The organism is Psychrobacter sp. DAB_AL32B, assembly GCF_002224105.1.
Lineage (GTDB): Bacteria > Pseudomonadota > Gammaproteobacteria > Pseudomonadales > Moraxellaceae > Psychrobacter.
Window position 1 is genome coordinate 1 of sequence record NZ_NEXU01000110.1, and the last position, 50123, is coordinate 50123.

General features: G+C 41.0%; 41 protein-coding genes, 1 tRNA gene and 2 pseudogenes. 19 read left to right on the plus strand and 25 right to left on the minus strand.

Going from position 1 to position 50123, the window contains the following annotated elements:
* Positions 1-295: 295 nt before the first annotated feature.
* Entirely contained in the window at positions 296-1627 is a 1332-nt protein-coding gene (locus CAN34_RS12075; protein WP_089555848.1) for an alpha/beta hydrolase, read from the minus strand.
* Between the two features lie 360 nt (positions 1628-1987).
* Here CAN34_RS12075 and CAN34_RS12080 point away from each other — a divergent pair, with 360 nt between their 5' ends.
* Both CAN34_RS12080 and CAN34_RS12085 read left to right on the plus strand, forming a co-directional pair.
* Positions 1988-2698 carry a succinate dehydrogenase iron-sulfur subunit gene (locus tag CAN34_RS12080; RefSeq protein ID WP_089555849.1) on the plus strand — a complete coding sequence of 237 codons (711 nt, stop codon included), beginning with the start codon at positions 1988-1990 and terminating at the stop codon, positions 2696-2698.
* Positions 2699-2709: 11 nt separating this feature from the next.
* Positions 2710-4293 carry a leucine-rich repeat domain-containing protein gene (locus CAN34_RS12085; protein WP_089555850.1) on the plus strand — a complete coding sequence of 528 codons (1584 nt, stop codon included), beginning with the start codon at positions 2710-2712 and terminating at the stop codon, positions 4291-4293.
* Positions 4294-4322: 29 nt separating this feature from the next.
* Here the strand turns inward: CAN34_RS12085 and CAN34_RS12090 are convergent, their stop codons facing one another.
* The 3 genes from CAN34_RS12090 to CAN34_RS12100 form a co-directional block, all read right to left on the minus strand.
* Positions 4323-5627, minus strand: a complete 1305-nt coding sequence (locus CAN34_RS12090) for an NAD(P)/FAD-dependent oxidoreductase (RefSeq protein ID WP_089555851.1) — start codon at positions 5625-5627, stop codon at positions 4323-4325.
* A gap of 439 nt (positions 5628-6066) precedes the next feature.
* A complete protein-coding gene (locus tag CAN34_RS12095; protein WP_089555852.1) occupies positions 6067-7707 on the minus strand; it encodes a long-chain-fatty-acid--CoA ligase in 1641 nt (546 codons plus the stop codon).
* A 143-nt stretch (positions 7708-7850) separates the two neighbouring features.
* Positions 7851-9002 carry an acyl-CoA dehydrogenase family protein gene (locus CAN34_RS12100; protein WP_089555853.1) on the minus strand — a complete coding sequence of 384 codons (1152 nt, stop codon included), beginning with the start codon at positions 9000-9002 and terminating at the stop codon, positions 7851-7853.
* 391 nt (positions 9003-9393) lie between these two features.
* Here CAN34_RS12100 and CAN34_RS12105 point away from each other — a divergent pair, with 391 nt between their 5' ends.
* The gene (locus CAN34_RS12105) at positions 9394-10494 is read left to right on the plus strand and encodes a lipase secretion chaperone (protein ID WP_089555854.1); all 1101 of its coding nucleotides are present in this window, start codon (positions 9394-9396) and stop codon (positions 10492-10494) included.
* Positions 10495-10721: 227 nt separating this feature from the next.
* Positions 10722-11774 carry a triacylglycerol lipase gene (locus CAN34_RS12110; RefSeq protein WP_089555855.1) on the plus strand — a complete coding sequence of 351 codons (1053 nt, stop codon included), beginning with the start codon at positions 10722-10724 and terminating at the stop codon, positions 11772-11774.
* A 149-nt stretch (positions 11775-11923) separates the two neighbouring features.
* On the opposite strand, the gene CAN34_RS12115 is transcribed toward CAN34_RS12110, so the two are convergent.
* The 5 genes from CAN34_RS12115 to CAN34_RS12135 all read right to left on the minus strand — a co-directional run bounded on the left by CAN34_RS12115 (position 11924) and on the right by CAN34_RS12135 (position 19627).
* Complete coding sequence (locus CAN34_RS12115) at positions 11924-13144, minus strand: outer membrane protein transport protein (RefSeq protein WP_089555856.1); 1221 nt, start codon at positions 13142-13144, stop codon at positions 11924-11926.
* A gap of 116 nt (positions 13145-13260) precedes the next feature.
* Positions 13261-14949, minus strand: a complete 1689-nt coding sequence (locus CAN34_RS12120; RefSeq protein WP_089555857.1) for an AMP-binding protein — start codon at positions 14947-14949, stop codon at positions 13261-13263.
* Positions 14950-15106: 157 nt separating this feature from the next.
* Positions 15107-16165, minus strand: a complete 1059-nt coding sequence (locus CAN34_RS12125; RefSeq protein WP_089555858.1) for a CaiB/BaiF CoA-transferase family protein — start codon at positions 16163-16165, stop codon at positions 15107-15109.
* Complete coding sequence (locus CAN34_RS12130; RefSeq protein WP_089555859.1) at positions 16158-18329, minus strand: 3-hydroxyacyl-CoA dehydrogenase NAD-binding domain-containing protein; 2172 nt, start codon at positions 18327-18329, stop codon at positions 16158-16160. The genes CAN34_RS12125 and CAN34_RS12130 overlap by 8 nt, the downstream gene beginning before the upstream one ends.
* Before the next feature lie 89 nt (positions 18330-18418).
* On the minus strand, positions 18419-19627 hold the full coding sequence (locus CAN34_RS12135; protein WP_089555860.1) for an acetyl-CoA C-acetyltransferase: 1209 nt from the start codon (positions 19625-19627) through the stop codon (positions 18419-18421).
* Between the two features lie 260 nt (positions 19628-19887).
* Between CAN34_RS12135 and CAN34_RS12140 the strand changes: the two genes are divergently transcribed.
* Positions 19888-20628, plus strand: a complete 741-nt coding sequence (locus CAN34_RS12140) for a TetR/AcrR family transcriptional regulator (protein WP_089555861.1) — start codon at positions 19888-19890, stop codon at positions 20626-20628.
* Positions 20629-20829: 201 nt separating this feature from the next.
* On the opposite strand, the gene CAN34_RS14635 is transcribed toward CAN34_RS12140, so the two are convergent.
* Complete coding sequence (locus tag CAN34_RS14635) at positions 20830-20958, minus strand: hypothetical protein (protein ID WP_302476522.1); 129 nt, start codon at positions 20956-20958, stop codon at positions 20830-20832.
* 120 nt (positions 20959-21078) lie between these two features.
* A complete protein-coding gene (locus CAN34_RS12145) occupies positions 21079-22761 on the minus strand; it encodes an NAD-dependent malic enzyme (protein ID WP_089555862.1) in 1683 nt (560 codons plus the stop codon).
* 886 nt (positions 22762-23647) lie between these two features.
* Between CAN34_RS12145 and bhcA the strand changes: the two genes are divergently transcribed.
* From bhcA to bhcD, 4 genes are all read left to right on the plus strand, one after another.
* Entirely contained in the window at positions 23648-24823 is a 1176-nt protein-coding gene (gene bhcA / locus CAN34_RS12150) for an L-aspartate--glyoxylate aminotransferase BhcA (protein WP_089555863.1), read from the plus strand.
* A 64-nt stretch (positions 24824-24887) separates the two neighbouring features.
* The gene (bhcB, locus tag CAN34_RS12155; protein WP_089555864.1) at positions 24888-25868 is read left to right on the plus strand and encodes a beta-hydroxyaspartate dehydratase BhcB; all 981 of its coding nucleotides are present in this window, start codon (positions 24888-24890) and stop codon (positions 25866-25868) included.
* Positions 25869-26001: 133 nt separating this feature from the next.
* The gene (bhcC, locus tag CAN34_RS12160) at positions 26002-27153 is read left to right on the plus strand and encodes a 3-hydroxy-D-aspartate aldolase BhcC (RefSeq protein ID WP_089555865.1); all 1152 of its coding nucleotides are present in this window, start codon (positions 26002-26004) and stop codon (positions 27151-27153) included.
* A gap of 145 nt (positions 27154-27298) precedes the next feature.
* Positions 27299-28306, plus strand: a complete 1008-nt coding sequence (gene bhcD / locus CAN34_RS12165) for an iminosuccinate reductase BhcD (RefSeq protein ID WP_089555866.1) — start codon at positions 27299-27301, stop codon at positions 28304-28306.
* A 183-nt stretch (positions 28307-28489) separates the two neighbouring features.
* On the opposite strand, the gene CAN34_RS12170 is transcribed toward bhcD, so the two are convergent.
* Positions 28490-29428, minus strand: coding sequence for an AraC family transcriptional regulator (locus CAN34_RS12170; RefSeq protein WP_089555867.1), 939 nt, complete (start codon positions 29426-29428; stop codon positions 28490-28492).
* Positions 29429-29948: 520 nt separating this feature from the next.
* On the opposite strand from CAN34_RS12170, the gene CAN34_RS12175 reads away from it, so the two are divergent.
* Both CAN34_RS12175 and CAN34_RS12180 read left to right on the plus strand, forming a co-directional pair.
* Positions 29949-30209, plus strand: a complete 261-nt coding sequence (locus tag CAN34_RS12175; protein WP_089555868.1) for a hypothetical protein — start codon at positions 29949-29951, stop codon at positions 30207-30209.
* 139 nt (positions 30210-30348) lie between these two features.
* Positions 30349-30882, plus strand: coding sequence for a DUF2058 domain-containing protein (locus tag CAN34_RS12180; RefSeq protein ID WP_089555869.1), 534 nt, complete (start codon positions 30349-30351; stop codon positions 30880-30882).
* 114 nt (positions 30883-30996) lie between these two features.
* Here CAN34_RS12180 and CAN34_RS12185 read toward each other — a convergent pair whose 3' ends face one another.
* Complete coding sequence (locus CAN34_RS12185; protein WP_089555870.1) at positions 30997-32787, minus strand: potassium/proton antiporter; 1791 nt, start codon at positions 32785-32787, stop codon at positions 30997-30999.
* A 366-nt stretch (positions 32788-33153) separates the two neighbouring features.
* A complete protein-coding gene (locus CAN34_RS12190; RefSeq protein WP_089555871.1) occupies positions 33154-34818 on the minus strand; it encodes an alpha-keto acid decarboxylase family protein in 1665 nt (554 codons plus the stop codon).
* Between the two features lie 262 nt (positions 34819-35080).
* Here CAN34_RS12190 and CAN34_RS12195 point away from each other — a divergent pair.
* Positions 35081-35155, plus strand: a tRNA-Gly gene (locus tag CAN34_RS12195).
* 429 nt (positions 35156-35584) lie between these two features.
* Here CAN34_RS12195 and CAN34_RS12205 read toward each other — a convergent pair.
* Complete coding sequence (locus CAN34_RS12205) at positions 35585-35809, minus strand: helix-turn-helix transcriptional regulator (protein WP_089555873.1); 225 nt, start codon at positions 35807-35809, stop codon at positions 35585-35587.
* Between the two features lie 196 nt (positions 35810-36005).
* Here CAN34_RS12205 and CAN34_RS12210 point away from each other — a divergent pair, with 196 nt between their 5' ends.
* The 3 genes from CAN34_RS12210 to CAN34_RS12220 are packed head-to-tail and all read left to right on the plus strand — an operon-like array spanning position 36006 to position 37772.
* Positions 36006-36221, plus strand: a complete 216-nt coding sequence (locus CAN34_RS12210) for a hypothetical protein (protein WP_045454368.1) — start codon at positions 36006-36008, stop codon at positions 36219-36221.
* A 16-nt stretch (positions 36222-36237) separates the two neighbouring features.
* Entirely contained in the window at positions 36238-37482 is a 1245-nt protein-coding gene (locus tag CAN34_RS12215; RefSeq protein WP_089555874.1) for a site-specific integrase, read from the plus strand.
* The gene (locus tag CAN34_RS12220) at positions 37479-37772 is read left to right on the plus strand and encodes a hypothetical protein (RefSeq protein WP_089555875.1); all 294 of its coding nucleotides are present in this window, start codon (positions 37479-37481) and stop codon (positions 37770-37772) included. Before CAN34_RS12215 ends, CAN34_RS12220 begins: the two co-directional genes overlap by 4 nt.
* Before the next feature lie 530 nt (positions 37773-38302).
* Here CAN34_RS12220 and blaRTG read toward each other — a convergent pair.
* Complete coding sequence (blaRTG, locus tag CAN34_RS12230) at positions 38303-39199, minus strand: RTG family carbenicillin-hydrolyzing class A beta-lactamase (RefSeq protein ID WP_089555877.1); 897 nt, start codon at positions 39197-39199, stop codon at positions 38303-38305.
* Positions 39200-39735: 536 nt separating this feature from the next.
* Between blaRTG and CAN34_RS12235 the strand changes: the two genes are divergently transcribed.
* The gene (locus CAN34_RS12235) at positions 39736-40620 is read left to right on the plus strand and encodes a hypothetical protein (RefSeq protein WP_089555878.1); all 885 of its coding nucleotides are present in this window, start codon (positions 39736-39738) and stop codon (positions 40618-40620) included.
* A 71-nt stretch (positions 40621-40691) separates the two neighbouring features.
* On the opposite strand, the pseudogene CAN34_RS14685 reads toward CAN34_RS12235, so the two are convergent.
* From CAN34_RS14685 to CAN34_RS12255, 6 genes and pseudogenes are all read right to left on the minus strand, one after another.
* Positions 40692-40844: pseudogene (locus CAN34_RS14685) on the minus strand (SEL1-like repeat protein); the annotation flags it as partial.
* A 33-nt stretch (positions 40845-40877) separates the two neighbouring features.
* A complete protein-coding gene (locus CAN34_RS12240) occupies positions 40878-41525 on the minus strand; it encodes a tetratricopeptide repeat protein (protein ID WP_217320629.1) in 648 nt (215 codons plus the stop codon).
* Positions 41526-41626: 101 nt separating this feature from the next.
* The gene (locus tag CAN34_RS14640) at positions 41627-41752 is read right to left on the minus strand and encodes an SEL1-like repeat protein (RefSeq protein ID WP_302476523.1); all 126 of its coding nucleotides are present in this window, start codon (positions 41750-41752) and stop codon (positions 41627-41629) included.
* 15 nt (positions 41753-41767) lie between these two features.
* Positions 41768-42064, minus strand: a pseudogene (locus CAN34_RS12245) (tetratricopeptide repeat protein); the annotation flags it as partial.
* A gap of 21 nt (positions 42065-42085) precedes the next feature.
* The gene (locus tag CAN34_RS12250) at positions 42086-42850 is read right to left on the minus strand and encodes a tetratricopeptide repeat protein (protein ID WP_165767656.1); all 765 of its coding nucleotides are present in this window, start codon (positions 42848-42850) and stop codon (positions 42086-42088) included.
* Positions 42851-43148: 298 nt separating this feature from the next.
* A complete protein-coding gene (locus tag CAN34_RS12255) occupies positions 43149-44804 on the minus strand; it encodes a WG repeat-containing protein (RefSeq protein WP_089555881.1) in 1656 nt (551 codons plus the stop codon).
* A gap of 989 nt (positions 44805-45793) precedes the next feature.
* Between CAN34_RS12255 and CAN34_RS14285 the strand changes: the two genes are divergently transcribed.
* A complete protein-coding gene (locus CAN34_RS14285; protein ID WP_089555882.1) occupies positions 45794-46225 on the plus strand; it encodes a hypothetical protein in 432 nt (143 codons plus the stop codon).
* A 50-nt stretch (positions 46226-46275) separates the two neighbouring features.
* Positions 46276-46635: a leucine-rich repeat domain-containing protein gene (locus tag CAN34_RS12265; RefSeq protein ID WP_089555883.1), complete on the plus strand. Its 360-nt coding sequence runs from the start codon at positions 46276-46278 to the stop codon at positions 46633-46635.
* Between the two features lie 253 nt (positions 46636-46888).
* Here the strand turns inward: CAN34_RS12265 and ppiC are convergent, their stop codons facing one another.
* The 3 genes from ppiC to CAN34_RS12280 form a co-directional block, all read right to left on the minus strand.
* Positions 46889-47167, minus strand: coding sequence for a peptidylprolyl isomerase PpiC (ppiC, locus tag CAN34_RS12270; protein WP_089555884.1), 279 nt, complete (start codon positions 47165-47167; stop codon positions 46889-46891).
* A gap of 200 nt (positions 47168-47367) precedes the next feature.
* Positions 47368-48354 (minus strand): 23S rRNA pseudouridine(2604) synthase RluF, encoded by a 987-nt coding sequence (rluF, locus tag CAN34_RS12275; RefSeq protein WP_089555885.1) that lies wholly within the window; start codon positions 48352-48354, stop codon positions 47368-47370.
* Between the two features lie 222 nt (positions 48355-48576).
* On the minus strand, positions 48577-49368 hold the full coding sequence (locus tag CAN34_RS12280; RefSeq protein WP_089555886.1) for an aspartate dehydrogenase: 792 nt from the start codon (positions 49366-49368) through the stop codon (positions 48577-48579).
* A gap of 309 nt (positions 49369-49677) precedes the next feature.
* Here CAN34_RS12280 and CAN34_RS12285 point away from each other — a divergent pair, with 309 nt between their 5' ends.
* Positions 49678-49962, plus strand: coding sequence for a hypothetical protein (locus tag CAN34_RS12285; protein WP_089555887.1), 285 nt, complete (start codon positions 49678-49680; stop codon positions 49960-49962).
* The last annotated feature ends 161 nt before the right edge of the window (positions 49963-50123 follow it).

Below are 50123 nucleotides of genomic sequence, written 5' to 3' on the forward strand. Positions count from 1 at the left end.
TATTAAATCACTATATATGACTAAATATATAGTGCTTGAGTATAACCAGACTAGGATGCAAAAGGGTTTAGGCTATAAAACGCCAATACAAATGTGGTTTGATTATTGTCGTCAGGCTGCGTAACTAAAATCTCCCAAGTGAATGTCTACAGGATTGACAGCATAGGTCAAACCAATCCGCATCTTAATAACTGCATTTTATTTAACGCCCAACTGACACACCCTTTGTACTAAAAGTAAAACCTTTAGCGCTAAAATTATCAATCATAACCGCCTCAATAATCCCTATGAATTTTTATTCCAACATCGTTGTATTTGTTTCTGTACCAATGATCTGCCGTACAAAAATGGCAAACTTATCGATAGTATCAGTCATCTCGCGCCCAAGACCTTTATGTACGCTCATCAAATGAGTAAAACCATGTGGTACGCCAAGGATAATATGAGTCTGCACGTTGATACCATGATCTTGCAGCTTTTTGGCATAAACCAGTGCTTCGTCACGTAAAATATCTAATTCAGCAGCAACGATATAGCTTGGACATATCTCTGTATTATCACCATACATGGGTGAGATAAGCGCGTGCGGTTGTGTTAAGGAGCTATCTTTCAGATAAGCGGCATGAAACAATTCAATATCTTTATAATCTAGCATTAAGCCTTGACCATACAACTTCCAGCTTGGATAATCCGTTCCGATATCCGTGATCGGGTATAACAATAGCTGTGCCAGTGGACGCGGTAAATGTTGCAATTGCTGGAAAATATCAATAGTGAAGTCATCAAGCATATTAATAGATGCCTGTTTATCGGAAGATTGCCTAACAGTGGCGTTGCTCACCTGCTGCGCTACCAATGCTGCAAGACCACCGCCTGAGCTATCACCTGTTAAAACGATACGAGATGATGATGCGCCAAGGGTATGAGCATGCTTAGCCAACCAAGCATAAGCCTCAAGACAGTCTCTAATAGCGGTGGGAGCAGGGTGTTCCGGTGCCAGCCGGTAGTCAACGCTGACAACTGCCCAGCTGGTTTGCGCACAAACGGCATGACAGAATTCATGATCTGTATTGACATCACCGACACAGAATCCGCCCCCATGGAAAAATAACATCACCACATTATTATCGTTTTGTTCAGGATTTTGAGTAGCGCTAGACTCTGCCTGATAACAGCGAATAATCATATTCCCACTATCAGCGTTGGCAATAACCTTGTCTTGCCAGCTCACCGAATTGCCGTTTTCTTTATGGTTACTGTTTTTATTTTTAAAGTTATCGTCAGCATTCCTTTGCTGCCATACACTTGGAGATTGAATAGCGACCATCTCGGTTGCAAATTTTTGCCGTAACTGTATTAATTGCGTGATTTGTATAGGCGGCTTAAGCTTATCGTTTAAACCGATAATTAGTCTCATATGAGCATCAGCGTTAGGGTACTGTTCGACTGTAGGAGACTTTAGATAGTGATTAAATCGTTCAAGGACTGGCGTTGGTAAGTCACCTAATCCCTTTAAAATATAGTGCAGGACGTGTCGCTGATTGGTACGTTTAAGCGCAGTGGTTTCTACGGTTTTGATTACTTTTGTTAGCAATGCGTTTAGCGATGATGTTGGCAATATTTTCATAAACCCTCTCATTCAATCAAAATTAGCATTGGCTTTTATCTTAGTATAAAGTAAAGATACCTAGGGCATGTCCTCATTTGAAAAATGGTGATAAATATTAGCCAAATAAGAAAAATAGCGCAGGTAATATGAGTATATCAACCAAATACTTGACGGAGTTTGGCGTAGATCTAGCCATTTTTAGCCTATTAACATAACTATCATTCGAATTGAGGACACGCCCTAGTGTTCACAAATGACAATTACCATCAAACCCGACTTTGAACTTATCGACCACTATTAAGTAAGAAATTAGTATATAGTCATATATAGCTATATATTTTATGAAAAGCAGATTACTTATATTGGGAGTTTAGCATTATGAGCCGAGGTACTCGCACCATCGAAATCTATCGCTACGACCCTGATAAGGACGCAGCGCCACGTATGCAAAGCTATACGATTGAACTGCTAGATTCAGATCGTATGCTGCTTGATTTATTGATACGCCTTAAAAAACAAGACGAAACCATCACTTTTCGCCGTTCCTGCCGTGAAGGTATTTGCGGCTCTGATGGTATGAATATCAATGGTAAAAACGCCTTGGCGTGTTTAACTAATATGAATGACTTGCCTGAGAAAGTCACCATTCGTCCGCTACCAGGCTTACCCGTTGTTCGTGATTTGGTTATTGATATGAACCAATTTTATCAACAATATGAAAAGATTCACCCGTTCTTAATCAACGATCAGCCACCACCTCCAACGGAGCGCTTGCAGACTCCTGAGCAGCGTGAAAAACTAAACGGTCTCTACGAGTGTATTTTATGCGCTTGCTGTTCAACGGCATGTCCCTCGTTTTGGTGGAATCCTGATAAATTCTTAGGCCCAGCCGCATTATTGAATGCTAATCGCTTCGCTGTTGATAGCCGTGACACCGATACTCGTGCGCGTTTGTTACGTTTAGAAGACCCATTTAGTTTATTCCGTTGTCGCGGTATTATGAATTGCGTGTTGTATTGTCCAAAAGGCTTAAACCCAACTAAAGCCATTGGTAATTTACGTAATATGCTGATTAACCAAGCGGGCTAAGGAGCGAGATTATGAGTCAAGATACCAATAATAAATCTCAGGAAATTTCCGTATTTGATACTTTCAGTACAGCGCTAGAGGTTAAAGCGCTAGATATTGATAATGGTTGGATTGAGGAAATACGGGAGTGGGCAGACACATTTGATATGCTCGGCTATGAGACGCCTCATGATAAAGAGGCGTCACTGGCAATCAGAAAGTTAGAGACTTTAGAGATTCTAGAAATTATAGAAGTGGAAGTCACTGGGCTGGATGAACGGGAATATAGACGTATATATAGAATAAATTATAGCTCTAACGAACTGGCTTACCTCACAAGTCACGTGGAAATTAATTTTCATGGTATTAATTCGAGTGACTTATCAAATAATATGGACCGACTCACTAACCTAACGAAGCTTTTTATTAATCGTTACGAGCTTAAAGACCTACCTGATAGTATTGGGCAACTGAGTAACCTTACTGGGCTTTTTATTGATAAAAGCAAGCTCAGACACCTGCCCGATAGTATTGGCCAACTCAAGAACTTAACTAAGATTGTTATTAGTCATTGTGAACTTAGAGGTTTACCGGATAGTATCGGCCAACTCACTTACCTTACTGAACTTTTTATCAGTCATTGTGAGCTGAAAGCATTGCCTAACAGTATTGGTCAACTCATTAATCTTGTTGAACTTGATCTTATTCACTGTGAGCTGAGAGATCTACCTGACGCTATTGGTCAATTGGCTAATCTTGCTAAGCTTTTTATCAGTGAATGTAAGATTGAATATCTGCCTGATAGCATTGGCCAACTCAGCAATCTTACTGAGCTTGATCTGATTCACTGTGAGCTTAGACACCTGCCAGATAGTATTGGTCAACTCACTAACCTCGATAAGCTTTATATTAATCATTGTGAGCTTAAAGAATTACCTGACAGTATCGGACAACTCACTAACCTAACTGAGCTGTTCATTAGTCATTGTCAGCTTCAAAACCTACCTGCTAGTATTGGGCAACTCACTAACTTAATTAAACTTGATCTTATTCACTGTAAGCTTAAAGAATTGCCTGATGGCATCGGACAACTGACTAGCCTAGCTGAGCTGAATCTTATTCACTGTGAGCTTAAAGAGTTACCTGATAGCATTGGTCAACTCACTAGTCTTGCTGTGCTTAATCTGATCCACTGTGAGCTTAGACAGTTACCCGATAGCATTGGACAGCTCACTAGTCTTACTGTACTTAATCTTACTGGCTGTCAGCTTAAAGAGTTACCTGATAGCATCGGGCAACTCAACAACCTAACTAAGCTTTATATCAGTCATTGCGAACTTAGAGATTTACCGGATAGTATTGGACAACTCACTAACCTAACTGAGCTGTTCATTAGTCATTGTGATCTTAAAGATCTGCCTGATAGCATCGGGCAACTCAACAACCTCACTAAGCTTGATCTGATTCACTGTAATCTTAGCAACCTGCCTGACAGTATTTTGCAGCTAACCAATCTAGACTGTATTAATCTTAAGGGGAACTCGCTTGTTAATCTTTCTCCGAAGATACGGGATTACTTGCATTCTATAGAGACTGTATACGGTTTAAAATTATAGTAATGAACAATCTATAATGATTATTCTGATTAATGTAACTTCATTTTTGGACGCCCTACGCGCAGTACTTTTTCAATTATCCATAAGATAAATGTTTTAACTATGCCGTGGATAGCACGTTGATGCATGCGATAAAGCGATATATACATAAAACGAGCAATTTTTCCTTCAATAAAAAAGCTATTGTTGGCTAGGTTGCCCATTAAATTTCCTACCGTGTTATAACCAGATAAGTTAACGAGCGATCCATGGTCTTTATATACAAAGCTACTAAGGGGCTGGTTTTTTAATGTCGCAATCAAACTTCTCTCGACACATTGTGCCATTTGATGCGCCGATTGGGCACGCGGCGGTACTTGCGTACCATCGGCTTGGGTAAAGGCGCAGCAATCGCCCAATACAAAAATACTGTCATCTACTGTGCTTTGTAAAAATTGGTTTACGTGGATTTGATTGCTACGAGTGAGCTCAAAAATACCCAAGTCTTCAATAAAGTCAGGCGCTTTTATACCTGCTGCCCATACCATAATATCAGCGTCAATCCGCTCATTATTTGTAGTAACAAAACCGTGCTCGTTAGCTTCTTTGACTTGTGTATATTCCCGTACGTTAACGCCTAATTTTAATAGCTCAAGTTTAGCGCTGGTCGCAATACGCTGTGATAAGGCAGGTAGAATACGCGGTCCGGCTTCAATCAGCTGTATACGTAATCGCTTAGATGACATATTTGTCAAGCCGTATAGCTTTAATAAACCAGAAACATGATACAGCTCAGCTGAAAGCTCCACACCTGTAGCGCCACCGCCAACAATGGCAATAGTGAGTGATTGCTGTTGATTATCGTCTTGATGAATACGTGTAAAGCTATCGAGTAGTGAATGCTGAAAACGCTGCGCTTGCTGATTTGAATCTAAAAAGTAGCAATGCTCTTTTATACCAGGAGTATTAAAGTCGTTGCTTACGCTGCCTATGGCAATAACGAGGTAATCGTAGTGGACGCTGCGCTCTGGCAGAATAGTGTGGCCTAACTCGTCATAGAGAGGGGCAAGAGTAATGGTTTGATTACTTTGATCGATATTACAAAATGCCCCAAGCTGAAAACGGTAATAATGTTTGACGGCATGCGCTGAATACACAACGCTATCCAAATCAGGGTCAATAGAGCCTGTTGCAACTTCGTGCAGTAATGGCTTCCAAATATGGTTACGATTTTTATCTATTAGTAATATATCGGCATGCTTTTTTTTGCCTAACTTGTGCCCTAATTGAGTTACAAGCTCTAATCCACCAGCACCACCGCCAATAACAACGATTTTAGGTATAATAATACTCATAATGTTGTCCTGAAAATAACATATTCAAATATAGACCGCTATGGCTATGTTAATGACTATTTGATTGGCGTCAGGACGTCAAACCTAACAGGATTAAATATTAATAGCTGTGTAGATTGGGTAGCAGTAACTGGCTCACCCAGCTGTGAAAGACATCACTTTTTATACTGCAATTGCATAGCCCCACTGCCAAATAGATCATTACTTAAAATAGCACCGATAGCATTGGTTTGATTTTTAAGTTGCCAGTGGTGTTGACCTAAGCATACTTGGCCTTTAGTACGGTAACCATGTGATCTATATCTCCTATCCTGCCCTAGGAGGCAGGACTATTGCTCTCTTAATCTTATAAAAAAAGCTGTTGATATTACAAAATATGTAGTATCAACAGCTTATCGAATAAATGATTTTTTTAAATAAAAGCCTAAATATTGCTTAATTAGTCGATCAAACCACGCTCAATAAGGTGATTACCATACTGCTCACGTAAGTCTTTTTTGAGCATTTTCCCAGTACCATTTAGCGGAACTGCTTCTACGAAGATGACAGCATTAGGAAGCTGCCATTTTGCTACCTTACCTTCATAATGAGCGATTAGCGCCTCTTCGCTCACCTGCTCGCCAACAGCCAGCTGGGTAATGATAATCGGACGTTCATCCCATTTTGGATGTGTGGCGCCAATAACCGCTGCCATAGCTACTGCCGGATGCGACATGGCAATGTCTTCTAGCTCTACTGAGGATATCCATTCGCCACCTGACTTGATTAAGTCTTTAGCACGGTCACGAATCCTTAAATACCCATCTTCGTTGATCGTTGCAATGTCGCCCGTATCAAACCAGCCATCCGACTCAAGTGCTGACTCTTCACTATTAAAGTAAGTATCGACGATCCAGTAACCTCTGATCTGCACGTTGCCCGATGTTTTACCGTCATTAGGTAGCAATTTATTATTCTGCTCGGCATCAACGATACGAATCTCAACACCAAATGGCGGGCGACCCTGCGATAAACGGATCGTTAGTTTATCTTCCTCTGATAAATCGCTATGTTTAGCCTTGAGCTGGTTGGCCGTTCCTAGCGGACTGGTCTCAGTCATACCCCACGCGTGTAAGGTCTCACAATCGAACTCATCACGGAAAGTTTTAATCATAGACGACGGACACGCTGAACCACCGACCACGTTGCGTTTAAGGCTTGGCAACTTAGTACCCGTCTCTTTAGCAGCGGCTAGTAAGGTTTGCCAAATAGTCGGTACGCCAACCGCGACATTAACCTTATAGTCGTCGATCATATCTGCCAAACTATGCCCATCGAGATTCGGTCCTGGTAGCACTAATGAGGCACCAACCATCGCTGCAGCATAAGGCAGACCCCAAGCATTGGCATGGAACATTGGTACTACGGGCAAGACCACATTTTGTGCCGATAGATTGATGGAATCGGGTAAGCTAATACCAAAGCTATGCAGCACCGTACTACGATTGGTATATAGCACGCCTTTAGGATTACCCGTCGTGCCTGAGGTGTAACATAATGACGCTGGTGTATTTTCATCGAGCTCAGGCCATTCAAACTCATCCGACTCTTCATCGACGAGATCGTCATAGAAGATAACATTAGGTATCTGTGCTCTGACCTCTTCATCTGGTGCGGTCATACAAACGAAGTATTTGACTGTCTTTAGATGGTCTTTGACGCCTACTACCAATGGTAGAAATGTCTTTTCAAAAAACAGCACTTGGTCTTGAGCATCATTGACGACATAGATAATTTGCTGTGGGAATAAACGCGGGTTGATAGTATGACATACCATGCCAGCGCCAGACACGCCGTACCAGATTTCAAGGTGACGCCTATTATTCCAAGCGATAGTCGCTAAGCGATCACCCTGCTCTACACCAAGTTTAGCCAAAGCATTAGCAAGACGCTTACTATTACTATGTATGGTTTTCCAATCGGAATGAGTGGTACTACCATCAGTCTCACGCGAGATAATTGGGGTATCCCCATGGTAGTTAGCAGCATGTTGAATTAGATGGCTAATCAATAATGGGCGTTGCATCATCTGTCCGAGCATACTTTCCTCCTTGAAAGGTTGTTCTGAATAGTTGGGTGTTACCTAATCTAGCACATTAATCAAAGGTTTAAAAAATCAAAATGACAAGCGTATTAATAACACCCAAAAAATTATTTTTGATACCTTATTTAATAAATTAAAGATTACATAAAGCGTGACGCCAGCTCTTTCATAATCTCATTGGTACCGCCATAAATTTTTTGTACCCGTGCATCGGCATATAGTCGAGCAATAGGATATTCCATCATATAACCGTAACCGCCGAATAACTGCACGCATTCATCCATCACATCGCACTGCTTTTGCGTGACCCAATATTTAATTAACGCGGCGTGCTGTACGGTTAGTTTATTCTCTAATAAGGCTTCTATAGCGGCATCACATAGCGCACTTGCAGCAATATAATGACTGTTACACTCAGCTAATTTAAAACGGGTATTTTGAAAGCCCCATACCGGTTTGCCAAAAGCAGTACGCTCTTTGGTATAGTCAATGGTCAAATCTAATGCTAGTTTCATAGCGCCAATACCAGCAAGTGCTACGATCAAGCGTTCCTGCGGCAGTTCTTGCATCAACTGCATAAAACCCATACCTTCCACTGTACCGAGCAAATTCGCTTGCGGAACACGCATATTACTAAAGAATAGCTCTGAGGTATCTTGTGAAGCCAAACCTAGCTTTTTCAGCTTTTTACCGCGCTCAAACCCTGGAGCATTGTCGGTTTCTACCACAATTAGCGAGACACCTTTAGCACCTTGCTCTCTATCCGTTTTACAAGCAACGATAATTAAGTTACCTAACTGACCATTAGTAATAAAAGTCTTTGAGCCATTGATAATATAGTCGTCACCGTCTTTTACAGCAAAGGTTTTGATGTTTTGCAAATCAGAGCCTGTACCCGGCTCAGTCATAGCAATAGCACCAATAAGCTCACCGGTCGCCATCTTCGGTAGCCATTTCTGCTTTTGCTCTTCGGTACCGTGATGCAAGATATAAGGTGCGACGATTCCTGAATGCAAAAAGCCGCCAAACCCTGCTTGGTTGGCTTCTGACTGCGCATAAATTAATGCCGCTTCATGGCGAAAGTCTCCACCTGCTCCGCCATACTCTTCCGGCATTGAGGCACATAAAAAGCCCATCTCGCCAGCTTCTAACCATGCTTCCCGATCAAGCATGCCGTTTTCACGCCATTTTTCATCATGCTGCTCCCAGTCTTTAAATAACTTCAATGCACTCTCGTGCAGCATCTCAATCTCTTCGTCCATCCACTTCGGTTTAAAACAGGCGATAGCCATAAAGTCTTCCTTGATGTTAAGTTAATAAAAATTTTATAAAATAGTCACGGTTTTCTAAAACACGCTCCGTGATATTTATGGTTCAAAGTAAGCAACTTAATTGATATTAAGTCAATGGTAATTTTTATTACTATTAATATCCATAATATTGCTTAATACCCTATTATTTGTCATTATCTCAATAACAGTCAAGCATTAATTAGCTTTATTACAAATCATTATAGTAATAATAATTACCATACAAGAAGAATAAACACCTTTCCTATTAATAAATGCGTACTGCTGATAGCTGTCACTCCAATAGCGCTCTGTCTTAGCTTAGTCTGTTTTAGCTTAGTCTGTCTTAGTTGAGACAGCTTAGATTAAATATTGTCAGGATATCGATACTCTTATGAATAATAAACGTCACACTCAAACTATTATCATTATTGCTTTATTGCTATTGGCGGTTCTAACTGGGGTAATTTGGTGGTTAAAGCCAAAGTCAGCATCAATACCTGTTAACGATGCTGATACTTCATCTACAACGCTATCCAATTCCTTAACCAATACAACTGACACAGCCAATGATAAAATCACGAACAGTGACAACCTTTCTAGGTTTACTACTGGGCTTGAACAACTACCTAACTCTTTAAAAGGTACCGATGTCGATGGTGGAATTATCATTGATGAAAATAGACAGCTAGTCGTTACGGAGGGATTGCGACGCTTATTCGATTACTTCCTTTCAGCAATGGGTGAGGAAGATGAAGCGACTATTATTGCAAGAGTGGAAGCCTATATCCGCAGTCATACGCCAGAACCTGCGGCCAGCTCAGCCATCCAAATATTTCAGCAATATGTCAATTATCTAAAAGGGCTCGACGATCTACAAGCCAATTACGGCAGCCTACAGATGCAGACGACCCAAGCAGGCAAACTGGACCTGAACTTGATTGCTCAGCGGCGGCAAGATGTTAACCGCCTACGTCAACAGCTGTTCGATCAGCCAACGATTGAAGCCTTCTTTGGCGGAGAGGATGCGTATGAAGACTATAGCGTTGCTATGCTCAGTATCGAACAAGATACTGGCTTGGATGAGGCACAGAAAAAGGCTCGCCGTGAAGATTATATCAGTCGGCTACCAGATGGCGATATAAAGCAAAACTTTCAACAACAAGCGAATTTTGGTGAGCTCACTCAGCGTACCGAAGAGATGAAAGCAAAGGGTGCCAGTGCAGAGGAACTTTTCGCTATGCGCCGTGGCTTGGTTGGCGAAGCAGCAGCTTCTCGTTTAGCAGAAGTAGATACAAGAGAAGCGGATTTTGATAATAGATTTAATCAATACCAAGCAAAGAGACAAGCATTGATTAATAGTGCAGGTAATGAAGCGGGAGCTCGAGCACAAATAGAGCAACTTGAGCGAAGTCAATTTAATGAAGATGAGCGCAAAAGACTCACAGGCTATGCTGAACTGCAGGAAATAGAGAAAATAAAGTCAAATAAATAGAACTGACTGCAATAGGTAACTTGTTATCCATGTTAAGTGGTAACACTCATTTAATAAAGGCTGTTTGAAACAGTATTTAGACTTCTCTAAGTAACTTAGCAAAGGGTTTTGGCTAAAGGATTTAGACCATAAGTACGAAGTTGTACAACCATCATCGATAATGGTATCGATGTTATTTACTAACGAGCTTACTCATTAACAAGCTTATTCATTAACAAGGAAGTTACATGAAAAACAGGATTAATCGTTTCCAATTGATATCAACGGGGGCCGCTATAACAGCCATAAGCCTACTAGCAATGACTTCTACATCAGCTTCTGCATCATCGTCATACTACACTTGTGACGCGCCGACGAGCTGTACTAAGGTCGATAAAAGAATATTCACTAGCAGCTACGGCGCTACTAAATATCCTATGGTATTAGTACATGGATTTTTGGGTTGGAACCAGCTTGCCAGTAGCTTAGATTATTTTTTTGGCGTGCCACAAACTCTAATCACAAACGGAGCGGATGTCTTTACCACTAAGACTTCCTCAGTCAATTCCTCTGAAGTGCGCGGTGAGCAGTTATTAAAACAAGTCAATTACATCACCGCCATTACTGGAGCGAAAAAAGTAAACTTGATTGGTCATAGTCAAGGTGGTCTTGATAGTCGCTATATTGCAACCGTTGCTTCTGATAAAGTCGCTTCTGTCACAGCGGTATCTAGTCCACACAAAGGTAGTAAGACGAGTGAATATGTGCTAGATAACCTGATAAACAGTGACAAGCCTCTAAATCAGTTAGGGGCTAAAGTATTGACCGCCAGTGTTGAGGCGTTTGGAGTGTCGGCAGACATACTATCCGGTGTACCGCTAGATCAACTACAAGACCAAAATAGTCTAAACTTCGTTACCACAACGACCACTGAAAGTAGTGCTGCTTTTAATGCTAAGTATCCAGCACCATTACCAAACACGTATTGTGGTCAACCACCAGCGAATAATGTGATGAACGGTGTTGAGTATTATTCATGGGCGGGTGTTAGTAATATAACTAACGTCTTAGATCCAAGCGATTATATTCTAGCATTGACTGGACAGACTCATGAAGGCATCCCCAACGATGGTCTAGTAGATAACTGTTCAACGCGTATAGGTCAAGTCATCCGTGATAACTACCGGATGAATCATTTAGATACTATTAATCAGGTTCTCGGTCTGAGCTCACTATTAGAAACCAATCCATTGACAGTTTACCGTGTCCAAGCAAATCGTTTAAAGAAATCAGGTGTTTAAGTTAGAATCAGGTCAATATTAGTTCAAATTTATCTTACAAAAGAAGCCATTATTTATGAATAATGGCTTCTTTATAGTGGCTAAGAATCTAAAAAATATTATCGTTTTGCTTTAGATAAATTCAGTTTTTATAGTGCAATTTTATTAAATCACTTAGATGCGTAAGACAGTTTCATACCAAATAAATAGGCATCATTGTCTTCAAACTTACCAATTTGCGTGCCACTAGCAGCCAAAAGACCCTCGGCATCACCTAGCATCAAATATTTAGCACCGGCAGATACTGCCCACTCAGGCGTTAAATTGTATTTAGCGCCAAGACCGACACTATAATATCCTTCAGTAGGTCCTAATGGCGATACTGGATTACCAGCACCACTGTCCCAACCGACTGAACCAGACACGGCTAGTTTTGGTGTAAGACGTTTACCCAATCCCACTTCAAGCATATAAGAGTCATCGCTATACTGTAAAAGATTTACTTGATCTACGGCATTACCTTGTAAAGCAATCCCATTTTCATTTAACAATGGTGGCGTAATCTTAAAGTCACTCCAAGGAACCCAGCGTGCTTTTGCAGTCAATAGCGTGGTTTTATTCAGACCTGTTTGAAAGTCGATATTGACTGATTTAGGGGTAGTAAGCTCTTTTTCTTTAGTGTCGGCATCTTTTAATCCCAGTGCAAGTGGTAAAGTTTTGATAAATGGCATAGACTCTGCATAATTGGCATCATGCTCAATCTCTGAACGATACGTAATGGCAGCTTTTAGACCAATTTCAGGCTTAACATAAGCCGCACCGATCATATAGCCATAGGCATCGTTTTTAGCGATATTAAGATCATAACCATCTACAGCAAGAAGTTTACGGTTTTTACTATTAATTTTTACGTTAGCTTCAATCTTCTGCAGCACAGGGCCGCCGTAAATTTTGAAGTTATTGTTGGCGCCTAAATTAACGCCTAACAGCCCTGTGAAATTATCTGATTTGACATTAGCTGAAGTCCGCTTACGATCATCGTCAACAGCATTAATGTTAGTTAGTGAATTGTCACCTTCGAAAAGAACTGCAGCACCAAAGGGCTGATCGTAAAATACACCAACACTAAATTTGTCATTAATGTTGGTCTTGACACCGTAACCGTAGCCTTCGTACTCCTCTCCAAGATCTCCGATTTTGTCACCGTTTGACTCTACGCCTGAAATATCAGGGCTAATGTGATAGGCACTCATATAAGCTATCGTACCGCTTGAGCTGAAGTCTTCACTTGGCTGGCCGGAACGATCTAATCCGGCGGCTCCTGCTATAGAAGTTAGGGACAGGGCGGCAAGCGCACAAGTAAGCTGCGATAGTAAGAAAGTTCTTTGCATTAGACATCCTCCATGATGAATAAAATGAGCAACATTATTAGTTGCCGAGTTGAATAGCGTCATCCTATTGACTGCTATCGTTAATACAATAAGTGATAATTAATGACAATTAATGATTAAGCCGCCTCATTGGCTTTTTTTCGCAGTTCATGACGCAGTATTTTACCAACCGTTGACTTGGGCAACTCGGTGATAAACTCAATGTCACGAGGACATTTATAGCCTGCCAAGCTTTCTTTGCAAAACGCTTTAATCTCCTCCTCGGTGACACTAGAATCAGACTTTACCACGTAGGCTTTGACCGACTGACCTTGTGATTCACTATCAACGCCAACCACCGAACATTCAGCAACTTTGGGGTGCGTCTCAATAACATTTTCGACTTCATTGGGATAAACATTAAAACCACTCACAATAATCATATCTTTTTTTCGATCGAATATTTTTACGTAGCCTTTGTCATCCATAGTGCCGATATCACCTGTCTTGAGGTAACCATCAGCAGTGAAAAACCCCGCATTATCGATATTGTGGTAACTAGAGATCACATTATCGCCTTTGATACAGAGCTCCCCGACATCCCCTAACTGTAGAACGTTTCCAGCTTCATCACGGATGTTGATATCTACACCTGGTAATGGCATGCCGATGCTACCGTTAAATTCTTTATTGGTAAAAGGATTGGCTGTGCCCACGCCGATGGTCTCTGACATGCCCCAACCTTCTAAGATAGGATGACCCGTTGCTTCAAGCCATTTTCTAGCAGTTTCTGGCGTTGCTGCCATACCACCAGCAACCGCGATTTTAAACGCTGAAAAATCGATTGTTTTAAACTGAGGATGCGTCATTAATGCTTGAAATAGCGTATTTACTGCTGGCAATAGATGGAATGGACGCGATTTGAGTGTTTTGATAAAACCATCGATATCACGCGGATTAGTAATCAGCGTTAGGTGCTGACCCACTCTGATACCTACCATAGAGATCACAAAAGCAAAGATATGATACAGAGGCAAAGCAACGATAGTGTTTATTTGTTCTTTGCTAGTCACTCCATCATAAATAGGTTGAAACCAAGCTTCATATTGTGAGGTTGCGATTTCTACATTGTGATGGCTGACGATGATCCCTTTAGCCATGCCAGTCGTACCACCGGTATAAGTCAGCAGCGCTATGTCTTTAGCACTAATCTCAGGTCGGGTATAGCGCATACCCTTACCCTTTCTTAAAATAGATTTATAGGGGTGGACTTTATACTGGCTATTGGATTTTAGCGTGTGGGTTGGAACCGCTTTTTTGACATATTTGGCCGCTAAATCGACGATTTTACCTTTGACAGCCCCTAACATATCGCCGATATCGCTACAAACAACGGTTTTTATACCGGTTTCACCAACTATTTTTTCAAGCGTTGTGCAAAATGGGGTCAAAATAAAGATGGCTTTAGCATCAGAGTCATTAAGTTGGTGCTTAAGCTCTCGTGCGGTGTATAGAGGATTGACCAAGGTAATGACCATCCCTGCTCTCATGGCACCAATAACAATAGGCAGATACTGATTGACATTAGGCATCATAATAACAATCACTGATCCCTGCTTAAGGCCTAGGCTTTGTATCCAAGCGGCAACCGTTTTAGAAACCTCGTCAACTTGAGCGTAGGTATAAGTCACGCCCATATTGGTGATCAGCTCATCTTGAGAAAATTTTGCAAAAGAGCTCTCAAACAGCTCTAATAGGGATTGGTTGGTCGCTGAAACATCAGCTACAACGCCTTTGGGATAGTTCTCTATCCAAACCTTTTTCATAACAAACCCTCCTTGGTTTTTTATCATTGATGGTTAACTCGATGAGCTATAGTCGGTTCAATATAATTTGGATACAAGGAAGGCGAGTAAAAGTACTACAAATAGTAGACTAAGCGAGCCTGACACCGTATCTGATTTATATAGGACTGACTATGCTTTACTGCCAACCTGGTGTAGCACTATGTTCATCTTGATGGGCAAATAAAGGATGCGCGCGGGCTTCTTCCAACGTCAACACAGGGGTAACGCACACATCTGCTGACTCAAAAATCTGCTGCCAGTAAGCAAGGTCGTGACTGGCAAAGGTATCAGCGACCACTTGAGCCGCCTCTTGACTGTCTTTGGTATTCGGCATGACACCCATTTGCCAGTGTTTGGTTTTGAGCTCTGGCAATTCTAGTACTTCACACAACCCTTGCCAAAACTTAAGCTCCAATGAGCCCACCGCCATGTAGCGCTCGTCTGCTGTTTTATATAAACGATAACAAGGCAATAATCCGCCTAAAAAGTCATGTTGCGGCTTTGGATTTTTACCAGAGAAGCTTTTTACCAACTTCCCAGTCGCTTTGGGCATGATCATATGCTGGTATAAGCTGTGGGTCATACTGACCGCGACGTGACGACCTTTACCGGTACGCTGTGCTGAAAATACGGCGGCTAAAAGGGCAATTACTGCCGTGTCACTGCCGCCTGCCAAGTCTGCAAACTGGATATTAGGCATTGCCTGCTCGCCAGTGGCAGTCTTGAGCTGGTCAAGCACGCCGCTCATCGCCATAAAGTTGATATCGTGACCAGCTTTGTTAGCCCAGTCATGAGTAACTTCACTATCATCAGCCATGCCATAACCCGTAATCGATACCATGACCAGCTTTGGGTTAAGAGCATGCAAAGTTTCGGCATCCAGTCCCATACCTTCAAGTACTTCAGGGCGGAAGCTGTCGATCATCACATCGGCATCTTTAAGATGCGCTTTGATAGCCTCAATACCTTGAGGATCACGAAAGTCAACCTTCTCAATCGTCTTACCATGATTGAGTGCGGTAAACAAATCACCCAACGCACGCGCAGGATCTCCATTTTTGGGCTCGATCTTGATAATCTCAGCACCTAAGTCTGCAAGCAGTCTGGTGGCGAAAGGTCCTGGTAGATTGCGTGTCAAATCAACGACGCGCAATCCATCCAAGCAATTTGTCATAGAGTGATCTAAATTAGCCATCTACAAACTCCTCGCCTTTTTCTGCCATATCTACTAGGATTTGAGCAGGTTCAAAACGCTCACCATATTGATTAGCAAGCTCGCGGCTACGCTCAACAAACTTTTTAATGCCTACTGAGTTGATGAACTGTAACGTACCACCTTGGTTTGGTGCAAAACCCCAGCCAAAGATAGAACCTACATTGGCATCCGCCACGGTACGTACGACATTTTCCTCGAAGCATTTCGCGGTCTCATTAGCTTGAACGTATAATAAACGGTCAACCAAGTCTTGCTGCGACGGTTGCTCATCTTTAGTTGGATACAGTTCAGTGAGCTCAGGCCATAAGCGTTTTTCACCATTTTCAGGGTAATCATAGAAGCCTTTAGCGACTTTCTTACCTTCGCGGCCAAGCTCATTAACCATTTTTTCAACCACTGGCATTGCAGGATGTGGCGTGAACATTTCACCTTCAGCTTCTAGTGCACGCTTAGCTTGCTGCATGACATGTAATGACAGGCTGAGCGATACTTCATCTTGTAACGCCAGTGGTGGCATCGGCATGCCAGATTTCATACCAGCCACTTCGATGCTACGTGGATGTATCCCTTCACTTAGCATCGCAATACCTTCTGAGACATAAGTACCAAATACACGAGAGGTGTAAAAACCGCGGCTATCGTTGACGACGATTGGCGTTTTAGATATCTGACCGACATAGTCAAAGCTTTTGGCTAAGGTTGCATCATCAGTATCTTCACCAACGATAATCTCAACCAACGGCATCTTATCAACTGGCGAGAAGAAATGCAGACCGATGAACTGGTTTGGACGTGTGCTGGCTTTCGCAAGCTCGGTAATAGGCAGCGTAGATGTATTTGATGCATAAACAGCAGTTTCTGCTATAACTGCTTCAGACTTACGAGTACATTCTGCTTTGATGTCTACATCTTCGAAGACCGCTTCGATAATTAAATCACAGCCTTCTAAATCGTCATAAGATACCGTTGTTTTGATTTTATCTAATAACGCTTGTTTTTTCTCTTCAGTAGAGCGACCACGGCTGATAGCCTTGTCTAACAACTTAGTAGAATAATTTTTGCCTTTTTCAGCGCCTTCGATAGCCGTATCTAAAAGAACCACTTCTATACCCGCTTTGGCTGAGACATAAGCGATACCTGCGCCCATCATGCCAGCACCAAGAATACCAACCTTTTTAGTTTTATAACGCTCAAAACCATCAGGTCGTGATTGTCCTTTTTTGATGCTATTAAGCTGCGTCCAAAGAGTGTTGATCATATTTTTGGATTCAGCTGAGAGCACACAAGCGACAAAGTAGCGTGACTCAATCTCAAGACCGGTATCGATATCGACCATGCAACCTTCAAACACGCAAGACATAATGTGGGTGATCGCAGGATAGTTGCCATGTGATTTTTGGTTGGCCATCGCAGGAGCAATAGAGAACATCGGTACTATTTTAGGGTTTTTGCTATCACCACCTGGAATCTTAAAACCTTTCTTATCCCAAGGCTGCTGGGTGGTAGGATTGGCTTTGATCCAGTCTTTGGCCTGCGCTAACATATCCGCTTTATCAGTGGCAACGGCATCAATCAGACCCATGTCTTTAGCAGCAGCTGGACGCAGCTCCTTACCTTGAGTCATAAGCTCTAATGCCGCTTGAATACCAACCAAGCGCGGTAAACGCTGAGTACCACCGCCGCCCGGCAGCAGACCCAACTTAACTTCAGGTAGACCAAGTTTGGTTTTAGGAGAATCAATCGCTATACGATAATGACAAGCCAATGCCAGCTCTAAGCCACCGCCAAGTGCTGTTCCAGTTATGGCAGCGACTACTGGCTTACCGGATAATTCCAGTTTACGCAGGCTACCTTTAAGATCTTCGACCAATTCGAAGGCCTGTTCAGCGGTTTGGATACTAGCCAATTGGTCAATATCGGCACCGACGACAAAAGTTTCTTTGCCAGAGGTTAAAATCAAACCTTTGGCGGACGCATCGTTGATAAAGCTATCGGTCATCTTGGCAAAGGAGTCTGTAAAGCCATCACCGATGACATTCATTTTACGATCTGCTTGATCGATAGTTACCGTGATAATTCCATTATCAGATTCGGCAGAAAAGTGGTTCAATGCATTGATGGCATCTACGCTATTTGTGCTCATATTAAGTCCTTCTTATATTATTGTATTTCGCTTTAATCACTAAAAAATAATGATAATCACTAAAAATCCATCAGTGCTGTCTATCAGTGCTAGACGCGCTCAATGATAGTCGCAATCCCCATACCACCGCCTACGCACAAGGTGATCATCGCTGTTTTCAAGTCGCGACGTTCTAGTTCGTCAAGTACCGTAGTCATGAGCATCGCGCCTGTCGCGCCAAGGGGATGACCCATAGCGATAGCGCCACCATTGACGTTGACAATATCAAGTGAGATGCCAAAGTCGTTGGCAGTATTGAGCGGTACGGCAGCAAAGGCTTCGTTGATCTCCCAAAGATCAATATCCGAGGCTTGCATGCCCGCTTTATCGAGGGCTTTTTGACAGGCAGGCGTCGGACCTGTCAGCATGATGGCGGGTTCTGAGCCAATGACTGAGGCCATGGTGATTTTGGCACGTGGTTTTAGACCAGCTTTGCGACCAGCAGCGGCGCTACCGACTAAGCAAAGCGCAGCCCCATCGACGATGCCTGACGAGTTACCAGCGTGATGAACGTGGTTGACGTTTTCAATGGTGGTGTATCTATCTAATATAACGCTATCAAAACCCATTTTTCCCGGCATAATAAAAGAAGGGTTAAGGCCAGCTAAGGTGGCCACATCTGTGTTTGGACGAATGGTTTCATCTTTGTCTAACAACAGCATGCCATTCATATCAGTAACGGGGACGACTGATTTATCATAATAGCCTTGCTCCCACGCAGCAGCAGCACGGCGATGTGATTCAGTCGCAAACTCATCGACATCAGTACGACTAAAGCCTTTCAGCGTCGCTATAGTGTCTGCACCAACCCCTTGCGGGACAAAATGTGTCGCCTCGTTGACGCGTGGGTCCATATACCACGCACCGCCATCAGAACCCATCGGTACACGACTCATCGATTCAACGCCACCTGCGACCACCATATCCTCCATACCTGACATGACTTTGGCAGCAGCAAGATTGATCGACTCAAGGCCTGACGCACAAAACCGAGATAAGGTTAAGCCTGCGACACTCCGATCCCAGCCTGCATCAATGACCGCAATGCGAGCAATATCAGAACCTTGTTCGCCAACTGGCGTTACACAGCCAAGCACCACGTCATCAACTAAGCTGGTGTCTAAGCTATGACGCTGCTGCATCTCTTTTAACAAAGTGCGAACTAGCCAAATAGGAGTCGCTTGATAAAGCGAGCCATCTTTTTTTCCTTTGCCACGTGGCGTGCGAAGTGACTCATAAATGTAGGCGGTCTCAGTCATAAAAAATCCCTTTTTGTAGATGGTAAATAGAGTTGTAAAATAACAGCTATATTATATTTATAAAATAATGGTAATTTATATTACCTTTAACTATAATGCTTATAATCTCATTGAATACTAATCTGTATGGCTATTATATTAGAAAATTAATACAACTTGTGCAATCGATTATTTTATAATGGTAATATATATTGTCTTTATCGATTTACTATAAACTCTAAAATTATCCAAAAGCTAATACTATAAGGGAACATTAAGGTATGAAAACCACTCGTTCAAAACCACAATTTAGTACTGATGATGGCGCTAATCACAGAGTTAGCAAGACTCATACTAAGACTAATAGTAAAACAAATAGTACTGTTTCCAAAAAAGAGGCTCAGCCTGAACCTTTATCCTTGGCTCCTTTATCCGACATGCGACCCACCACTTTAGACAAAATAGAAAAAGCAGTACGCCAGTTATTCGCAGGGCATGATGCAAGCGATATCACTATGATACAGATTGCAAATGCTGCAAACGTATCGCTGCAAACACTCTATAAATATTTTGGTGATAAGCAAACGGTGCTCTACACCATTATGGACTTGGTGCTGGGGAGGTTAGCGGCGAGAATGATGGATCATCTACAAGGCATTGACAGTGTGGAGGATCGCTTACGTAAGACATTGTGGGTATGTCTTGATTTTGTAGATACTCAACCTGACGCCGTGATGGTGCTATCTAAAGTATCGATAGCGCGTTTTCACAACATTGCTATTTATAAGAATAAAGAGCTTATTAATGCGTTTTTGAGTGTACTAGAGGATGGTCAAAAACGAGGGGTACTCGTTGATACAGTACCACTGCATATTCTATTTGATGTGTTTATGGGGTTCGTCAGTCGACTTGGCATTATGCAGAATATTCGTCAAGCAGATACGCCACTAAATGCAAATTTTGACGTTTTATTCGGTATGTTGTGGCGCTCGATGTCTAAGCCTGAAATATCGGCACCCTAAAGTAGCATACAAGTTGCTGACGGTATTGCTCACAATAAAAAGTAAATAAAAGCTTAGTGAATAATATTAGGCTAAACGATAACGTAACACACCTGCTGGATCTGAATCGTCGCAGACTACCTGCCCGATATTGACTAAAAAAGTAACATGCGCAAAGGTTACCTCAGTCGGCAAAGGACCATAGAGCAAGTCCAAAAATGACTAGCCTTCTTTTACCCCCTCCATATCATCTAGTGAGGCGTCCATCTGCTGATAAAATCGGTTTAAATCGTCATAATCTTTCGCATTACGATGATTTTTCTCATTCACCGCTTGCCGCATTTCCTTCAAATTCAACCATCTTTATATTAGCCAAAATTAAGGTTAAATTAAAAGCAAAAAATTTAATAAAAAAAGCCGAATGCTACTTTTAATAGTAACATTCGGCTTTTTTATGCGTGCTTCTAATAGTTAGAAAGAAGTACGGCGATAGTTGCGGTATGTTGGTAACCAGAAATTAGCTTTTAATCGACGTTCTAAATTTTCTGCCGTTACAGGTAATGCCAATCTATCTTCAATCGCTTGTAGGGCAACTGCATAGGCTATCTTTTCACTGATCTCTCTAATGAATTTAATAGGCGGTAATATTGCACCGGGTACTTTTTCATATTCCATTGAGATATCCGCAAGTGCTTGGCTTGCAGCCATTAACATATTATCGCTGATACCCGTCGCGTGGGCGGCTAAAACACCTAGACCAATACCTGGAAAGATATAGCTATTATTACACTGGGAAATCTCGAAAGACTGACCTTCAAAAGTGGTATTAGGGAAAGGACTACCCGTCGCAATAATTGCCTTACCACGACTCCAGTTAGTCACTTCCTGTGGTGTGGCTTCAACACGAGACGTTGGGTTTGACAGCGGTAATACAATTGGATTTTCAGTATTAACACATAATGCTTCGATGACCTCTTGGGTAAACAGACCTTTTTGACCGCTTACGCCAAACAATACCGTGATTCCTGCTTGTTTAACCACTTGTGCTAAACCAAGCTTCTGACTCTTATCCCAATGTTCAATATCTGATTCTTTTTGCACTAACGGCGTTTGGAATTTTTGTAGCTCTGTCATGCTATCTGTTAATAGACCATAACGGTCAACCATAAATACTTGTCTGCGAGCCTGCTCTTCCGTTAATCCTTCACGCTGCATTTGGCGAATGATATGTTCGGCGATACCACAACCTGCCGATCCTGCACCCAAGAAAGCGATATTTTGTTGACTAAGTTTTTGACCTTTGTTTAGACACGCTGCGATCAATGTACCGACTGAAACAGCAGCAGTTCCTTGAATATCATCATTAAAGCAACATAGCTGATCACGATATTTATTCAATAATGGGGTCGCATTTTCCTGTGCAAAATCTTCAAATTGTAATAATACTTCAGGCCAACGACGTTTAACTGCTTGAATAAATAAGTCGACAAATTCATTATACTCATCGCCAGAGATGCGTGGATTTCTCCAACCCATATACATAGGATCATCAAGCAATTGTTGATTATTAGTACCAACATCTAGCAATATCGGTAAGCAATATGCGGGGCTAATACCACCACAAGCGGTATATAAAGCCAATTTACCGATTGGAATTCCCATGCCGCCAATACCTTGATCACCTAAGCCTAAAATACGTTCGCCATCGGTGACAACAATCACTTTTACTTTTTGTTTGGTGGCGTTTTGCAGCATGTCATCGATTTTATGACGCTCAGGATAAGAGATGAACAAACCACGTTTACGACGATAAATTTGAGAGAATTTTTCACAAGCTTGACCAACCGTTGGGGTATATATGAGCGGCATCACTTCCTCAATATGCTGCTCAATCAAATGATGAAATAATGTCTCATTCGTATCTTGTATATTACGCAAGTAAATATGCTTATCCATATCACTCGTAAATGAGCGAAGTTGATGATAAGCACGTAATGATTGCTCTTCAATCGTCTCAATATTATGAGGTAATAAACCGGTTAAATTAAAGCTATCGCGTTCTTCTGATGAAAAAGCGCTACCCTTATTTAATAAAGGGGTTTCTAATAGTGCTGGTCCAGCAAAAGGAATATATAACGGACGTTTGTTTATCATAATAAAATCTTCTTATTAAAGTGTATGATGGTACAAAGTTAATGGTTTAAATGTTTTTAACGATTTATGAAATAACAGAAATGATTTAAATTCATATTTATATCCAACTTTCTTAACATTATTCAAACCAACACAATTCAGGATTGATACCCATAACAAATTAAATCTCTTCCATAAGCCTTCAGTATTGATAATGAAGGGATTGTTTTATTGGGTTTGCTTCATTGAATAAGTCAGTTAGAGGTCGAGCAATGCTAAAAAAATTGTAAAGATAAACGTGGTAAACCAATCACTCGACGAGGCGTTTACCATGACCAAGAAAATGCAGAGCTATAGTACAGAATTTAAAGCAGAAGCTGGCAAAAAAGCTGCTAACTTAAGTGTAACGGCTCAGGAATAGCGATGTAAACGTTACCCTATTGGCTATTGGCAGAACAAAACCAATCAAAGTAAGTTTGTTGGCAAAAAACTATGATGACCTAGGTAAATCTTAACACTTGGGTGTATCTTGACAAGTGAGCAGAAAATAGTCATTGTAATAGTTAAGCATAGTCTAGCACAAAGGTTATTTAAAAATACCTTGTTACAACTTACCATTAATGCTATATTTTAACTGGTTGATAAGTACCTACACTTTTTCAACCAAAACCTCTTAGTTTATCCTTCGTAAAAACCGTTACCGCAAGAACACCATAAAAAGAACGCAGTAAGTAGTAAAGTGACCAATCACCTGCAACTCCTTTCTTTGACATGGTTAATTTTTTAAATCTGAAAAACACAAAAACCAAACTGTATGAGTCAGGAAGACTCTTGCATTAAATTCGCATGAACCCCTGCTTATACTACTATTGCGCCCCCTTAATATGCACTTACAAGGATGTAAATCATGTCGCTACAAAACCCAATTTTTATTCCTGGTCCTACCAATATTCCTGACAGATTACGTCGCGCGATGAACGTGCCGACGCAAGATCACCGTGCTCCTGATTTCTCAGACACGTTCTTACCGGTACTTGCTGATTGTAAAAAAGTATTTGGTACGCAAGATAGCGAAATCATTTTGTTTACTTCTAGCGGCACAGGCGGCTGGGAAGCAGCGATTAGCAACACCTTGTCACCTGGTGATAAAGTTCTGATTGCACGCTATGGTATGTTCTCTCATCGCTGGATTGATATGTGCCAGCGCCACGGACTTGATGTGCAAGTCGTTGAATGTGATTGGGGCACAGGCGCACCTGCTGACCAATTCCAGAAGATTCTAAGCGAAGATACTGCACACGAAATCAAAGCCGTCATGGTTACTCATAACGAAACCGCGACTGGTGTTTTAAGTGACATTAGTGCCGTTCGTAAAGCCATGGATAGCAGTGACCACCCTGCTTTATTGTTCGTAGATGGTGTCAGCTCAATTGCTTGTGTGCCTTTTGAGATGGATGCTTGGGGCGTAGACGTTGCTGTTGCCGGCTCACAAAAAGGCTTTATGCTCGCCACGGGTATGGCAATATTAGGCGTCAGTCAAAAAGCCTTGGGCCATATGGATGAGGCTCAGCTACCGCGTACCTATTTTGACTTCCGTGATATGTTAAAAGCCAATGCCAACGGCGGCTTTCCTTACACGCCACCATTAAACCTCATCTATGGTCTAAGAGAAAGCCTTGAGATGTTGTTTGACGAAGGTCTTGAAAACGTCTATGCACGTCATTACCGTTTAGCCGAAGGCGTAAGACAAGCCGTTAGTGCTTGGGGTATGAAGCTATGTGCCAAAACGCCTGATCTTTACTCTAATACCGTCAGCGCCATCTTTGTGCCTGAAGGCTTCGACAGTAATGAGCTTACTGACCATGCTTTTAATAAATACGGTATCTCTTTTGGTATTGGTTTGGGCGAGATGAATGGTAAAGCATTCAGAATCGGTCATCTAGGGTCATTGACTGAAGTCATGGTACTAGCAGGGCTTGCAACGATTGAAATGGCAATGGTTGATTTGGATTATCCAATCAAACTGGGTCAAGGCGTCGCTGCTGCGCAAGAATATTATCGCAACAGTGCACCCACTAAATAAAAGCCATTAAATAATAAGCCATTAGATAACGAGTAATTAAACAAAAGATGAAGGACTATTTTTTATGATCACAAACGAAGATGGATTAGTGATTCCAACCCTTGATGATATGCTAGAGGCGCATGAGCGCATTAAGCCATATATCCATCGCACTCCCGTTTTGACTTCTCGGTTTTTAAATGAGATGGCAGGTTGTGAGATGTTCTTTAAATGTGAGAACTTTCAAAAAGCGGGTGCCTTTAAAGTACGCGGTGCATCAAACGCGGTGTTTGGTCTGTCCGACGAAGCGGCAAAAAATGGCGTTTGTACGCACAGCTCAGGCAACCATGCCCTATCTTTATCTTATGCAGCGGGTCGTCGTGGCATACCCTGTAATGTGGTGATGCCGCATAGCGCACCAGAAGCTAAAAAAGCAGCCGTACGTGGTTATGGCGGTATTATTACTGAATGCCAGCCATCAACCACTTCACGTGAAGAAGTGTTTGCTAAAGTTCAAGCAGAAACTGGCGGCGACTTTGTCCATCCGTACAATGACCCACGCGTAATCGCTGGACAAGCGACCTGCTCACGTGAGTTTTTGGAGCAAATGGAAGAAATCGGTGTAAAACCTGACATGGTGGTGGCACCAATCGGCGGCGGCGGTATGATTTCAGGTACTTGCTTGACGTTATCGAACCTAGCTCCTGATGTCAAAATTTATGCTGCAGAGCCTGTCAATGCTGATGATGCCGCGCGCTCATTTAAAGCCGGTCATATTATCGCTGATGATGCCCCTGAAACGGTCGCTGATGGCTTAAAAGTACCGCTTAAAGATTTGACTTGGCATTTTGTCAGCAATTATGTGACTGATATTTTGACCGCGACTGAAGAAGAAATTATTGAAGCGATGAAGCTGACTTGGACTCATATGAAAATCGTCATCGAGCCAAGTTGTGCCGTACCGCTTGCTGTTATCTTAAAGAACAAAGACGTTTTTGCAGGTAAAAAAGTTGGCGTTATCATCACTGGTGGTAACGTTGATCTTGATAAGTTGCCTTGGAACTAATTAATTAGAACTAAGTATTAGGCATTAATAACTAAGCATCATTTGTACGAAAATTAAGCGTTAACTAAGCGCAAATAATGCGCAAGTTTAAACGGCTTTTTATAAAACTAACTCATAACATGGAAGAATTAAAATGATTACTGAAGAATTAGAAGTAGGTTACAACGTACCAGCTGCTGTTGGTATGGACGAAGCTGACATTCAAACCCCTTGTTTGATCTTAGACTTGGACGCCCTTGAGCGTAACGTCAAAAAAATGGGCGATTATGCTAAAGACCATAATATGCGTCACCGTAGCCACGGTAAAATGCATAAATCAGTTGATGTACAACAACTACAAGAAGAGCTTGGTGGCGCAGTTGGCGTTTGCTGTCAAAAAGTTTCTGAAGCAGAAGTGTTTGCACGTGGCGGTATCAAAGATATCTTAGTATCAAACCAAGTACGCGAGCCTGCTAAACTTAAGCGTTTAGCTAACTTGCCTAAATTAGGCGCAAAAATTACCGTTTGTGTCGATGATGTCGATAGTGCTGCTGAGTTATCAGCTGCGGCGACCGAAGCGGGTACTGAACTTAATTGCTATATCGAAATTGACTGTGGTGCGGGTCGTTGTGGTGTTACTACTACCGAAGCTGTTGTTGAAATCGCTAAAGCAATTGACGCTGCAGAAAACATCCATTTCACTGGTATTCAAGCTTATCAAGGTGCGATGCAACATATGGATAGCTTTAGTGATCGTAAAGCTAAAACCCAAGTGGCTATCGATCAAGTACAACATGCTATCGATGCATTAACTGAAATCGGTCTTAAGCCAGAATTCGTTTCAGGTGGCGGTACAGGCAGTTACTATTTCGAAAGTAATTCAGGTGTTTTCAATGAATTACAGTGTGGCTCTTACGCCTTTATGGATGCGGATTATGGTCGTATTCTAGACGAAGACGGCAACCGTATTGATGCTGGTGAGTGGGAAAACGCCCTATTCATCCTAACTTCTGTGATGAGCCATGCCAAACCTGACAAAGCGATTGTTGATGCTGGTCTAAAAGCTCAATCAGTTGACAGTGGCCTACCGTTCATCTACGGTCGTGATGACGTTGAATATGTTAAATGTTCAGACGAACATGGCGTCGTAAGTGATCCAAATGGCGTCCTTAAAATCAATGAAAAACTAAAACTGGTACCAGGTCATTGTGATCCTACTTGTAACGTTCATGATTTTTATATTGGTGTCCGTAACGGCAAAGTTGAAAAAGTATGGCCAGTATCTGCACGCGGTAAAATGTACTAAGAACTGTATTAAGAACTATGAGCTGAATTAGTTTGGTTGTATCAGTTTAGTTTAAAGGGGCTGTTGTAGCTTTAGCCTACAACAGCCCTTATTTACTTAAAGTATTTAAGAATGACAAATTAAGAAGTATAAAAAGGAATTTATAATGAGTGAAGAAAATAACAGTAACGATGCTAACAACGAAGGCTTATTGATCGTATCAGAAGCCGCTTGCAAATCAGTGATTGATCGCCCTTCTGCCTTTACCGCAGTTGAAAACGTTTTTGCGTCAATGTCACGAGGGGATGCGTATAACTTCCCTGTTATTCGTGAAGCTATCGGTTATGCTGATGCGCTATATGGCTTTAAATCAGGTTTTGATCGCGCAGGTAAATCGCTAGGTCTAAAGTCAGGTGGTTATTGGCCAGGTAATGCCGCTAAAGGTTTGACCAACCATCAATCAACGATTTTCTTATTCAATCCTGATAATGGTAAATTGCGTGCCCTAGTTGGCGGCAACTACTTAACGGCGGTACGTACTGCCGCAGCATCGGCAGTATCAATCGCCCATCTAGCACGTAAAGATAGCAAAGTGCTTGGCATGGTTGGTGCAGGTCATCAATCTACTTTTCAGCTACGTGCCGCTCTTGAGCAACGCAACTTTGAAAAAGTAGTTGCTTGGAATAAGAATAAAGATCGCCTTAAGAACTTACAAGCGGTTGCTGAAGAACTAGGCGTACCATTTGAGTCCGTTGAACGCGAACAGTTATGTAGCGAGGCAGATGTGATCATTACCATTACTTCAGCGTTTGAGCCACTGCTTATGAAAGAGTGGATCAAACCCGGTACGCATATCGCTTGTATGGGTACTGATACTGTTGGTAAGCAAGAAGTTGATGCTGCTCTGATAGCGTCTGCTACCGTATTTACTGATGAAATCGCGCAATCGATCACTATTGGTGAAGCACAGCATGCGATTAAGTCTGGTGCTATTAAAGAATCTGATATCACCACCCTTGGCGATGTCATCAACGGTGAGCATCCAGGTCGCAGCTCAGATGATGAAATCACGCTGTTTGATGGTACCGGTGTTGGCTTGCAAGATTTAGCAGTAGCTTCCGCTGCGGCTAAGCTTGCTGTCGAGAAAGGTGAAGCTCAGCACATCTCGCTATAGTTTTCGTTATAACTGTCATTATAAATATGACACTAGCCGCTGTATTTTAGAACCGCCAAATAATGAGTTTATTTGGCGGTTTTTTTATAATGCTTATAAAAACTATGAGACTACTTTTAGTACTGCTAAAAGTAGTCTCATTCATACAAGGTTGATAATAATTATTCACCAACCCTATCTATCTCAGATGCTGATAGCAACTCGGTGTTGCTGCCGATATTCTCTAGGCGACATTCCATAAAGTCTCTTAAAGGCTTGGCTAAAGGTTGAATTTGAAGCATAACCGATCAGCTCGCTAATTTGACCGATACTATTTTGTTGTAAGCGTAGATGACGGGCGGCGATACGTAAGCGGTACTCAATCAAATAAGTCATTGGCGGTACACCAACAGTATCTTTAAAGCGCTGAGTAAAGCTTGAACGAGACATCCCCGCCTCTCTAGCAAGCTGGTGAGTCGTCCAACTATAATTTGGTTTATCATGCATAATGGTCAGCGCTTTCGATAAGTACGGATCCTTAATTGCTACTAACCAGCTTTTTGTTGTATTAGGCAGGCTTTCAATATAAGTACGCAGGCACTCGACCATTACAATACTTGCCCAAAGATTAATCATCGCAAGTTTACCCAAACGTTCGTATTCAGATTCTAGTCTTAAGAACCCAACCGCTCTATCAAGCGATCTAAACCGACTCTCGTGCATATGTTCATGTTCAGGCAGAATTACTGGTAACGCAGATAATAGCGGTCCTAGTAAATCTTTATCATACTGACACTCAACCAATATCAATTGCGCGTTTAATGTTATGCCCTGAGTGCACTCAATAGTACCTTGATCATAATTAAATAGCGTCTTATCTAGCGGTTTGGCATTATTTCCATGATGATTTTGCGCATAACAAACATGCTTATTGGCATTCGGAACCATAACGATGTCACCCTTATGAATTCTTTGAGAGACATCTCCTATCTTCATATTAAAACTGCCAGACTGAACCAAATAGAAATAAATAGTATCGCTATTCGTTATTGAGTAGGCCCAATCGCCTGTAACCTTTAAACCATAGTACTTCGTTTCACTTAAATGCTGTGTTTGCTGTAATAACGTACTGAGCGCGTCCATTAACCCTGTCCTTAATATTTTAAGATGAATAAAAACCCACTCTCAACTTAATTCAGCAACCGAGGAATAACGAATTAAACCAAAATGTAAATTTATCATACTGCAGCCTAGGTTTAAGAAACCGTCACTATTCCTATATTTATTAAATATAAGCCATATTAATTTTAATACGAACTAATATTTATAAACTTATATTTATCAATAAAGGTAAAATTATATGTTATTTATAGTCCTACCTATGCGCTCAAACTCTCATTCTGAGCGAGATAAAAAGGGAGTACTTTACTATAAAAATAAGACCTAATATGTGTCCGTTGCCTGCAACTCTTTAGTTATTTGCCATTACAGTAAATTCATATTGTGCCATATTTATTAATGACATATATTACATATATTCTGCATTGTTAAATTATGTTGTTAAATAGTTTATGAACAGCGCTCTCAATTTTCAAAATTAGTTCTAAAGTTTAAAAATAATGAATTAAAGCTGAAATTCAAATCGGTTATAGTTGGAGTTATTATGTTAAATAATGGATTAACAGGCAGTCGTTTAACCCGTGCCATGCTAGCTCGAGGTGATCAACAAGTGTGGTGCGCAGTGGCTGATTATAGTGATGAAGAAGCGATGCAGGATTTAGTGAATAACGATTTTACTGCTTTTATCATCTCTTCTAAGGAAAACAGTTTCCTTTGTACAGGTGGTATGGAATGGAAGTTTGCTGTACCGATTAAAATAATTGCACTGACAGCAACTGAAGTAAGTATGAATCACTGCAATTGATTTAAGTTAAAGACTGTAATATTTATTTAATGGATACCAAATTAAAGATAATGCGGATTGGTGACATATCTTAGTGAAATTTGCTACCATGACTTTTTAGATTTTATGATTTAGCTCATTTCACTTAGGTAATACAGACATGGCCAAAAACGCCCTACAGGCTCAACTTTTAAAAGCTGGATTGGTTGATAGCAAAAAAGCCAATAAAATAAGCAAGCAGACGCAGCATGCTAAGCGTACTGGCGATTCATCAAATATTGAAGCTAAAAAAGCCTTGGCAGACGCACAAGCAAAAAAGATAGAGAAAGATCAAAAGCTCAATCAAGAAAAACAACAGATTTTAGAAGAAAAGATGCTAAAAGCCAATATCATTCAAATGATTAAACAGCATCAGTTAACTGAGACAACCGGCGACATCAGTTACCAGTTTGTCGATGATGCTAAAGTCAAAAAAATTAATATCACTCAAAAGCTATACGATCAAATCGTGGCAGGTCACGTGGTCATTTCTCGTTTAGATGACAGCTATGCGCTACTACCGCGCCCGCTTGCTGATCGTATCGATGCAAAAATGGAAGGCTTTATGGTGGTATCAAATGATACCGCAGAAGATGAGCTGGCAGAAGATGATCCGTATGCAGCTTACGTGATTCCAGATGATTTGATGTGGTAGTCAATGTTATAAAAAATGCTATTGAAAAAGCCCTATTGATTATCAATAGGGCTTTTTATTTTCCAAACATCTTAGCTAGCATCTATATATCATGTATATTTATAGCTAGAAAAATTAGCTCACCTTGGCAAGCTCTTCATGTTTTAAACCAATCGTTCTCAGCTTACCTTTATCATCCACTTCTTTAATGACCAGTGACCACTCATCACTGATCGCGACCGTATCGCCCGATACTGGCTTTATATCCAAGTTATCTATGACATATTCAGCAACCGTTTGCTCCCACATGCTTTTTGAGCTGTCTTCAGGTTTTGACTTTAACTTATCTACCAAAGATTCTGAGGTCATAATGCCAGTAAAAAACGGCAAATCGCCAAGCTTCACACTGGGTGATAATAGCCAATCACCATAAAAGTCATCAATGGCTTTATGGTTTAAGGTTGTATCATTAAAAATCTTCGCAATTTGACTGGCATGGTTACCTCTCATCGCGTACCACACTCTATCACCAAATTTGAGCTTGGTCGTTTCTTCAACTATCACAATATGTTGCCTACGCACTAAGGCAAATATACTAATTTCATCAGGGCTAATGCGCTTAGAGATGCCCATCGGATGACGATCAATCGCAAACGCCCCTGATTTTACTTCAAATTCATATAAAGTAATGCTCGCCCTATCAGATACCCACACTTCATGCTCTGCTTCTGGGTCTTTATTACTAGGAATACGCACTTTGAATAAATTTGCCATGATAGGAATGGTCGTGCCTTGTAAAATTAAAGACAAAACCACCACGCCAAAGGCAATATCAAATAACATAAAAGCGCCATCTATCCCTGCCATCACGGGTAAAATCGCAAGGGTAATAGGCACCGCGCCGCGTAGCCCTACCCAAGAGATAAAGCCGATCTCTCTGTCTTTAAATTTAAATGGCTTAACGCTGGTATAAACGGCGATAGGACGGGCAACCAAAATCATAAAGGCGGCAATCGCGACTGAATAATACCAGACATTGATAACGTTCGATGGCGTAACCAATAACCCCAATACCACAAATAGCACTGCTTGTGACAACCACGCAAAGCTATCCATCACCCGCATCACATGCTCGGTTGAGCGGACTTTATGGTTACCAATCAGCACACCGGTAAGATAAATCGCCAAAAATCCACTACCACCAATCAAATTAGTAGCGGCAAAGACTGCCAAGCCAGCAGACATAATCAAAATCGCATACATGCCCTCTGCTAATAATATCTTGGGTAATAGCCTCGCCAATAAATACCCAAACAGCAGACCCATGCCCAAGCCAAAACTCAGCTGCTGTAATAATAATCCCAAAAACCCTAGCACCGTCTGTCCAGCGGGATCGACATTTAAAGCAATCAATCCTGTCACAAGCAAAATGGCCAAAGGGTCGTTGGCACCAGATTCTAGCTCCAATGTTGCTTGTACACGATCGTTTAACTTGACGCCGCCATTACGCAGCAATGAGAATACCGCTGCCGCATCGGTCGAGCCGACAATCGCCGCCATCAATAGCCCAAGTCGCCAATCGACATCGAGCAGCCAAGTCACGAATACACCCAGTATCATGACGGTAGCCAGCACGCCCCAAGTGGCAAGCGTAACGGCTGGTTTTAGACCAACGCGAAACGATTTAAACGAGGTGCGTAGTCCCCCATCCAGCAAGATACAAGCCAGCGCCGCCTGCCCAACAAAGTTCGCTATCCCGTATTGGGAAAACTCAATACCCAAAATACCTTCTTCGCCCGCCAGCATTCCAACTATTAAAAACAATAATAATAAAGGGACGCCCAAACGTGCTGACAAGGTACTTGCCATAATACTGGCAAAAATTAATACTGCTCCTACGAGATAAAGGATATTTAAGGTATCCATGTTGTTTTATGCCCTATTTTAATCGTTATTTTATTCACTGTTATCACAGTATTGGCTTTACCCTCCTGCAGGTTGTAGCCCATATATAGTAAAAATAATCAAATGTACTCAAAGTATCAAAAGACTAAAGTTATCCAAATCAAAAACCTGACTGTATTTTATAACATACAATCTGGCAGGCAGCCCTTATTAAACGGCGATATTGAGCAATTTAATTAAAAACCTCTCATTTATATAGAAAACGCTGTTTATATCTAAAAAAAGCCCTATTTAGCATTGATACTAAATAGGGCTTTTTACGGTTAACAAATTTTATATTTGTTAGTCTTAAACAGACTACTTTTACTAAACAGTTAAAAAGTCATATTATTTAGGTTTAAGCGCTGCACTAATATCTGCAAGTAATGGCGGGATATCATGTTTATCAGCGATGACCTCTAACATAACAAGCTTATCTTTTGTTGCGGCAGCTTTTTTTAGAGCAGCTTTTAACTCGCCCGCCGTTTCCACTTTAAGTATTAAGCTATTATCCTTGGTAGCGCCAAATGCCAGCGGCATCAATTGCCAATTACATGTAGGAATATCATTATAGCATTGGTTTTCACCATGAATCGCACGCTCGACAGTATAGCCATCATTATTAATCAGTACAATCACAGGATTAATGCGCTCTTTAATCATTACTGCAATTTCTTGAATGGTCAATAAAGCAGATCCATCACCAATTAGCAATATACTACGTTTGTGCGGTGAAGCAATGGCACCGCCTAGGCTTGCGGGCAAGGTATAACCGATCGAACCCCACATCGGCTGACCATACGAAGTCACACCTGCTGGTAGACGCACATCGCTGATACCAAAATAAGCCGTACCTTGATCAGAGAACACCAAGTTCTTATCATCGAGGGCATCAGCAATAATATGCCACAAGTCATCTTGTCGGATAGGCTCGTCATCCTTGCCATTTTGCTCATGCGGCTTCATTTCTTGACAGAATTGCTTAGGCACAATCGTGATACCTGAGGTCATCACCTCATGCAATACTTGTAAAGCATCTTTTAAAGCGATAGGTGCAAAGTTTTTGCCGGCAATGCTAGCGCGCTCATAATGCAAATCAACCACTACATTCTCATCAATGTCTTGGCTAAAGCCTGCTGTAGTGGTGTCAGTATATTGCACACCAATTTTTATCAAACATTCGCAGTTTTCCACCGCATCTTTGACCACTGGGCGCGATGCCACGCCCGCATAAGTTCCCGCCCAACGCTCGCTGTTTTCATCAAGCAAGGTTTTGCCCCATGATAACGTCGTATAAGGGATATCGGTATCAGCGATTAAAGCCTTGAGCTGATTTTGTAATCCCAAACGATGCACCATTAAGTCTGCCATTAGCGTGGTGGTCTTATTGGGTAAGAATTCTATCAGCGCTTGCTTAAAGTCTGACAGCGCCGCTTGGCTGGTAATATCTTCTTCACTATCGATAAGCTTGGTCGTCGGTGGATAAATGGGCATTTTTGCCACATCCGGTGATAGCATCAAGTAACCTGGGCGATGCTTTTTAAGAATCAGACGAATGACGCGATCAATCTCAGAGGCGGCATTATCAGACGTAATCTGTGCACGCGCCACAGTTACAGGCTCTACCATTTTAATAAAATGGTTAAACACACCGTCACCCAATGTATGGTGGATACGACCTTTTGAATCTTGCAAAGCCATACTAGGTGCACCAACGATATGCAGCACTGGCGCATACTCAGCAAAAGAGCCTGCGGTGGCATTAATCGCAGACAACTCACCGACACCAAAAGTGGTCACCATAGCAGCAAAGCCACGCTCTCGTGCGTAACCATCAGCAGCGTAGCCTGCATTTAACTCATTGGTATTACCTACCCAGCGCAATTTATCAGAGGCGAGCACATTATCTAAAAACGTTAGATTAAAATCACCAGGTACGCCAAATATCTCAGTAGCGCCCGCCTCAGCGACACGATCAAATAAATAATCAGCGATAGTGTATTGCTTACTCATGTTGCTTGTCCTTAAGACTTGTTTTATAAATAATCATAGTTATAACTGTGATTGAAAATTATTATAAAGCTGTATTCCAGCCTATTTATGAAAAGCAAAGCTTTTGGAATGCAGATTATAACAATCTGTTATATCATAGTTCTATACTGGAATAACATGCCTACTTTGCTAACTTTTACTTTTTTTCTTGATGACTATTGACACACTCAAAAAACTGCGTATAATACGCCATCATCAACTGACGATAGTTAATTGATAATTAGCGGGAATAGCTCAGTGGTAGAGCATAACCTTGCCAAGGTTGGGGTCGAGAGTTCGAATCTCTTTTCCCGCTCCAAATACTTAAAAAGCCTCACTTAACAGTGAGGCTTTTTTTTGTCCAATTTTCAGAGGTTGTAGCGATTTTTAGTACTAGCTAGTCAGCCCAACTATTAACTTTATCTAATATATTAAAAGAGCAAAAAACAGCACCGTGACCAAAACGTGACCATTTCGTGCCCACGCTATAAATACTGATTCTATAATTGACCCCAACTTATTATTCTTATCTTTATAAAAAACCATGCTAAGAAATATTTTCTTAGCATGGTTTTTACTTTTCCACTGCTTTTGTAAATTAAGCTCATAGCGTGACCAAAACGTGACCAAATCATGAAAAAGCAATTATTAATAATAACCCCAACCTTAATTTTATACCTTGAAACGCCTTATATATATGGCTCTGCCACTTATTTCTCTGAGCATCTATTTTCAGTTTTATAGATTTTCAAGATTCATCATCATCTTTAATATTTGGCTTGTAAATAAATAAGTCACCCACCTGCACGTCTAAAAACTCACACAGCTGGTCGATAGTATTGAAATCAATTCTTGAGGACTCTTCATTATATAGTTTATGAAGCGTTGATTTGCTCATGCCTGTTGCCCTTACAACATCTGCTACGCGCAATTTTTTCTCTGCCAGAATAATAGGAAGTTTAGATACAATCATAATTATTACCTCTTTTCGGGTAAAAATGCTTTACATTGAGGTAAAAAGATAATATAGTACACAAATCGGTTATTAATTACCTCTAAGCGGGTAAATAATTACTGATTACTTCAAGGTGCATTCTTACAGGTTGATAAAATCATTTTTATTCTATCACTTAATGCGATGACTTAATAACTGAAAAGAGGTAAATATTATGAGCAATACTTATTTAACAACTGATGAGTTGGCTGAGCGTATTAAATACGATCCACGCACTATTCGCAATCAAATGAAAGACACTGTCTTGATTGAGAATATCCATTACATACGCCCGTTTGGTGGGCGTAAGATTTTATATGTATGGGAGCGTATAGAAGAAGATATGTGCAAGCCTGTTATGAGCGCTATTAACGGTATGGCACTTCAATAATAAAAGGAGAATTACTATGGCTACTATGCGAGGACGGTTTGGCAAGCTGGTCGTTGACTTCCGCTACTTAGGTAAGCGCTGTCGAGAAAAGACTAGCTTGGAAGACAATCCAGCTAATCGTAAAAAATTAGCACAAGTCATGAAAAAAATGGAAGCAGAAATAACTCTAGGCATATTCGACTATGGCGCTTACTTCCCAAAGAGTGAACGCGCACAGGAAATGACAGCACTGGCTGATAGAGCAGAAGCTTGTATCAGTCGTAATCCAACCTTTAGGCAGTTTGTCGATATTTGGTATGAGGAGAAGAAAATTGAATGGCGGCCGAGCTATCGGCAAAAGATAAAGATTATTCTTAATAAGTACTTGTTACCTGAGTTTGGTGGTAAAGCGGTACATGCCATTAAAAAACCAGACTTGCTGACCTTCCGTAGCTCCCTCGCCAAAGTTCGTTACGGTAAAGATGGTCAGTCAAGTCTGTCAGTAGCACGAATCAATCAGATCATGATACTTCTTCGTATGATACTAGAAGAAGCATCAGATCGCCATGAGTTTGAGATGCCTTATAAAAATATTAAGAATCTTAAACAAGCTCGTCCGGATGTAAATCCTTTTACCTTGAGTGAGGTATGGCTGATTTTAAAGCATGTTCGTGCTGATTATAGACCCTACTACACCATTCGCTTTTTTACCGGGATGCGTACCAGTGAGATTGATGGGCTTAAGTGGGACTGCGTTAACTTTGATCGCCGTGAAATCAGTATCCGTGGTGCATTAGTGAATGGTGAGATGGGGCCAACGAAGACCTTGGGTTCACAGCGTGATATTGCAATGTCACAACTGGTCTATGACGCCCTACTGGAGCAGAAAGCACATACCTTTGGTAAGTCAGAGTTTGTGTTTTGCAATTCACAAGGCAATCCGATGGAGTATCGCAATGTGAATCGACGGGTATGGAAACCCACTCTTGCCCTACTCGGTCTTAAACATCGGCGGGCTTATCAGACTCGTCATACAGCAGCGACGCTTTGGCTCGCTGCTGGTGAGAACCCTGAGTGGATAGCGCGACAAATGGGTCACAGTAGTACGGAGATGCTGTTTCGGGTGTACAGCCGTTATGTGCCTGATATCACCCGTCAAGATGGCTCTGCAATGGATAACTTGCTCTTAGCGAGCAAGGAGAAGTTAACCAACGCATCGAATAGCTCTGAAGTTGAAGCACTAATCAGGAATAAACAGACTGACAAGGAGACGTCACTATGAAAATCATCAATTATGAAGAGCTGTTTGCTGAGTTTAAGCCTGACGGTGCCATCAGTGAAGATGCGAATAAGATTGCTAATGCATTGATGCGTGAGTTGTATATTTCATCGGGTCATAACCTCGCACGCTTCTTAGGAGTAAAGCGCTGTTTTAATAACGATATGGCGATGCGTGTATGGGTACAGAAGCGTTTGGATGCCAGTCTTGGCTATGTGATAGAGGATATGCGTTGTCAGCTTCAGAGCGAGCTTTATGAGCTATTACCACAGTCTGACTATGTCGGCTACTAAGGAGAATGTGATGAGTGTAAAGCTTCAGCCGAATATGACGCAGAACGCACGAGATCTAAGAATCTGTGAGGATTACTGGGCATACGATAATCAGAGTGGTTTTATTAAACACGTAAAGGCACTTTGCGAGAAGTATGAGATTAGCACTCAAGTACTCTTCGAGACAATTGGTGAGTGTTTTGCCTATTTAGATGATGTGCGATGCGAGTACTGTGGTTATGTGTGCCCTTTACAGATACCAGCAGACATTCCATATATGCGGGCAAAAGAGCGTTGGTGCTGTGAGGTATGTGAGCATGCTGTATGGCGGGAACATAATCATAGATAAGTCGTTCAAAACTTTAAAGCCAGGCAGCTTCGGTTGCCTGGCTTTTTCGTATGTAATATATCTTCTCTTAAATACAGTCCAAATTTAGTGTGCCACTACAGTATATATCATTTTATTTTCAGCTCCTTGTTTTGGATCAAAATACATCCGTAACTATTTACCAATACTTGATCGATGCGCTATACAGGCATCAAACTATAAATCAGTTACGACTATCCTCCATTAATACTGTCTTCGCTATTTGTTCACCAATTTTCGCAATGACAGCATTTCTTTCTTCAAACGAGGCGTCTGTCTCTGTAATGTATAGAGCGGCTACGATAGGCTTGCGATTTGGAGGCCACATCACCGCAGTAATAGCACGCGACCCATAACCACCAGCCCCTGTTCTATCTGCTACTATCCAGTCACTTGGAACGCCTTTACGAAACAATGCATCGCCAACCTCATTACTTTTAAGCCAAGATTCTAGTTGTTGACGAGATTTGACAGATAGTGTTTCGTCAATTAGTAACTTTTCAAGTGTCGTCACCATTGCAATTGGTGTTGTCGTGTCTCGCTTATCTCCAGGCACCGCTTCGTTGAGTTCTGTTTCCCAGCGATCAAGACGCGTAGTATCATCACCAATGGAACGCAAAAATTTCGTTAGAGCCTTAGGTCCCCCAATGGCTTGTAGAATAAAATTGGCAGCTGAATTATCACTGGTTGATAATGCGGCCTGACACAGCTCTGCAAGCGACATCCCTTTTTTACCCACATGTTTTTCTGTCACAGGGGAGTATGTAACAAGATTGCTCTCAGAGAATCTCACAACTCTATCAATTCTTTCTTTACCCAAATCAACTCTTTGAAGAACGTTTGCACAGGCAAGTGTTTTAAAGGTACTACTTAGAGGAAAACGTTCATTAGATTTATGTTCCCAGCGTTTTCCCGTTTCCAAGTCATGCACAGCTAGACCGATTCTAGCGTCCAATTCAGTTTCAGCATTGGTAACCGCTTCAAGTATTGAGTCTGTTGCATTAGCATTTAATGATAGCGTGAGACATAAAAAAGTAATTACTACGCTAAAAAAATTAGCCTTGTGTTGACGTACGTTCATGATGAGTTAACCTTCCTTTTGGATCAAATTTTTAGATTATATAATGTGTAATTAACAAGTATATTTAATAGCATAATTATATCTCATTCATTATTAACTTAGCTTATTTTGGATGGGTGATTTCAGGGTATACCCTAGCGGAACCATCAAAATAGATCTCTTAATTAATAGACCACTTAAAATAGACCGCTATAATGCAACCATTATATTGAACCAATGACATTGATCAGAGCTTATTTAATAAAGTCTGATGAGAGTTGGCGTTAATCCATAAATAAGAGCCAACTTATCCAGCGCTCAACTTGCCTATTGTTTAACCCAAACTCAAATAACCTATAGCCGTATTAAAAGCCCCGTAAATCATAAAACCTTAACCAATTCTATTAACAATAAACGCTCGGTGACGCCAATTGAACAGCGCTATAATAAAAAAACCAGTGCAACCAAGGAAGGTGAGCACAGTGTGTGGATCTCGTTTAATCGGCAAACAAGATGCAGAGATATAACCACACAAACGCTTGATAAGGAGATGGGCTATGTTAAAGTTTCGATTAAACTGCCAATACATAACTTTCAAAAGCGCTTTGGGCGGCTTAATATTGCCAGCGCTATTAGTTAGTACAGTGCTTAGTACACAAGCAGCGACGCCTACAAAAGCGACTTCGACCAGTAAATCTGCTATTACAAAACCTGTCAAACTAATTACGGACGTCATCACTTATGCCGAGCGTGATTGGCGCTCAGATGATGGAAAATTCTTATTAACGATATATTCAGGGGTATGGAATCCGCATGGCACTTTATTTTATCTAAACAAAGATGGCGGCGTTTCAGTCGAAGGGTTTCAAAAAGGATTAAATATTACCTTAAAATCATATGATCCAGAGGTTGGTTTAGAAGCGCCACCAGAATATGCCATCGATGGCACGCTAAATCTGCGTAATAATACGTTAGTAGGAACAGTCACCCACTATCCTGAGGGCAAAGCAACAATCAAAAAAACCACTTTTAACCCAGCGATTCCTATTAAAACCTATCCACAGTTTGTGTTTAAATATTATGGCTTTGATAATGATCGTTGGTATCGATCCACCATTACCCGAGTAGATGTCATTAATAAAGATACCAAAAAAGTGGTGCAGAAGTTGACGGGGTTTGAAGTAGATGCACACAGTACCAGATACGTTGATATGAACTACGATGGCTATTTTGATTTGGTGTTGAACGTTGCAGAAGGCGACCACAGTGATAAATATATTTACTGGCTATATGATCCACAGAGTAAAAAGTTTGTGCGTAATAAAACGTTGGAGGCAGTTTTAGGCTATGCAACACGTTATCCACATAAGCAACTGGCGCGCTTTAACGACGACACCCTGAAACGTGTAGATGGTCAATGGAAAAGAGTACCCTGCTGCTAGGCATGCTAGATATACACTACTTAAGATATCTGTTAGCCATTTTGAACAGGATATATCTTGATTAAAAAACCTTAATGACGTCGCAGTTCTTTCACATTTAGCCTATCATAGGCTTTGCAGCCTCTTTCATGACCGTTATTACAAGCGATTTGATACCACTCTTTTGCTTGGATATTATTTTTAGTCACGCCTTTTCCTGCTTCATACATCACTCCAAGACGATATTGAGCGTCGGCATCCTCTTGATCAGCGGCGTCTTAGTACAACTTCATTGCTCTCGTATAGTCTTGATTGGTGTCTTCGCCTTCCTCAAATATAAGACCCAGATTATATTGTGCGTCTGAAAAACCTTGATCCGCAGCTTTTTGATACCATTCGATGGCTTTTTCAAAGTCTTGAGGTAAGGCGAATCCTTGATCATAGCTTACACCCATATTATATTGACCAACAGCTACTCCTTGGTTGGCAGCCTTCAAATACCATTCAAGGGCTTTGGCATAACTTTGAGTAACCCCTTTACCACTGTAGTACATTGAACCAAGGGTGGCTTGAGCAGACGCATAACCTTGGTTAGCAGCTTTTTTATACCATTCAACCGCCTTTGCATTATCTTCTGCCATACCATGCGCATTTTTATACATCCAACCTAGGTTATATTGCGCTTCTGGATATCCTTGGTTAGCAGACTTTTGGTACCACTTAAAAGCTTGAGCATAATCTTGATCTATTTCTTCGCCATAGTCGTACATTAGCGCAAGGCGATACTGTGCATCAGCATGTCCTTGTTCTGCCTTTACCTTAGTAGTTGCAAGGTCTGCGGCTACAGCTGGTGCACTTAGCCCAAGTAATAAAGCTAAAATAGTCATTGTATGGATAACAATCGTTTTCATCATAGAGTCAGCCATGGCTTATCCTTAATAACAAAGATACTTATGATGATAAATTTTTTAATTGCCTACAATGGATATGCCTAAGGCTTTAACAAGTGTTCTCGAAAAAACAGCGGTTACCGATTACAGCTCATTTCTACTCCATTCCCACAAGCTTTATTTAACCACATGTTAGCTTGAGCTTTATCTTGCTGCACCCCTCTACCATAGTTATACATCGTACCGATGACATATGCTGCCATGGCATCACCTTGCTTAGCAGCTTTGAGATACCAGTTAAACGCTTGCTTATAATCTTGCTTTACACCATAGCCATTTTCAAACATCCATGCCAGATTGTACTGGGCTTCAGATAAGCCTTGAGACGCGGACTTTTGATACCACGTAAACGCTTTGGCATAATCCTTGGCAATGCCGCTGCCGTTCTCATACATTACCCCAAGATTATTTTGCGCATCGACCTGCCCTTGTTTAGCCGCTTTTTGATACCAATCAAACGCTTGGTTATGGCTTTGAGCAACCCCTTCACCATGGCTGTACATTACTCCAAGGTTATACTGAGCTTCATCAAAGCCTTACTCAGCTGACTTTTGCCACCATCCCCTAGCCTTAGTATAATCTTGCTCAATGCCTCGACCAAAGTAGTGCATAGCGCCGAGAACATATTGAGCCTTTGCTTGTCCCTGATCAGCGGCTTTGGTGAGCCATTCGACCGCTTTATTATAGTCCCGCTCCATACCATTGCCTTCGTGATAGAGAACGCCAAGCTCAAACTGAGCATCCGCATTACCTTGTCTAGCAGCCTTTTGATACCATTCAATCGTTTTAGCTTGGTTTTGAGGTCTGTTTTCTCTATTAAGGTTTAGGAGCTGCAAGTTATTCTTAGCGCCATTATTCCCTTGAGAGGCAGATTTTAAATACCACTCTATGGCTTTGCTATCACTCTGCTCGACCCCTTCACCTTTGTGATAAAGAGCACCAACATTGAACTGCCCCTTAGCATCGCCTTGCTCTGCAGCTTTTAGATACCACTCAAAAGCTTTAGCTGAATCCTGCTCAACACCTTTGCCTTTATCGTATAGTTCGCCAAGATTATTTTGAGCCTCAGCATTACCTTGAGAGGCAGATTTTAAATACCATTCAAACGCCTTGGTATAATCTTGCTCAACGCCTTTTCCGATATAATATTTAAAACCAAGGCGGTATTGAGAATCCGCATCATCTTGCTCTCCCATAGCTTGAGTTGTTGCAAAGTCTGCTGCAACCGCTGGAAATGTTAGCCCGAGCGATAAGCTGAAAACTAGTATTTTATGAATGACAGAAGTTTTAAATGTAGGCATGACTAACACTCCCATTACAAAAAAGAAAATATCTAAGCAATTAAAAGCAATAGCGACTTCTTAATTCTAACTATATTTAGCTTTGTTGGATATCGATATTAGATCTCTTGTAAAAGCACCATTCTATTGAATGCTACTAGCAACATCTTAAAAGGCTAGCAGCAATTTAGGCAAGCGTTCTGAACCACTCCGGTATTGTCGTAATCTCTCAAAATGGTCAATCTCTGCCAATACTTGAGCGGTTCAGTTGTTCGATTTTTTTGTAGTGGGTAGCCAATAGCAGTAGCATTATTTCTCACTATTTGAAGGTACAGATAACACTATCGTTATTGTTATCAATACTTTGTAGTTCTAGGTTTACATGCTCATACACAGGTTTAAAAAACTCCTCTAAACTTTTCGCAATACCAAATTCCCTATCGGAGCCAGAATTACCAGACATTTCTGCATCATAAATATACAAGGGTTGAAACCCTTTCTTTTCCCATTTGTAGAATTTTTGAGTAAAAAGCGAGTCAACATCACAGTTAGACGGAATGCGAGTTAAATCTTTTTGATTAAAGAAATCATTAAGCTCGTAAATACCTCCAAGAGAGCTGTCATCCATAACACCCTGACTTGAACCAAGAGTAATAATATTCGGCTGGCTCTTGGTCCCATATGCTGACATCGAACTGGTTTCATTCAATCTGGCATTTATAAAATAGTTTGGGTCTTCAGGCTCATACTCATTTTTAATTGGTGTTTTCTCAAGCCATTCTTTTGCATAGGGTATTGCTGCTAGTTTATCCCACGTCCAATTCTCATTAGGCTTTAAGGCAATATAATCGGTTATTGCAATGAACTGCGGCGCTCCATTACTCTTCGCCTCTAAAGCTTCTTCCTCTAGGCCTTCAGCCTCATCGGCCAGTTGATTATCAGCATCACCTCTACCATCTGGACATTGAGTTTCACTACCCTTTTTATCGATACAGAAGGTACGACCTTCTTTATCATTAACGACAGCGATGCCGTTATTGAAATCTATTAGGCCTTCAGTATCATCCCAATAAACTTTAGTGAACTGCATTGGTATTACAAGCTTACCTGTCTTATCGATATATCCGTATTCAAGATTGTCACTGTTCTCTTCATAACTAAAGACAGCAGCCAACCCATCTGAGAAATCATTGACCGTTTCATATGCTAAGTTTATTGGGATAATCGATTTGTTAGTGGTATCAACATAGCCCCATTTACCGTCTTTCTTAACGGCGATGAGCGACTCACTTAAGTTGCCCATACTTTCATACATAAAGGGTATGACCACCTCATTCTGCTTATTAATCAGTCCATATTTACTTTCATAATCTTCTGGGTCCTTAGGTGGACGAGCTGCTGTGGCAAAGCCCTCTTGGAAATCAGCTAAAGCTTCGTATTCAAACGGGATAACGGTTTTACCCTGTTTATCAATCGCACCATACAGACCTTCAGCACTCACAATAGCGAGTCCGTCAGAGAAACTGCTTGCCCACTCGTACTGCGGCTCTATGACCACCTTACCCTTGGTGTCAATAAAACCATATTTATCATTTTTATTAACGGCAGCCAAGCCTTCTGAAAAGTCATTAAACTCTAAAGACTCTCCACTCTCTCCTGCCACGATCGCATCAAACTCAAACGGAATAATTAATTGTCCGTCTTTATCGATATAGCCTACTCTATTGGTTTTATCATATTCATCGTTACTCTGCTTAATTACCCCTGCAAGCCCATCTCTTAAGCAACCGACTTGGTCATAGCCTTCTACATCAGGTATAACGCACTTTTCTTCTTTTTTATCACTTTCGACTTCTGCGGTACTGACTGCCTCTTTGTCATTAGCTGATGAAGGCTTCACTTCGGCATTATTTTTGTCACTACATCCTGACATGGCAAGAAGGCTAAAAATTAAGGGTAAATAGATAGGTTTCAATGCAACAATCCTTGTTAAATAGATTTATTTAGAAATTTAAAATTTATATGGATATTTAATAATCATTTCTGAAACTGTGATTGATAATTCTTTCAGCTGTAAAAGTCATAAACTCCTGAAATCACATAGCTATCACCTTTAGATTCAGCAGTATGCAAAGGCTGACTGCTAGTCGCGATATTTTTTATGATATATTTTCATAAACTTCTCATTAAAAGGTGTGATAAAGGGATGTGGTGGTAAAAGGGTTGGCTATACTTTTTTATAAACAGCAGTGTATTTGTATTTATAGTGTTTCCATAACCTTCGTCATATTACTCAACTAATTTTTAATTATCAATCTATTAAAAACTAAAAACATGACTATTAATATTTACGTATATTCAAAATAAATAAGGGTAAGCTTGTAAATTAAATAATTCAAAATAAAACTGAAATCTGGAAGATAATTAAGTTCGACATGCACCTTATGTAAGCAGATTACAGTGATGCTAAGCAGAGCAGTTCCGTAGCTCCTTCAGTTCACTTTTGACAAATGATAAACAGCTTGTTATGATAAAAAAAATCGTGGGTTTAAGGCTACTTCCAGCGCGATGAAAAATAAAGACTGGTAAAATGCACAACTCCTTTTCGCTCTGTAAGGTGACTGTGTCGTTTCAATTTCGCACAGACAGAGCAACAGGAGATTTCATTATGACTACTTCTAGTCGATTGATTCCAACCTTTATACTTCTCAATAATTTTTCTCATACTCAGTTACTGAGTCTTATGAGAGCTTTCTGCTTTCCTGATTTTTTCAATAAGTCCTTCCGTGAGCTTCATAAGTCTTTATCAGTCTCAGTCACTGGTATACCAAGCTATGTTAAGAATATGGCTTACCTTGGTTTTATTACTGTGCCCAACTACTTTTAAGTTTGAGATATAGCAATAAGACCAGCTAAAAACTTGAATGCATTCACCTCATTTAACGATTATTAAAAGGTAACCTTATGACAGCATATAGCGGTAAAACCAACCAAGATGAAAGCACTACTCGCAAGCAAGATACGCGCGTTGAAGACTGGATGACGGAGATATGGGACTGGATAGACAACCATAATGTATATAGCAGCGCTGACAGCAGTGTTCCTCGTAAATCTGAAGCATTATGTCAACTAGAAAGACTTGATTTAGGATATGGAAAATCGACGAGTTATACTTATATTGATAATAAACCAGTATTACAAAACGAAAGTGAGTCCACTAAGCCATTACCTAGCGCTATCGGCAATTTAAAAAATCTAAAATATCTTAGACTTAGAGGTTTTGAGGAGCTGCCGGAAGAGATTGCTCAACTAGATAAGTTAGAGACGCTGGTTTATATGGACTGCGCTTTTACTGAATTCCCAAAGGTATTGTGTAAACTAAAGAGTCTTAATTAGAGAGGTTTCCTGATGAGCTCGGTAATCTATCATCGCTTACCCGTTTTGATATGAGAGGATCTAAGGTTCAGCAGTTACCAAACTCTATTGGTAAGCTAAGTAAGCTCAGAAGTATTGAGCTGTATGCTAATGAAGAGTTGAAGGCTTTGCCTGATAGTATCGGGAATTTAACAAACCTGAGAAAATTAGACATACGTGCTTCTGATTTCGAAACCCTGCCAAGTTCTATAGGCAATCTAGATCAATTGGAAAGTCTTGGACTCTATCATAATGGCCTACAAAGTCTGCCTGATAGTATTACTAATCTAAAAACATTAGAAGAAATCGATATTAAGGCAAATCCCCTTTTGGATGTATCAGAAACTGTCAATCAATTTTTGGATAGTATTAATGATAAAGCGGCTTGGTAAGAAGTAGAGCACGCAATATACAAAACCATGCTTGAGACGATCGCTCAGTGTTATACCTACTTAGACAATGTTGTGTCTGAGTATTGCGGTTATGTTTATCAGATTGAAATGCCTGTATATATGAGCATAATTTTTGCCAGACAGATAAGTATTAAGCATAAAAAAGCCAGACAGCTTAGGTTGTCTGGCTTTTTTGTGTGCATCATCTATTAAAAACAGTTCAAAGCTTCTATGCCACTACAGACTCTAACACTTACGTCCTGTAAAGCACTTTAACCACATGCCAGCCAAATTTGGTTTTCACTAAATGTGGGGTGAAGAGTTCGCCGTTGAAGCAGACTTTATCAAATGCGGGTACCATTTGCCCTTGTCTAAACTCACCTAAGTCGCCGCCTTTTTTACCTGATGGACAGGTTGAGTGTTTCTTAGCCAGCACATCAAACTGGGCGCCTTTTTTAAGCTTGGCAATAATGTCGTCAGCCAGTTCTTTGTCTTTTACTAAAATATGCAATGCGCTAGCGGTACGAGCCATAATGTAAACCTTTCATAAAATATCGATTGTCGAGACATTATATCACTACTTAATATCACTACTTACTTTGGTTGCTAACCTCACCTGTGTAATCTACTTTATCAAAAGTCATTATCTATACAGGCGCTACTCTTTGGATGAGAGTAGATGCCTTTTGAGTAACGCTGCCACTACCAATCAATTTATAGTCACGAATACCACTACCGCTTAGAACTTCGACCTTTTGCAGGGCGCTTGCCATTGGCAGCAGGTTTGCCCTTGCCGCCGGATTTCTTGCCATCACTAAAAGGACGCCTATTTTTACCTTTAGAATCCGCTGGTTTTCTAGTACCATCTTTGGGGTGTCTAGTATTGCTCTTTGCTGCGCCCGCTGGTTTTAAAGACGCTTTTGCTTTTGACGAATCATCAGTACGAGATTTTTTTCGAGGCGTATTACGAGATTTCTTAGCCGGAGCATTGTCTTCCGAAGAAGAATCTTCTATAGATTTAAGTAAAACAGACATCTCTTTTTGGGTTAAATCTCGCCAGTCACCAACGGGAATACCCTTAAGACTGACATTCATAATCCGTGTACGCTCAAGCTTCACGACTTCATAGCCAAAGTGCTCACACATACGGCGAATTTGACGGTTCAGACCCTGCACTAGCGTGATGTTAAACACGTTAGGTGCCACCTTAGTTACTGGGCATTTTTTCGTCATCTTCCCCAAAATAGGTACGCCACCAGCCAAACCTTTAATAAAATCATCCGTTATCGGCTTATTCACCGTCACCACATAATCTTTCTCGTGGTTATTACCAGCACGTAACACCTTATTAACCAGATCGCCATTACTGGTCAAAAAGATTAAACCTTGGGAATCTTTATCCAAACGGCCAATCGGGAAAATACGTACGCTATGTCTGACAAAATCAACAATGTTGTTTTTCTCGGAGCTTTCCGTGGTGCTCACAATACCGACTGGCTTATTTAATACAATAAAAACAAAGTCATCAGCTTCTCGCGGCTCAATGAGCTGGCCGTTAACTTTTACCGTATCTCCAGCAACCACTTGCGCACCCACCGCAGCACGCTTGCCATTGAGGTACACATTGCCTTGTTCAATAAAGCGGTCAGCGTCTCTACGAGAGCAAATACCGCTTTCGCTGATGTATTTATTTAAACGAGTCGAGGAAGTGTTAAACATAAAGCACCGTTTTTACCTAATAAAAAGCCTTTCTTACTAAGAAAAAAGCCTAAATTGAATGAATCATCAATAACGAGATGGCTGACATTATATAGGAAGTTCAGTGACGATTTCAGGCGAGATGGGCGAAAACCTAGAAATGCATTTATTATCGTATAAAAGGTTATCGTGATTAATATACAAGAATGGTTTTTCCATAGCTTTTTTTATTTTAATCATGCGTTATATTTGTATAACCTGATCAATCTGACAGCACAGACGCAAAGCACTAAAGGCTGCTAAACTTGACGTTTTAGGATTTTCGGCCAATGGTAATCCCGTCATACTAATCTCAAGCTTACCGAATACGCCTTCAGCGGTTATATGATGAATGTTGTGCTCAAGCGTTGGATCAGCGATTAACTCTACGATTGTATCATCAAGGCCAACGCCTGCCAGCGCAATAGTAGCAGCAACGTTTGAATTATCCGGGAATAAAGCAGCAGCTTCTCTAGCAGTACCCGTAAAGAATATGGTAGGCTCCGCTAAATTATCGTAGTCAATAAGCTGATCAGCATGACTTCCTTTCCAGCTCGATGGATGCTTTCTACCTCGATAAACCACATCACTGAGTCCTGCCAAGCTCGCAGCGTTTATGCCATCAATCCCAGCAACTGCCCCTGCTAAGATATGAATTTTTACACCGCTCGCTTCTGCAGTATCAGCGAGTGATACCGCAAAATTCTCATCAGTAAAGGCACCCACAGAGACAATCCCGAGTGGTATGCTTTTTTGCAATATTTTAATAGCATGCTCTTTGAGCCCATCCTGACCCGACATCTCAATCGCCAAATCAGGCATTTTTACCAAATCGTCTACCGAAGTAATCACCTCTATAGACTCGCCTATTTCAGCCTTTAACCTCGCGGCGCTTCTGGTGCTGGCTAATACAGTCGAAAGGATAATATTTTTAGGCAGCATCTCATGTACTTTTCTCGCCATCGATCCATAGCCTATGAACATCACGCTTTTCATACCCACTCCTGTTTATTGTTTTTTATATTTCTTTGCTCAAACTACTTGAGACATCAATCACTGAGCCTATAGTATAAGAAAATCAAATTAATTATGTCCATTACATCAATTATGTTAATTGATGGCACGCCCTAAGGCAATGACAGTAGGCTTTTATGTTGTTATTAGTCTTATATTGAACGTTAAGCAACTATTTTGACTACGTGTTGCAAAGTGGGTTACAAATGGTACAGTAGAGATAGGCAGGTCTTAGCTTTAATATAATTGTTACGACAGAAAATTTGATTTTGTAAAAGGAGTTGAATACTGATGAGCAGACCTAAACAGGCATCCATTCATATTCGTTGTGACTACGATTTAGCCAATGAATTTAAGCAAGTAGTCGAGCAAAACGGCTATACAAAGTCGCTTGTTCTGCGTGAGTTGATGCAACATTATATTAACACCTCCAAAAACCACAGTATGCAATCCGAACAGGACGTAATGAGACAGGTTCTGAAAAAAGACGATACAATTAAAGCAGCGCCTTTAAAAGATATGACAGCCGATGAGCTATTGAAGCTAGCTATAAGAATGGCTGAAAAACATATATAACTTAGCTACTTATACCCTACTTATCTATCTAATAACCGAAGACAAGGTTGTAGCTAAAATACGCCAATGCCAATGTGATTTAAATTTTACCTTAGAGGTAAAAAAGGATGCTAATACCAGACAGTATTAGCACCCTTTTTTATTCAATATTTTTTATATAA

Bases quoted from the DNA above. Each gene is read 5' to 3' on its own strand.
- CAN34_RS12075 (WP_089555848.1), bottom strand. From the start codon at position 1,627: ATGAAAATATTGCCAACATCATCGCTAAACGCATTGCTAACAAAAGTA.
- CAN34_RS12080 (WP_089555849.1), top strand. From the start codon at position 1,988: ATGAGCCGAGGTACTCGCACCATCGAAATCTATCGCTACGACCCTGAT.
- CAN34_RS12085 (WP_089555850.1), top strand. From the start codon at position 2,710: ATGAGTCAAGATACCAATAATAAATCTCAGGAAATTTCCGTATTTGAT.
- CAN34_RS12090 (WP_089555851.1), bottom strand. From the start codon at position 5,627: ATGAGTATTATTATACCTAAAATCGTTGTTATTGGCGGTGGTGCTGGT.
- CAN34_RS12095 (WP_089555852.1), bottom strand. From the start codon at position 7,707: ATGCTCGGACAGATGATGCAACGCCCATTATTGATTAGCCATCTAATT.
- CAN34_RS12100 (WP_089555853.1), bottom strand. From the start codon at position 9,002: ATGGCTATCGCCTGTTTTAAACCGAAGTGGATGGACGAAGAGATTGAG.
- CAN34_RS12105 (WP_089555854.1), top strand. From the start codon at position 9,394: ATGAATAATAAACGTCACACTCAAACTATTATCATTATTGCTTTATTG.
- CAN34_RS12110 (WP_089555855.1), top strand. From the start codon at position 10,722: ATGAAAAACAGGATTAATCGTTTCCAATTGATATCAACGGGGGCCGCT.
- CAN34_RS12115 (WP_089555856.1), bottom strand. From the start codon at position 13,144: ATGCAAAGAACTTTCTTACTATCGCAGCTTACTTGTGCGCTTGCCGCC.
- CAN34_RS12120 (WP_089555857.1), bottom strand. From the start codon at position 14,949: ATGAAAAAGGTTTGGATAGAGAACTATCCCAAAGGCGTTGTAGCTGAT.
- CAN34_RS12125 (WP_089555858.1), bottom strand. From the start codon at position 16,165: ATGGCTAATTTAGATCACTCTATGACAAATTGCTTGGATGGATTGCGC.
- CAN34_RS12130 (WP_089555859.1), bottom strand. From the start codon at position 18,329: ATGAGCACAAATAGCGTAGATGCCATCAATGCATTGAACCACTTTTCT.
- CAN34_RS12135 (WP_089555860.1), bottom strand. From the start codon at position 19,627: ATGACTGAGACCGCCTACATTTATGAGTCACTTCGCACGCCACGTGGC.
- CAN34_RS12140 (WP_089555861.1), top strand. From the start codon at position 19,888: ATGAAAACCACTCGTTCAAAACCACAATTTAGTACTGATGATGGCGCT.
- CAN34_RS12145 (WP_089555862.1), bottom strand. From the start codon at position 22,761: ATGATAAACAAACGTCCGTTATATATTCCTTTTGCTGGACCAGCACTA.
- bhcA (WP_089555863.1), top strand. From the start codon at position 23,648: ATGTCGCTACAAAACCCAATTTTTATTCCTGGTCCTACCAATATTCCT.
- bhcB (WP_089555864.1), top strand. From the start codon at position 24,888: ATGATCACAAACGAAGATGGATTAGTGATTCCAACCCTTGATGATATG.
- bhcC (WP_089555865.1), top strand. From the start codon at position 26,002: ATGATTACTGAAGAATTAGAAGTAGGTTACAACGTACCAGCTGCTGTT.
- bhcD (WP_089555866.1), top strand. From the start codon at position 27,299: ATGAGTGAAGAAAATAACAGTAACGATGCTAACAACGAAGGCTTATTG.
- CAN34_RS12170 (WP_089555867.1), bottom strand. From the start codon at position 29,428: ATGGACGCGCTCAGTACGTTATTACAGCAAACACAGCATTTAAGTGAA.
- CAN34_RS12175 (WP_089555868.1), top strand. From the start codon at position 29,949: ATGTTAAATAATGGATTAACAGGCAGTCGTTTAACCCGTGCCATGCTA.
- CAN34_RS12180 (WP_089555869.1), top strand. From the start codon at position 30,349: ATGGCCAAAAACGCCCTACAGGCTCAACTTTTAAAAGCTGGATTGGTT.
- CAN34_RS12185 (WP_089555870.1), bottom strand. From the start codon at position 32,787: ATGGATACCTTAAATATCCTTTATCTCGTAGGAGCAGTATTAATTTTT.
- CAN34_RS12190 (WP_089555871.1), bottom strand. From the start codon at position 34,818: ATGAGTAAGCAATACACTATCGCTGATTATTTATTTGATCGTGTCGCT.
- CAN34_RS12205 (WP_089555873.1), bottom strand. From the start codon at position 35,809: ATGATTGTATCTAAACTTCCTATTATTCTGGCAGAGAAAAAATTGCGC.
- CAN34_RS12210 (WP_045454368.1), top strand. From the start codon at position 36,006: ATGAGCAATACTTATTTAACAACTGATGAGTTGGCTGAGCGTATTAAA.
- CAN34_RS12215 (WP_089555874.1), top strand. From the start codon at position 36,238: ATGGCTACTATGCGAGGACGGTTTGGCAAGCTGGTCGTTGACTTCCGC.
- CAN34_RS12220 (WP_089555875.1), top strand. From the start codon at position 37,479: ATGAAAATCATCAATTATGAAGAGCTGTTTGCTGAGTTTAAGCCTGAC.
- blaRTG (WP_089555877.1), bottom strand. From the start codon at position 39,199: ATGAACGTACGTCAACACAAGGCTAATTTTTTTAGCGTAGTAATTACT.
- CAN34_RS12235 (WP_089555878.1), top strand. From the start codon at position 39,736: ATGTTAAAGTTTCGATTAAACTGCCAATACATAACTTTCAAAAGCGCT.
- CAN34_RS12240 (WP_217320629.1), bottom strand. From the start codon at position 41,525: ATGGCTGACTCTATGATGAAAACGATTGTTATCCATACAATGACTATT.
- CAN34_RS14640 (WP_302476523.1), bottom strand. From the start codon at position 41,752: ATGGCAGCATATGTCATCGGTACGATGTATAACTATGGTAGAGGGGTG.
- CAN34_RS12250 (WP_165767656.1), bottom strand. From the start codon at position 42,850: ATGCCTACATTTAAAACTTCTGTCATTCATAAAATACTAGTTTTCAGC.
- CAN34_RS14285 (WP_089555882.1), top strand. From the start codon at position 45,794: ATGACAGCATATAGCGGTAAAACCAACCAAGATGAAAGCACTACTCGC.
- CAN34_RS12265 (WP_089555883.1), top strand. From the start codon at position 46,276: ATGAGAGGATCTAAGGTTCAGCAGTTACCAAACTCTATTGGTAAGCTA.
- ppiC (WP_089555884.1), bottom strand. From the start codon at position 47,167: ATGGCTCGTACCGCTAGCGCATTGCATATTTTAGTAAAAGACAAAGAA.
- rluF (WP_089555885.1), bottom strand. From the start codon at position 48,354: ATGTTTAACACTTCCTCGACTCGTTTAAATAAATACATCAGCGAAAGC.
- CAN34_RS12280 (WP_089555886.1), bottom strand. From the start codon at position 49,368: ATGAAAAGCGTGATGTTCATAGGCTATGGATCGATGGCGAGAAAAGTA.
- CAN34_RS12285 (WP_089555887.1), top strand. From the start codon at position 49,678: ATGAGCAGACCTAAACAGGCATCCATTCATATTCGTTGTGACTACGAT.